Source organism: Pseudomonas sp. NPDC089734 (assembly GCF_044748865.1).
Lineage (GTDB): Bacteria > Pseudomonadota > Gammaproteobacteria > Pseudomonadales > Pseudomonadaceae > Aquipseudomonas.
The window spans coordinates 57,243-114,913 of the sequence record NZ_JBIVGV010000018.1 but is presented as its reverse complement, the minus strand read 5'-3'; the positions used below and the strand labels follow the sequence as shown (position 1 = coordinate 114,913).

Here is a 57,671-nt window from a genome sequence, read left to right as displayed (position 1 = left end):
TTTCAAGCCTTTGCCCGCCGGATCAGAATCCATCTGAACCGGTAGCGGAGCGGTAGTGCAGCCGGTTGCAATGCCGGAGGGTTCGAGCCCTTCCGCTCCGTCAGTTACGAGAAGGCGCATCCTCGGATGCGCCTTTCTTCTATCCGCTTTCTACCCACGCTCCGCGGTTGGTTAGTCAGTACAACCGTTTTGGGGGACGCAATGCTGCAAAACATCAGGGACAATTCACAAGGCTGGATTGCCAAGACCATCATCGGGATCATCATTGCCTTGATGGCCTTGACCGGCATCGAAGCGATGTTCACCGCCAGTGGCAACAAGCAGAACGCTGCCGAGGTCAATGGCGAGGACGTGACTCAGAACGAACTGAGCCAGGCCGTCGACATGCAACGCCGCCAGCTTTCCCAGCAACTGGCCCAGCAGTTGGGCAAGGATTTCGATCCTGCGATGCTGGATGAGAAGCTGCTGCGCGAGTCCGCTCTGAAAGGACTCATCGACCGCAAGCTGCTGCTGCAAGGTGCAGCCGATGCCAAGTTCGCCTTTTCCGAAGCTGCGCTGGATCAACAGCTTCTGCTGACGCCTGAATTCCAGGTCGATGGCAAGTTCAATGCCGATCGTTTCGATCAGGTCATTCGTCAACTGGGCTACAGCCGGTTGCAGTTCCGCCAGTTGCTGGGCCAGGAAATGCTGATTGGCCAGGTACGTGCTGGCGTTGCCGGCAGTGCCTTCGTGACCGATGCAGAGGTTGAGGCGTTCGCCCGTCTGGAAAAACAGACCCGCGATTTCGCTACCTTGACCCTGCCTGCCGACATGGCGGCTGCGAAAGTGACCGATGACGAAGTCAAGGCTCACTACGATGAACACGCCAAGGAGTTCATGAGCCCCGAGCAGGTGGTACTGGATTACATCGAATTGAAGAAGTCGTCCTTCTTCGACAAGGTGCAAGTCAAGGATGAAGACCTGCAGGCGGCTTACCAGAAAGAAATCGCCAATCTGGCCGAACAGCGTCGTGCTGCGCACATCCTGATCGAGGTCAACAGCAAGCTCAATGAAACCCAGGCCAAGGCCAGGATCGAAGAGATCCAGCAGCGTCTGGCCAAGGGCGAGAGCTTCGCGGCGCTGGCCAAGGAGTTCTCGCAGGATCCGGGCTCATCGAGCAAGGGCGGCGATCTGGGCTATGCCGGCAAGGGTGTCTACGATCCAGCCTTCGAAGAGGCGCTGTATGCCTTGAACAAGGATCAGGTCTCGCAGCCGGTACGCAGTGACTATGGCTGGCACCTGATCAAGCTGCTGGGTGTTGAAGCGCCTTCGATACCGACCTTCGCAAGCTTGAAAGACAAGCTGACCCACGATCTGAAGGCTCAACTGGTCGAGCAGAAGTTCGTCGAAGTGACCAAACAGCTGGAAGACTCTGCGTTCGAGTCCTCGGACCTGGCCCAGCCGGCTCAGGAACTGGGCCTGAAGGTACAGACTACCGCGCCGTTCGGTCGTGAAGGTGGCGAAGGCCTTACCGCCAATCGTGCCGTGATCCAGGCCGCATTCAGCCCGGAAGTGCTCGAAGAAGGCTCCAACAGCAACACGCTGGAGCTGGACCCGGAAACCGTTGTGGTGGTGCGCTCCAAGGAGCACCTGCAGCCTCAGCAGTTGCCGCTGGAGAGTGTGGCCGGTTCGATTCGCACCCAGTTGCTCAAGGAGCACGCCACGGCCGCGATCAAGGCCAAGGGCGAGGCTCTGCTGGCAGGGTTGCGTGATGGCAAGATCCCGCTGGCTGCCAAGCAGGACGGTCGTGACTGGAAAGTGCTGGAAGCGGCCACCCGCAGCCAGGACAGTGTCGATCCGGCCGTGCTGCAGACGGTATTCCGCATGCCCAAGCCTGTCGGCAAGGACAAGCCTGAGTTCGCCAGCCAGACGCTTGTGGACGGCAGCTTTGTGATTGTGCGCCTCAATGGCGTGAATCAGGCCACGGCGCCAACGGATGCGGAAAAGGCTCAATACCGCCGCTTCCTGGCTTCGCGTGCCGGTCAGCAGGATTTCGCTGCCTACCGCTCGCAACTGGAAAGCAAGGCGAAGATCGAGCGCTTCTAAGCCGATTGTTTTTGCTTCAGCCGAAACGCCCGGTGCATTGCACCGGGCGTTTTGCTTTCTACGGCTTTTGTCATTCTGTCTGGTGACTCGAATGACAGATGGAATCCTGACCATGGACTAGTATGAGAACGAATTGAATCGTCTATGGAAGGTCTGTCGTGCGTAGGAAAACCATGAGGAGCCTGGCAACGGCTTCCGCAGTATTGATTTTCATCGTTTGTACGGGGATCTTTGTTTTTCTTGCTGTCCAGAGCGGTCACAAGGCCGCGCTGACTTACCTGAACGGTATCACGAGCGATGTGATCCATCGTTCCACGACCACTCAGGCTCAGGTCAATGAGGCCGTCAAGGCTCAGCGCAATGCCGGGCTGACACCCTGTTCGCCCGAGCATCTGGCATTGATGCAAAGTCTTACGCTCAAGGCCAGCTACTTGCAGGCTCTGGCGTTCATTCAGGGGGACCGGCTTATTTGCTCCACCCTTCGTGCCCAGGATGATGAGGTCGATCTGGGCCCGGCCAGCCACCATACCCTCACCAGTGGAAGACGCTGGAGTCGTGTGACGCTGCCGGAAATTCCGGGCACTGTATTCGTCATCAACGAGAACGGAGGTTATGCCGCGATCATCGAACCTTCTCTTGTTCTGGACGTGGCCAGCGACCAACCGGATATATCCATCACCCATTTTCGCAACAGCGATGGGGTCATCGTTCGTACCAGGGGCAAGTTCAAGCCGGAATGGCTGACCCATTACCAAAACCAGCCCGTGGCCTTCTTCGATGAAGGCGACTTCGTTTTCATCCAGCCATCCAGTGACAAGGACTCCTCGGTGCTGGCCACAATGCCCGACAAGCGTGTCGAATCACTGATTCTGCAGGCATTGCCCGGCTACCTGGCGGCGGGGTTGCTGCTGGGCCTGCTTTTCGCGCTGTCAATCTACGTAGTCGCACGCCGAAAGCTGTCATTCAAATCGCAATTGCAGGGGGCCTTGAAACGCCGGGAGTTTTCCCTTGTGTATCAGCCGGTGATCGATCTTCGTACCGGGCAATGTGCCGGTGCCGAAGCCCTGATTCGCTGGAATCAGGCGGAGCGGGGGTTTATCAGCCCGGTCGAGTTCATCCCTGCAGCGGAAGCTCTTGGACTGATTAAACAGGTGACCGCACAGGTCATGGAGATTGTCGCCAAAGAGTCGGCGCAGCTCATCAAGGACAACCCCGAAACCCATATCGCCATCAACTTCTCGGCCGAAGATCTGCACTCCGAAGAAACGGAAAAACGCCTGCAAGCGTTGATCAGTGAATCGGGCGGCACCTCACACAATATTCTGATCGAGGCCACGGAGCGCGGCTTGATGGTGCCGGACAAGGCTAAGGAGGTCCTGGTATCGATACGTGCGAAAGGCTTCAAGGTGGCCATCGATGACTTCGGGACCGGAAACTCCAGCCTGTCCTACCTGTCGACCTACGATCTGGATTACCTGAAGATCGACAAGTCGTTTGTCGACAAGATCGGCGACGACCCGGCCAGCAGTCCTATCCTGTTCCATATCATCGGCATTGCCCGCTCTCTGGGGCTGAAGATGATTGCAGAGGGGGTGGAGACGGAATACCAGCGTAATGTCCTGCGCGATGCCGGTGTTCATATGGCCCAGGGATGGTATTTCGGCAAGCCCATGCCGATCGCCGAGCTGATAGCGTTTATCAACCAAAGCAAAACGCAGTCTGGAGAGGCCACGTTAGAGAATGGAGAGAGCCAGTCTGGAGTCCTCTCCTGATTCTGCACGCATCCAAATGATGAAGATGTGCACCTTGTGTGAGTAAACCATCTGCCCTGAGGCGGGGCAGATGGTTTTGTCGATGTTCGATGGAACCGTTTCATCGTTCTTTCCACTCAGTCGAGTATGTAGAACCCTACTCGTGCGAAGGGAGAGAGCTGCCATGAGCGACCCCATTTCAAGTGCTGGCCGCGGACCTGCCGGTTTTGGCAGCTTTCCCGTGCCGGAAAACCTGACTGAAGTCCCTTTCAATCCGTTGACGGGCGAAATCCACAAGCCCGGTGGTGGTCTGGCCGGTATCGAGTTCGGGCAGGCGGGTACGACGATGACCAGGGCTGCATCCCCTTCATCTCCCCAGGTCGCGGAAGATTCGATCCTGCAACGTCTGCTCCGTGCATTGAGCAGCCAGATTTCGGGCAAGGCCCAGCCGCCTGTCCGGGAAAATCATGAGTACCTGGATGACTCGAAATACAGCTCGCCCGAGGAACTGGCCAAATGGGACGGTTTGCTGGGCGATATGCCGGCTTCCAAACGCGAGCAGGCAGCCAAGGAGCTGAACCGTCCGATTGCGGCTGCGCGAATGATTGCCGCCAACGATCCCGATGCGGACAAGGCCTGGGCCTTTCTGGATGAAAACCCGACCCTGAAAACCGCCATGGACACCGCTCAGGGCGGCAAGGCGGATGGGAAGATCACCAAGAAGGATGCCAAGACCTTCGCGAAGAATATGGAGAAGCAGGTCGACAGGGGCACAGACAGCCTGAATGATTTCCGCAAGGATCATCCGGATGCCGATGCGCAGTCGGTACAGCTGGTACGTTCGGCGGCGATGTTGCTGGCTAACGAGCCTATCACGGAGGCTGGCGACCCCTCCAACGCTCAGGGGGCCGAGGGGCAGACCAAGGTCAACGGGCGTACGAGCATTGCCGGGCTGGAGTCCGTGAGCACTAAAAACCCTGGCCTGTCCGATGTCCTGCAGGATTCTGCCGCGACCTGGGCGAAGCCGGGCATGTTCGAGATGATGGACCAGGGCAACACACGCGGCAAAAAGCTCGCGATGAGTTCGCCGGACGGGCTGATGGTCAAAAAGGACATCAGCGGCTGGATCAAGAATAAGGCGCCTGCCAACGAGGAAGATTTCTCACGGGTACTCTCGGATGCCGCGACCGTCGGAGCAGTTGCCAATGTGGATATCAGCAAGCTGAACGGCGATGTCTTCACGAATCCGCAAAGCTACAGCGGCGAGCAGAAGGCTGCCGTGCTGGTCGAGTTGCAGCAGGTTGCAGAGAAGGTCGTTGCGGGTCGCTCCATTCGTAATACCTCGAAAACCGAGACGGCACTGGGGGAAAAAATCACCCAGTTGCAGAACGATCCCGATGTGCAGTCCTTTCTGGGAAACAGCATGGAGCGTCAGGCGGCCTTGATCGTCAACAGCGACCCTGCACTGGCCCGGGCGGTGAATGAAACCTCAGGCAAAAAAACACCAGCAGGCACGACGGGGATGAGCACGGTGCTGACCCCTGGAGGCACGGGCAAGGATACGAATCAGGGCAAGGATGACGCGAAGGTGGCGGCCGATACGATCCACTCGGTATTGGGGTTCGGCAACAACGTGGATATCAGCAGGACGGCTGGCAAGGTCGGGATAGGCCTTGGCGGGCGTATAGCCGGTGCCATTGCCGGGCGGGTTGTGGGAGCTGTGGCCGGTCAGGCAGCAGGCGCTGCGACGGCTTCGGCGGTCGGTGCGGCTGCTGGCCCGGTTGGCTGGGTCGTCAGTGGCGCGATAAGCATCGGCATGGGCATCTCGGAAATCATCAATGCGGTGAAGGAGCGCAAGGAGCGCAAGTCATTCAGCCGTACCGTCAACCCGACGCTGGAGCAGTTCGGCCTTCCCAAGCCGAAGTGATCACAAGAGCAACAGCAAAAAATCCGGATCCCTGGCGGGCGTCCGGATTTTTTGTTTTCAGGGCTGACGTCAGACGCCAGCCCGGATCGAAGACTTACTCTTCGATATCGCCCATTGCGGTGGTGTTGAAGCCGCCGTCGACGTACATGATTTCACCGCTGATGCCGGACGCCAGGTCCGAGCACAGGAAGGCGCCGGCGTTGCCGACTTCTTCGATGGTGACGTTGCGGCGCAGAGGGGTCTGCGCTTCGTTGGCAGCCAGCATCTTGCGGAAGTTCTTGATGCCGGAAGCGGCCAGGGTGCGGATCGGGCCAGCCGATACAGCGTTGACGCGAGTGCCTTCCGGGCCGAGGCTGCCGGCCAGGTAACGAACGCCGGCTTCCAGGCTGGCTTTGGCCATGCCCATGACGTTGTAGTTAGGCATGGTGCGCTCTGCGCCCAGGTACGACAGGGTCAGCAGGCTGCCATTGCGGCCTTTCATCATTTCGCGACCGGCTTTGGCCAGGGCCACGAAGCTGTAGGCGCTGATGTCGTGAGCGATACGGAAACCGTCACGGGTGGTGGCTTCGGTGAAGTCGCCGTCCAGCTGGTCGCCCGGAGCGAAGCCAACGGAGTGAACGATCACGTCCAGGCCGTCCCACTTCTTGCTCAGCTCTTCAAAGACCTTGTTGATCTCTTCGTCGCTGGCTACGTCGCAAGGGAAGCACAGCTCAGGGCTCGAGCCCCAGCCTGCTGCGAACTCTTCGACACGGCCCTTGAGTTTGTCGTTCTGATAGGTGAAAGCAAGCTCTGCACCTTCACGATGCATGGCGGCAGCAATACCGGATGCGATGGACAGTTTGCTGGCGACACCGACGATCAGGACGCGCTTACCGGCGAGAAAACCCATGTGTTGTTCCTCTTCAGGTTAAATCGACAGCCACTGGTGCCAAAAAGGCGGCCTCCAGCAGCTGCTGTGTATAAGGATGTTGCGGTGCCGCGAAGACAGTCTGCGCGGCACCCTGTTCGACCACTTTGCCCTGTTTGACCACCATCAGCTGGTGGCTCAGGGCCTTGACGACAGCCAGGTCATGACTGATGAACAAATACGTCAGGTTGTACTTGGTTTGCAGCGAACGCAGGAGTTCGACTACCTGGCGTTGTACTGTCCGGTCGAGGGCCGAGGTCGGCTCGTCCAGCAGAATCAATGCCGGTTTTAACACCAATGCACGGGCTATGGCGATTCGTTGCCGTTGCCCGCCCGAGAACTCATGGGGGTAGCGGTGCCGGGTTTCCGGGTCCAGACCTACTTCCCTGAGTGCCTCGATAATGGCCGTTTCCTGCTCGGCTGCCGTACCGATGCCATGGATCCGCAGGCCTTCACCCACGATATCGCTGACTGACATGCGCGGGCTCAGGCTGCCAAACGGGTCCTGGAACACCACTTGTATCTGTCGGCGCAGCGGACGAATCTGCTGCTGCGACAGGCAGTCTAGCGCCTTGTCCTGAAACCGTATGGCACCCTGGCTGCCGATGAGCCGAAGTATTGCCAGGCCCAGCGTCGATTTGCCCGATCCACTTTCACCGACAATCCCCAGTGTTTGCCCTTGAGGCAGGCTGAAGCGAATACCGTCTACCGCCTTGACGTGATCGACGGTTCGCTTGAGCAGGCCTTTCTTGATCGGGAACCAGACTTTCAGGTCCTCGACTTCAAGTAACGGAGCGCCCGCCGGGTTGGTCGAAGGACCGCCGCTGGGCTCTGCGCTGAGCAACATCTGGGTGTACGGATGCTGTGGTGAACGGAACAGCTCTTCGCACAATGCTTGTTCGACGATGCAACCGCGCTGCATGACACATACTCGGTTGGCTATTTGCCTTACAACGTTCAAATCATGGCTGATCAGCAGCAATGCCATGCCCAGACGGGCCTGCAATTGCTTGAGCAATTCGAGGATTTTCAGCTGGACGGTGACGTCCAGCGCCGTGGTCGGCTCATCGGCAATCAGCAGTTCCGGCTCGTTGGCCAGAGCCATGGCGATCATGACGCGCTGACGCTGACCGCCTGACAGCTCGTGGGGCAGGGCCTTGAGCCGTTTGTGCGGTTCCGGGATGCCGACCATCTCCAGCAACTCCAGGGTACGCGCCGTGGCGGCCTTGCCGGTGAGCCCCTTGTGCAGGCCCAGCACTTCGTTGATCTGCTTTTCCACCGAATGCAGTGGATTGAGCGAGGTCATGGGTTCCTGGAAGATCATGGCGATGCGGTTGCCACGAATCGAACGCAGTTTTTTCTCGTCCACTTTCAGCAGATCGTCACCGGCATAGCGAATGGTGCCGCTGGGGTGGCTGGCGATGGGGTAGGGCAGCAGCCGCAGGATCGAATGTGCGGTGACCGATTTGCCGGAGCCGCTTTCGCCCACCAGCGCCAGGGTTTCGCCGCGCCGGATGTCGAAGCTGATGTTTTCGACCACGCGCTGACGCGATTCGCCTGTCACGAACTCGACCGCCAGATCGCGGATTTCGATCAGATTGTCAGTGTTCATTTCATTTCCTCGGGTCGAAAGCATCGCGGGCGGATTCGCCGATGAAGACCAGCAGGCTCAACATCAGGGCCAGTACGGCAAAGGCGCTGATCCCCAGCCACGGGGCTTGCAGGTTGGATTTGCCCTGTGCGACCAGTTCGCCCAGCGAAGGTGAACCCGCAGGCAGGCCGAAGCCCAGGAAGTCCAGTGCTGTCAGGGTGCCGATGGCGCCGGTCAGAATGAACGGCATGAAGGTCATGGTCGACACCATGGCATTGGGCAGGATGTGACGGAACATGATGGCACCGTTCTCCATGCCCAGCGCCCTGGCGGCACGCACGTATTCCAGATTGCGCCCGCGCAGGAACTCGGCGCGCACCACGTCCACCAGGCTCATCCAGGAAAACAGCAGCATGATGCCCAGCAGCCACCAGAAGTTGGGTTGCACGAAACTCGCCAGAATAATCAGCAGGTACAGCACCGGCAGGCCCGACCAGACTTCCAGGAAACGCTGGCCCAGCAGATCCACCCAGCCGCCATAGAAGCCCTGCAAGGCCCCGGCTATCACGCCGATGATGGAACTGAGCACGGTCAGGGTCAGGGCGAACAGCACCGAGATGCGGAAGCCGTAGATCACCCGGGCCAGCACGTCACGTCCCTGATCGTCGGTGCCCAGCAGGTTCTCGCGGGAGGGCGGTGCGGGGGCCGGGACTTTCAGGTCGTAGTTGATGCTCTGGTAGCTGAACGGAATGGGCGCCCACAGCGTCCAGCCGTCCTTCTGTGCCAGCAGCTCCTTGATGTAGGGGCTCTTGTAATTGGCCTCCAGCGGGAATTCACCGCCGAAAGTGGTTTCCGGGTAGCGCTTGAACACCGGGAAATACCACTCGCCGTCATAACGCACGGCCAGGGGCTTGTCGTTGGCGATCAGTTCGGCACCCAGGCTCAGGCCGAACAGGATCAGAAACAGCCACAGCGACCACCAGCCGCGTCTGTTGGCCTTGAAACGCTCGAAGCGGCGGCGATTGAGAGGAGACAGCTTCATATCAATGCTTCCTGCTTTCAAAGTCGATGCGCGGGTCCACCAGGGTGTAAGTGAGGTCGCCGATCAGTTTCACCAGCAGCCCCAGCAGGGTGAAGATGAACAGGGTGCCGAACACCACCGGGTAGTCGCGGTTGATGGCGGCCTCGAAACTCATCAGGCCCAGGCCATCCAGCGAGAAGATCACTTCCACCAGCAGCGAGCCGGTAAAGAAGATGCCCATGAAGGCGGACGGGAAGCCGGCGATCACCAGCAGCATGGCGTTGCGGAACACGTGGCCGTACAGCACGCGGTTATTGCTCAACCCCTTGGCCTTGGCCGTCACGACGTACTGTTTGCTGATCTCGTCCAGAAAGCTGTTCTTGGTCAGCAGGGTCATGGTGGCGAAGTTACCGATCACCAGCGCCGTGATCGGCAGCACCAGGTGCCAGAAGTAATCGCCGATCTTGCCGAGGGTGCTCATCTCGTCGAAGCCGTTGGACGTCAGGCCGCGCAGCGGGAACCAGTTGAAATAACTGCCGCCGGCAAACACCACGATCAACAGGATGGCGAACAGGAAGGCCGGGATGGCATAACCGACGATGATGGCCGAACTGGTCCAGACATCGAAGTGGCTGCCGTGCCGGGTGGCCTTGGCGATACCCAGCGGGATCGACACCAGGTACATGATCAGGGTGCTCCATAACCCGAGGGAGATGGACACCGGCATTTTCTCGACGATCAGGTCGATCACTTTCGCATCGCGAAAGAAGCTGTCACCGAAATCCAGCTGTGCGTAATTCTTGATCATGATCCACAAGCGCTCCGGTGCCGACTTGTCGAAGCCGTACATGCGCTCGATTTCCTTGATCAGCGCCGGGTCCAGGCCTTGTGCGCCGCGATAGTTGGAGCCGGCCACCGAGACTTCCGAGCCGCCACCGGCGATACGGCTGGTGGCACCGTCGAAGCCTTCGATCTTGGCGATCATCTGCTCCACAGGCCCGCCGGGCGCGGCCTGGATGATGATGAAGTTGATGATCAGAATGCCGAACAGGGTCGGAATGATCAGCAGCAGGCGCCGGAGGATATAGGCCAGCATGTTATTGCTCCGTGCTCGCGGGATCGGTCTGCTCGGCGGCAGGTTTCACGGGAATGGCCGGTTTGGCGTCCGGTTTCATCCACCAGGTCATGACGCCGATGTCGGACAGCGGCGGGGCCTTGGGGTGAGCGATATGGTCCCAGTAGGCCACGCGCCAGGTCTTGATGTGCCAGTTGGGCACCACATAGAAGCCCCACAGCAGAGCGCGGTCCATGGCCTTGGTATGGGTGATCAGGCTCTGCCGTGAGTCGGCGTTGATCAGGCCTTCCACCAGGCTGTCGATGGCCGGGTCCTTGAGGCCCATGAAGTTGCGGCTGCCGGGGTTGTCGGCACTGGAAGAGTGGAAGTAGATGCGCTGTTCGTTGCCCGGCGAGCTGGACTGAGGATAACTGCTGACAATCATCTCGTAGTCACGCGAGCGCAGGCGGTTGATGTACTCCGAGACGTCCACCCGGCGAATGTTCAGTTCGATGCCCAGGTCGTTCAGGTTGCGCTTGTAAGGCAACAGGACCCGCTCGAACTCGGTCTGGGCCAGCAGGAACTCCAGTTTGACCGGGTTGCCCTGGGTGTCGACCATCTTGTCGTTGACGATCTTCCAGCCCGCTTCCTGCAACAGCTGGAAGGCCCGGCGCAATTGAGGGCGGATCATGCCGCTGCCATCGTTGACGGGCAGCTTGTACTCCTCGGTGAAGACCCGGTCAGGGATCTTGCCGCGCAAAGGTTCTAGGATTTTCAGTTCCTGCGCCGATGGCAGGCCGCTGGAGGCCATCTCGGAGTTGTCGAAGTAGCTCTTGGTGCGGCTATAGGACCCGTTGAACAACTGCTTGTTGGTCCACTCGAAATCCAGCAGCAGAGACAGCGCCTCGCGCACACGGACGTCCTGAAACACAGGCTTGCGCAGGTTGAAGACAAAGCCTTGCATACCGGTCGGGTTGCCGTTGGGCAGCTCTTCCTTGATCAGGCGTCCGTCCCGGACCGCCGGGGTGTTGTAGGCCGTGGCCCAGTTCTTGGCGCTGACTTCCAGCCAATAGTCGAACTGCCCGGCCTTGCCGGCTTCCAGGGCCACGGTGTTGTCGCGGTAGTAATCGGTGGTCAGGACATCGAAGTTATAGGACCCTCTGTTGATCGGCAGGTCCTTGGCCCAGTAATCCTTGACCCGTTCATAACGCATCGAGCGTCCGGCCTTGACCTCGGCCACCTTGTAAGGCCCGCTGCCCAGCGGGATTTCCAGGTTGCTCTTGCTGAAGTCGCGGGTCGCCCAGAAGTGTTTGGGCAGCACGGGCAACTGGCCAAGGATCAGCGGCAGTTCCCGGTTGTCCTTGTGCTTGAACTTGAACAGCACCCGCAGCGGGTCTTCGGCAATCACTTGATCGACGTCGGCGTAATAACCGCGGTACATGGGCGCGCCATGTTTCATCAGGGTCTCGAAACTGAACACCACGTCGTCGGCGCGCATGGGATGGCCATCATGGAAGCGGGCTTCCGGGCGCAAGTAGAAGCGCACCCAGCCATTGTCGGGTGCCTTTTCGATCTTGCCGGCGACCAGGCCGTACTCGGTGAACGGCTCATCCAGGCTGCGGCTGGTCAGGGTGTCGTAGATCAGGCCGATGTCGTCGGCAGCCACGCCCTTGTTGATGAACGGGTTGAGGCTGTCGAAGCTGCCGAAGCCTGCCTGACGAAACAGGCCGCCCTTGGGGGCATCCGGGTTCACGTAGTCGAAATGCTTGAAGTTGGCCGGGTATTTCGGGGCTTCGTCATAAAGGGTTACGGCATGCTGGGGAGCTGCCTGGGCGGTACAGACGATACCGGCCAGCAACAGGCCGCCAGCCTGCATGAACAGGGCGCGCAACGGGGTCATCGGGTCTTCTCCAGAGGCTTGAGCCACCACGCACGCAACCCCAGGGTGTAGGGCGGGGTGGTGACCATGGCGAATCGATTGCGATAGGCCAGGCGATGATTGTTCAGGTACCAGTTGGGGATGCTGTAATGCTGTGACAGCAGCACGCGATCCAGTGCACGTGCGGCGGCGACTTGTTCATCGTGAGTCTGGGCGGCCAGCAGCGTGTTGAGCAGGCCGTCGACCACCGGATTGGCGACCCCTGCGTAATTTTTGCTGCCCTGGACCGAGGCCTGGCTCGAGTGGAAATACTGCCATTGCTCAAGGCCGGGGCTCAGAGTCTGTTGCAGGGTCATCAGGATCATGTCGAAGTCGAACCGGTCCAGCCGCTGTTTGTACTGGGCGCGATCAACGGTGCGCAGGCTGGCCTCGATACCGACGCGTCTGAGGTCTTCTATATAAGGTTGCAGAATGCGTTCAAGGTTGGGGTTGACCAAGAGGATTTCAAAACGCAGTGGCTGCTTGTCGGCATTGCGCAAGCCTTGGTCCGAAAGCTTCCAGCCCGCTTCAGCGAACAACCCCAGCACCTTGCGCAGGGTTTCGCGAGGGATGCCGCCGCCGTCGGTTTTCGAGGGCATGAATGGCTGAGTGAACAGGCTGGCAGGCAGTTGGTCTCGATAAGGGGAGAGCATCAGCCATTCGGCCCCGCTGGGCAGGCCGGTCGCGGAAAACTCGCTGTTGGGGTAGTAGCTGGTCGAGCGCATGTAGGCATCGCTGAACAGCGTGCGGTTGGTCCACTCGAAATTGAACAGCAGCCCCAATGCTTCGCGCACCTTGATATCGGCAAAGGTGCTGCGCCGGGTGTTCATGAACAGGCCCTGGGTCTGCGTCGGGATCTTGTGCGGGATCTGCGCCTTGATGACCTGGCCTTCGGTCACGGCCGGGAAGTTGTAGCCGTTGGCCCAGTTCTTGGCCTGATGCTCTATATAGATGTCGAACTCACCGGCCTTGAAGGCCTCGAAAGCCACATCGCTGTCCCGGTAGAACTCGACTTCGACACGGTCGAAGTTGTACTTGCCGCGATTGACCGGCAAATCCTTGCCCCAGTAATCCTTGACCCGCTCGAACACCAGTTGGCGTCCGGGCTGGACACGGGTGATACGGTACGGCCCGCTGCCCAGCGGCGGCTCGAAGGTGGTGGCCTTGAAGTCGCGGTCTTTCCAGTAATGCTGCGGCAGTACCGGCAGCTCGCCCAGGCGCAGGATCAGCAGGGGATTGCCCGAGCGCTTGAAGACGAAGCGGATGCGATGGCGATTGAGGATGTCGACCCGTTGCACTTCCTGAAGGGCGGTGCGGTATTGAGGATGACCGTCCTTGAGCAGTGTCCGGTAGGAAAAGGCGACGTCATAGGCCGTAATGGATTTGCCATCATGAAAGCGTGCCTGCGGGCGAAGATTGAACACCACCCAGCTGCGGTCTTCACTGAACTCCACCGACTGGGCGATCAATCCGTAGCTGGAAGTGGGTTCATCGCCGGATGGATCGTACTGGCCGGTGCCCACCATCAAGGGCTCGTTCAGTTCGTTGACGCCGTATTGCAGAAAGTTACCCGTCGAAACCGGGCTGCTGCCCTTGAAGGTGTACGGGTTGAGAGTATCGAACGTGCCGAAGGCCATCATTCGCAAGGTGCCAGCCTTCGGCGCCTCGGGATTGACCCAGTCGAAATGAGTGAAGCTGGCCGGGTACTTGAGAACGCCAAATTGCGCATAGCCATGGCTTTCGCTGATGGCGGCGTTGGCACAGAAGCTCAAGACCAGACTGATGACTAGCAGGATGGGACGTATCACGATCCAGGCGGCTTGGGCTTTCGGGTCGCTAACAGTAACAGCTTGTCCGGGCAGGAAAAAGACCGGGGGCAAGGGAGGGGGGCTGGTCTGGACGACCACTTGCCCCGAAGTCATGTCAGGGCAGGTGGCCGGGCGCATCAATGAGGGAGGTAGACGGTCAGGGTCTGGCCGGGTTTAAGGGCCTGACCGGTGCGAGGGTTCCAGCGCTTGAGGTGCTTCATCTCGACGTTGAAGCGCTTGGCGACCAGGTACATCGAGTCGCCTTTCTGGATCTTGTACTGCATGGATTTCTTGCCGCTGTCGGCGCTGGCCGTCGTGGTGTCGGCGGACTTGCTGCCCTGTACGATCAGCGTCTGACCGATCTTGAGCTTGTTGCCGGTCATCTTGTTCCAGCGCTGCAGTTCCCCGACTTCGACCTTGTGGGCCTGAGCGATGCTCGACAGGTTGTCGCCGCTCCTGACCCTGTAGCTGCGGCCGGGAGCCGGCTTGTCGTGACTGGCGAGCTCCTCGAATACCGGTTGCGAGGACTTGCTGCCCGGCTGGACCGGAATGCTCAGTGACTGACCCGCCTTGAGCCGGTTGCTGCTCAACCGGTTATTGCTCTTGAGCGTACTGACCGACACCTGATAACGGTTGGCAAGGCTCTCAAGCGTGTCGCCACGGCGTACGCGGTAGGGCTGCCAGGCGGTCAGCTCTTCGGACTTCATGGTCGACAGGCTGGCCGTCAACAGTTGAGCCTTTGATGTCGGGACCAGCAGGTGTTGGGGGCCGTCGATCGTCAGGCGCTTCTTGAAGGCCGGGTTGAGCTGGATCAGTTCGTCTTCGTCGATATTGGCCAGGCTGGCGACCTTGGACAGGTCAACACGCTTGTTGAGTTCGACGACTTCGAAATAGGGTTCGTTGGCAATCGGGTTCAGGTTGACGCCGTAAGCCTCCGGCGACTGGACGACCTGGGAGAGTGCCAGCAGCTTGGGCACATAATCACGGGTTTCCTGCGGCAGCGGCAGGTTCCAGTAATCGGTGGGCAGCCCGAGCTTTTCGTTACGCTCGATGGCCCGGCTGACGGTGCCTTCGCCCGCATTGTAGGCCGCCAGTGCCAGTAGCCAGTCACCGTTGAACATGTCGTGCAGACGGGTCAGGTAATCCATGGCTGCCACGGTGGAAGCCTGGATGTCGCGACGCCCGTCATAGAAGTTGGTCTGGCGCAGGTTGAAGTAGCGTCCCGTGGACGGGATGAACTGCCACAGACCGACGGCCTGGCTGCGGGAGATGGCCATCGGGTTGTAGGCACTTTCGATCACCGGCAGCAGGGCCAGCTCCAGCGGCATGTTGCGTTCTTCAAGGCGCTCGACAATGTAGTGCATGTAGAGGCTGCCACGCTCACCCGCGTTTTCCAGAAAGGACGGGTTGTTGGCGAACCACAGGCGCTGCTGGTCGATCCGGGGGTTCAGCTCGTTGTTTTGTTGCAGCTGGAAACCCTGGCGCATCCGCTCCCAGATATCCTGAGGCGGGGCCGACGGGTTCTGCTTCTGTTTCTGGGTGATGAAGATGGGCTTTTGCTTGATACCGCTGGCCAGATTAGGCGTTCGGTAAATGCTGCTGGGCTCTACATGACTGGTGGTCTGACAGCCGGCAAGCAGTGCGCCAGCGGCGATAGCCATGGCCTGGGTCAGTCGGCTCAATGCGTCTGAATTGAGGTATTTTTTTGTAGGTGACGACATTGGCTGGGGGTGACTTCCAGGCGAAAATGTCGGGCGATTCTAGAAAGCGTCCCCCCAACGGTCAACCTTTCAGAATTTTCGTGCCGATTTCACGCGCTTTAGAACGTATCTTTCCAGGCCCTCAAACTCGCAAAAACCGCACTCGGAGTGCTGTTGTCGCGACCGCTCCGTTCGTCTGCTTTTTCTTTAACAGATGTTTCATGTGCCCTCAGGAAGGGGTTGGTGCGTCGTTCCAGAGCTAGATTGGAAGGCAGGCTGATGCGATTTTCGCTGCGCCACTGGCTGACCTGGCTCAGGCGTTCGGCAATGTCCCGGTTATCGGGTTCAACGGCCTGGGCAAAGCGCAGGTTGCTCAGGGTGTATTCATGGGCGCAATAGACAAGCGTGCTGTCGGGCAGTGCCGCCAGACGGCTCAGCGATTCATGCATCTGTTCGGGCGTGCCCTCGAACAGGCGCCCGCAGCCCGCTGCGAACAGGGTGTCGCCACTGAACAGCAAGGGCGTCGTGGCATCGTGATGATAGAAGGCGATATGGCCCAGGGTATGTCCCGGTACGGCGTGAACGGTGAAATCCCGCCCCAGCACGGAGACCGTGTCGTTATCCGTCAGGGCGACATCCCGGGCCGGGATGTTTTCCGTGGCCGGGCCCAGCACCCTGGCATCGGTGGCCTGCTTGAGCTGAACGACGCCGCCGACATGATCCTTGTGATGGTGGGTGATCAGGATATCGGTCAGATGCCAGCCGGGGTTCTGCGCCAGCCAGCCGAGTACCGGCTGGGCGTCCCCCGGATCGACCACGGCACAGCGCTGGCTGGAAAGGTCTTGTAACAACCAGATGTAGTTGTCGTTGAAAGCGGGAAGAGGGTGGACCTGTATCATGGCGCAGTTCGCATGGCGGTAAACAATGAGGCATCTTAGTCTTTGATCTGGCTGCACGCGAATCCCCGGAGGAGACCGTAAATGACCGATGAAGCGTTCGCCCAGGCCGATCCTGAGTGGCTGGCCCTGATCCAGGCTGCCCGCAAGTGGTTGTCCGGTCCGTTGGGGCAACTGCTGCTCGAAGAGGAGCGCCGGGTTCTTGAAGACGAGCTGGGGCGTTATTTCGGGGGCTATCTTGTGCATTACGGGCCGTCCGCCGAGAACCCGCCGGTGGCCCGGCAGGTGCAACGCAATGTCAGGCTGGGTGCGCCGTTGCCCGGCGTGGAGATTGTCTGCGAAGAAGAAGCCTGGCCCTTGAGCGAGCATGCCGCCGATGTGGTGGTCCTGCAGCATGGCCTGGATTTCTGCCTCTCGCCCCATGGTCTGTTGCGCGAGGCGGCCAGCAGCGTCAGGCCGGGTGGCCATCTCTTGATCATCGGCATCAACCCCTGGAGCACCTGGGGGTTGCGTCATGTATTTGCCCGCGACGCCTTGCGCAAGGCGCGTTGCATTTCCCCGTCCCGGGTCGCGGACTGGTTGAACCTGCTGGGGTTCGCGCTGGAGAAGCGGCGCTTCGGATGCTATCGTCCGCCTCTTTCTTCGGCGGCATGGCAGGCACGCCTGAGCGGTCTGGAAAGCCTCGGCGAAGGGCGGCAAAGCCCCGGCGGCGGCTTCTATCTATTGGTGGCCCGCAAACTGGTCGTGGGCCTGCGCCCTCTGCGTCAGGTGCGCCGCGAGCCGATGGGCAAACTGATTCCATTGCCGATGGCCAAGGTCAATCGCAACACGTCGGAACCATGACCCTCGAGCCTGCCGCCCAAACAAGTCCTTTATTCTGGAACGGTTGTAATGAGCGAAAGCGTTGAACTCTTTACCGATGGCACCTGCAAGGGCAACCCGGGCCCTGGTGGCTGGGGCGCATTGCTTGTCTACAAGGGCGTCGAAAAGGAATTGTGGGGAGGCGAAGCCAATACCACCAATAACCGGATGGAGCTGATGGGAGCCATTCGTGGTCTGGAAGAACTCAAGCGCTCGTGCGAAGTGACGCTGGTGACGGACTCGCAATACGTCATGAAAGGCATCACCGAGTGGATGACCAACTGGAAGAAGCGCGGCTGGAAGACCGCCGCGAAGGAACCGGTCAAGAATGCCGACCTCTGGCAGCAGCTGGACGAGCAGGTCAACCGCCATACCGTGAAGTGGCAATGGGTGCGTGGCCATATCGGCCATCCCGGCAACGAGCGCGCCGATCAGCTGGCCAATCGGGGTGTGGATGAAGTCCGCGCAGGCCGGCATGCCTGATGAGCCGAAGGGCTCATCAGGGCGTGTGGCGTGCTAAGATTGCCGGCTTAGACGAGGCAACAGTCAATGTCATTGCAAAACACAGATAACAGGTCCGTCGTACTCGATACCGAAACCACCGGTATGCCTGTCACCGACGGTCACCGCATCATCGAGATCGGTTGCGTCGAGCTGATCGGTCGCCGCCTGACGGGGCGGCATTTTCACGTCTATCTGCAACCGGATCGCGAGAGCGATGAAGGGGCGATTGGCGTTCACGGCATCACCAACGAATTTCTGGTGGGCAAGCCGCGCTTTGCCGAGGTTGCGGATGAATTCTTCGAGTTCATCAAGGGCGCCCAGCTGATCATCCACAACGCGGCGTTCGACGTTGGTTTCATCAACAACGAATTCGCCTTGATGGGCGCTCACGACAAGAGCGACATTGCCCAGCATTGTTCGGTACTCGATACCTTGCTGATGGCGCGGGAGCGTCATCCCGGCCAACGCAACAGCCTCGATGCCCTGTGCAAACGCTATGGCGTAGACAACTCGGGCCGCGAACTGCACGGCGCATTGCTCGACTCCGAGATTCTGGCGGACGTCTATCTGGCCATGACCGGCGGGCAGACCAGCCTTTCGCTGGCCGGTCATGGAAGTGACGGCAGCAGCCAGAGCGAAGGCGGTGCGAATCGTGGCAGCGAGATTCGTCGCTTGTCCGCCGATCGCCAGCAGGCCCGCATCATTCGGGCGACCGAAAGCGAACTGGCAGAGCACGAAGCACGCATGGCCATTATTGCCAAGGCAGCCGGTGCCCCTGCGTTGTGGGTACAGTTGCAGGAGGCCAAGGCTCAGGCCTCGTCCTGACCGGTAACCGGTTTGCCCTGGAAGGCAGTGCTGAGATGACCGTAGCGAACCCGTCCCTGAGCATTCGTGTCGCAGACGAATGCTTCGAGGATTACATCCTCAACAGCGAATTCACCTTCACGGTCCGTGGCTATGCGCGGGTCGTCGTGGGGCAGAGCGTGGAGTCCTGGATCGTCGATCCCGTAGAGCCTTATCTCAAGAACTACGGCATCGACTCGCAGGAGTTCTGCGATTACCGGGACGCCGCCGACAGCACCGTGCTGGTGGCCTGGCTGGAAGACCGTGCGGTCGGGCACATGGTGCTCAGCACGCACTGGAACGGCTTTGCCCATATCGATGAACTGGCGGTGGACGAGTCGGCCCGGCGTTGCGGCGTTGCCCGGTCATTGCTGGAGGTTGCGCAATTCTGGAGTCGCCAGCGCAACCTGCCGGGCATCATGCTCGAAACCCAGAACAATAATCTGGCGGCCTGCAAGTTGTACGAGCGCTGTGGGTATGTGGTGGGCGGGTTCGATCACATGCGCTATCGCAGCATCGATCCGCAGACCCGTGAAACGGCCATTTTCTGGTACCTGATCTTCCCCGAATCGCTCCCGACCCCGTAGGAGCGAATTCATTCGCGAAGACCGCAGATATGTGCCGGATATCCTGGCCCTTCGCGGATAAATCCGCTCCTACAGATTGCCCCCGGTAGGAGCGAATTCATTCGCGAAAAGTAAGAGCGCGCACCTCAGGGAATACGCGTCATTTTCACGCCCGTCTGAACCAGCTCAAAATCATCCCCACCCAGATGACTGACCCGGTCGCCGATGGCCAGGCGATAGGTTGTTACTGGCTCCTTGCCGTCAGCCTCATCGGGCTGTGATTCCTGGAATTCATGCACCGGATAGATACGCCCATCCGCATCTCTTGCATGAAACTGTCCTACCAGAATTGAAGCCATTCGCTTTGTAACCTCTGAAAAAACACTGATTCTGCATCCGCATAACCGCTATGCCCTGCATCCGGATGCAGCCTTGTAGACCGCTGATCAATCAGTGAGTTTGCAGCCCGCAAAAAAATAGTCCGCGACTTCCACGCATTGCCATATGTATGGCAGTTGCCGGTTGGCCTCTCGATAAGCTCGTTTTCCTTGAACCCCTTTTTCAAGCCCTTGCAGTGGGGGAAACATGACAACAAGGAGAATGGCTCATGCCAGCACCAACTGCCCCGTATTTCTACAGCGAGTCGCTCAAGCGTCGGCTCGCCCAGAGTCTCAACGATGCGGTCAGCGACAGTCTGATCAGTATCCATGAGTGCCAATGGCTCAAGCGTCTGGTCGAAACCTCGAACAATATCGTGGAAACCGAGCCTCATCCCAGGGTCGACCGGCTGATCATGGAGGATGGTTCGCCCCTTCATGCCGAACTGGCCACGGCGCTGCTGATCAGTAATCCTGACAAAGCCGATGCACCGGTCTTTCTCAGCACGCTGTTGTTTGGCGTGGAGCGTTTCGGGAGCAGGGTCGAGCTGCTCGACTTGTTGAACCAGCGTTATGCCTTTCGTGAAAATCAGCCGCTGAAGCTGGATGCCGAACGTATCGACGGTTCGCTGTTCGAGGAGCAGATGACGACGACGCTTCAGCATCAGGCACAGCCCCTGAGCGTGCTGTCCGAACGCCTCCATCAGTTGCCTTCTCTGCAGACGGCTCTGGTGCAGTCGTTGCAGGAGAAACTTCGGGTTTTATTGCCCGAATCCTCTGTCAACGTGCTTGGCGACGTGCTGCAAAGCGTCGATCTGTCGAACCTGCCGCCCGGCAGTCCTGAGGATTCCAGGGTCGTGGATGTGCAGTATCTGGCGACTGCCGTATTGAATGACTACGACGCCGGCTCCAGGGCCGCTGGGGTGGAGCGGCGCTTTCTGGGGTCGGATGGCCAGGTGCTTTCCAGCGAGCAGACGGCCCTTTACGCTCAGGCCATCACCCAGAGCCTGCAGACGCTGCCGGATACTTACGAGCGCTCTCTGAACGATTATTGGGCGCAGATGCTGGACGATGGACGGACGATGCAGGCGTTTGCAGGCGATGCCCTGGCCGAGTCCTTTCGCGAGAAACTGCTGTCGGCCCGGGAAGAGGGCACCCTGACCCCGTTCGAGTGCCGACGGTTGCGAACCCTGCTGCCATCGCCCAGTGCGCCCGCCGGGAGGAACTGGGTGCAGGTACACAGAATCGCGGTGACTGTCGACGGACAGGGACCGGTCAAACTGCTGGGGGTTCTGTTGATCAGGTTCCTGGCCGGGTCGTTGCCGGATATCTACATGTATTCGGTCATGGAAGGGTTCCGGCGGTTCGCGGGCCCGCAGGCGGTCACTGAGCATTTCGGCACGGAAGAGGGGCGCGCCGAGATGCTGCATTACTCATCCCTGAATGATCATGCGTTGTTGAGCGTGTCCGGTCAGGTGCTGGTGCAGCAGGACCTCATCGAACATTCGTTGTTTGAGGAGCATGTCAGTTCCATCATCGCTCTGCAGAAGCGGAATCTGGATTATGTCCTGCAATTGCCTTCGGTTTCCCACCGTCTGGCGATCGTTCAGATCGACGACGCGCTGGATATACGGGGGTTGCTGGACAGCCGGCTGTACAGCCTTCATGACTCTGACCGGTGGCGCTCCGGTCTGGTGGCCATTGAGCAGACCTGGAGCCTGAGCAAGGTCCCCCAAGGGCTGTTCGTGGACAAGAAGTTCGAGAGCGACGCACTGGCTTCCTGGGGCGAGCAATTGCATGAGATGGACGACTTCGTCCAGTTCACGGGGCAATTGCGGGGTGGCCTGGCCAGTTGCATGCGGCACGCCCTGAATCGCTACCTGGCCATTGTCGGCAATCCCGTCCTCGATGCCCGCAGGCTATGGGTGCATTTCTCGGGGCGAGTTGCCAAGCCCCTGGTGTCCCTGGCGCTGGAAAAGATCATCAAGGCTGACTCAGGTGCCTGGCCTGCGGGTCGGATTCTGAATGTTTCGCCGGATCAGGTGCAACCCGATTCGGTGGAGCTGTTGCCGATGCCCCTGATCAGAAAGGTGATTGCCCTGGTGCAGGATGATTTCGTTACCCGGTATGCACGCCAGCTCAAGGCGTTTTACGTCAGGCCGGTCAGGTTGCTCGATACCCGGATCTACCCCAGTGCCCTATCGGAACTTGTGCGTGAGCGGGCGTTGCGCCTTGAGTTGAACATGGAGCGCCGTCGAAAGGCCATCGACGGGGAGGCCCTGGAAATGCTCCAGCAGGTGCTGAACAGGCCCTTGCGCCGTCTGCGGGAAAGTTTTGGAGAGCGCTGCGTCGAGGTCTACGGTATGTCGCTCACGCTGGAAGGCATTGCAAATGAGGTTCCCCTGGCCAATACATTTGTACTCTGTGATTCGGCACAGAGCACTCAATACCTCCTGTGGTCCTTGCACACGGGGCTGAGGGTGTTCGAGCCCGGGCCCGATATCGGGGGCTTCATCAATGACTGGCTCATGCGGCTCGATCACCGCCACTACATACTGGACCTGATGAAGGCGTCGGACCAGCTTCAGGTACGTCGTTACTGCGAGACGCAGGCGTTGCCGAATGTTCAGGTCCGGCTGGAGCGGATCGACGGACATTTCATTCAGGTTCTGGAGAACCTCGAGAGCGACCGTCAATACCAGCAATGCATGGCGGAGTATGAGCGTGCGCTCAAATGGCAGCTTGAGCCGGAGCAGTTTTGCCATGTCATGGACATGACCGAACGCAACGACAGCAAGCGGCATACCCTGGGGCGTCTGGGGGTCAGGCTGCAAATGATGCAGGGTGATGTGCTGTTGTCCCAGTGGATCAAGAAGGCCTCCATCGATGACCAGATCATGCTGCTGGACATATGGCAGCGCTTCTATGCCTCCCATGATCCGAAGAAGGATTTCCTGTTCGGTATCCCCGATATTCAGGAGTACGCGCAAGAGAAGTTGCAAAAGAGGCTGAATGAAGATTTTCCGACCCGGCATTTCCAGGCGGACAAGGTGATCCTGACGTTCACTCAGTACATTCCCGCACCGGTCGCCACAGGGGAAACGCCCCAGTCGATAGCGGCCGCTGCTTCACATACCCGTGAAACACTGATCGAGTTTGCGGTGGACCGGTTTTTCGCGATTCAGCAGGGTGTCATGTCCGTTTCGCTGGAGGGAGAAGAGCACCGGAATGAATGGCTGACCCCCGAATACATTCGTCATCTGGTCGAGTCGCTGGATGTGGCGGAGACCTATCGGGCACTGGTGGAGCAGAAATTTGATGAAAAGTCCGAAGAGTATGCGCTCCGGCAGGGTTATTACACCGACCAGACCCCTTCATACGAGTTGTTGAAGGCTTTCCAGTTCAAGCTCATGAAGCGCCTGACCCTGGAGGGGTATGACGCCATCGAAAGTGTGATGACCATGCCCGACGGTATTGCCCGCGTGCCGTTCAAGGGCCGGGACATCATCATCAGTCCCCTGCAACTGCTGCGCAGCGAGGAGGGGTGGGCGCCGGACAGGGTCGTCGGCGTCTATGTGATTGCCCCCAAGGTGCCCCAGCAGGGGCCATGGTTGCTGTACTCGTTGTTCAGCGACGAGTTCCCGGTCAAGGAGTATGCCGACCGGGAGGCCTTGCTGGCCGATATCCGGACATCCAGTACCCTGCAGAGCTTCATCCTGAGTCGCCTTGATTCTTCGGTGAAGCATATCTATGACAGTGGGGGGTTCCAGGAGCCGCACCTGCCTTTCAGTGTCGAGTCACCCTCGGATGTTCCCCTGACCCGGCCGGCACCTGTAACGATCCTCGTCACGCCTTATGAGGGCAGTGCCTTGCAGTTGCTGTTTCGAGGCTCCCTTGAAACATTCAAGTTGCTCGTCCGGGGTGAGAGCGTCACAAATGCCGAGAGTGACAGGGCCAGCAGGTATTATCTTTTCAGATTGCTGAGTGAGCAGATATTGATGCTCCTGCCCGGTCGTCCGGGTGCGCTGGTGGCCCTTTGGCAAGGTGGAAGCATGGTTCAGCTCTCGCTCCATTCCGTGGCGGATCACCATTGGGGCAAGGCTGTCTCGGAGTTCATGGATGCGCTGAGCATGGCGATAGCTTCCCGAAAACTGGAGCACGAGAGCCTCGCTGAAGAACCCGAGGAGCTCGAAAGGCCCGAAGAGGTTCTGGAGCCTGAAGAATCGCCCCAGACCTTTCGCTGGGGCAACGATACCCTTTCCTCGGGCATGCAGGAGCGCTTGCGTCAGTTGGAAGTCCGCAATGTGGCCTTGAACGAATTGCACAAGGACAACTTGCTCAATACCTACAGGGATCCGAATTCCCTGAAGGAGTATGTGGCCATCCAGGGCAAGGTTTATCGGGTCGAGTTGCATGAGGGCAGCTGGTTCATCGTCGGTGAAGAGCGGCGCGGCCCCAGAATCCGGATCAATGAGCGGCAGCAGTGGGAGCTGAATCTGGACTCCGGGCTCAAGGGCGGTGGTATGCCCATCAGCCGGTTTCAAAGCTCCATGGTCAATCGGGATGTCGACAGGCTGATCGTGGTCGAGGCCAGGGGGATTTCCGAGATTCGCCAGGTTTACCGGGATCGTGCGGAATTGATTACGGAAGGGCATGCGCAGGCCCGTCGATACCTGGAAACGGCGCTGGACAATCTCAAGGTGCGGCCGGCCGGGGGGATCGATCCTCGAGCCGAACGCATCATTTCCGAGTTTTTCGACGAGGCCAGACCCGATGCGGCGATGGTGACGTCCATCAGGACGATCATGGCCAGGTTGTACGGGGCCCTGATGGACCCTTCGCTTTCGCCCCATGATTCCAGTCGTTATGTCGTCGGTATCAACAGGCTGACCGCCGAAAAGGCTGCGGCCTTCGTGTTCGTCAACGATCCCACGAGGCGGATCTTCCTGACCGAGAAGTTCTTCCGCTTGCCTTACTATCGCCTCAAGGTGTCGGCCCAGCGCACGGGCGAGTTCAATCTGGGGCCTCATTACCGTGGCACGACCCTGCTGCATGAACTCTCCCACCTGTGCATGAACACGGAGGATATTGCCTATGTCGAATCTTCTGCGCCGTTCCTGGATCTTCTGGACAGTGCGCCCGGTTACAAGAGTCGCATCAGGAATGAAGTGAAGGCTGGTCAGCAGGAGACCCTTTCCTTCCAGACCGACCGCAGCAAACTGTTTTCGCAACTGGAGGGTGGCGCCTTCAGAGACCTCAAGCGCAGTGACGGGGGGGCAAAGGCCGCTATCCTGAGGATGACCGGCAAGAGCACCCTGTCAGAAGCGCGGGATATCTTCTACGCCAATTCTCGTGTGCGCAGTCAGGTCATGATGAGCAATGCCGACTCGGTGGCCTTGCTGGTGACGTTACTGGGGCGGGTGAATTTCACGGGCAGGCCGTGAGTGTACCCGGGCCGGTGAAGCCTTGATCATTCCCCGAGGAGAGACGTCTTTTCGGGGAATGTTTTCGACGGTTTACAGCGCGTAATGTTTCAGCTCCCGGGCAATCAACAGGCGCTGGATTTCGCTTGAGCCCTCGTATATCTGGGTAATGCGGGCATCGCGGTAGTAACGCTCGACGGGGTAATCCTCCAGATAGCCATAGCCGCCGTGAATCTGTATGGCCTTCGAGCAGACCCATTCGGCCATCTCTGACGCGAAGAGTTTTGCCTGGGAGGCTTCGGACAGGCAGGGCAGGCCGGCACTGCGCAAGCGGGCAGCATGCAGGACCAGCAGTCGCGTGGCGTTGATACGGGTGTGCATGTCGGCCAGCATGTTGGACACGCTTTGATGTTCGATGATCGGCTTGTCGAACTGCACACGCTCCCGTGCATAGGCCAGTGCCGCCTCGAACGCGGCGCGGGCGATGCCCAGGGCTTGGGCCGCAATACCGATCCGTCCGCCTTCGAGGTTGGAGAGGGCAATGGCCAGTCCCTTGCCGCGTTCGCCCAGCAGGTTGGCAGCCGGGATCCTGCAGTCATCGAGGGTCACGGCACAGGTGTCGGAGGCGCGAATGCCCATCTTGTGCTCACTGCGATCCACCACGAATCCGGGGTTATCGGTGGTGGGCACGAGAAATGCCGACAGGCCCTTTTTGCCGAGTTCAGGGTCAGTCACCGCGAACACGATGGCCAGATGCGCCCGCTTACCGTTGCTGACAAACTGCTTGGCACCGTTGATGACCCAGTGTTCGCCCTGCAATTCGGCGCGGGTGCGCAGGTTATGGGCTTCGGAGCCCGCATGGGGTTCGGTCAGGCAGAAACAGCCGATGGCCTTGCCGCTGGCCAGTTTCGCCAGCCAGGTCTGCTTCTGTGCTTCTGTGCCGTAATTGAGGAGAGGGCCACAGCCTACCGAACTGTGGACGCTCATCAGGGTGCCGGTGGCGGCGTCGGCAGCGGAGATTTCTTCAACGGCCAGGGCATAGGCGACGTAATCAATGTAAGTACCGCCCCATTGCTCGGGCACGATCATGCCCAGCAAACCCAGTTCGCCGAGCTTGTCGACCAGGGCATCGTCGATCCAGCCGGCCTTTTCCCAGGCCTGGGCATGGGGGGCGATTTCGTTGCGGGCGAAGTCGCGGGCCATGTCGCGGATCATCACCTGTTCTTCGGTCAGTTCGATATCGTGCATGGCTCAAGCCTCCAGGCCGCTGAAGAAACTCTGCACATGCTCGACACTCAGGTCGTGCACGCCGGGAACGCGCCACAGTGGCTTCCTGTCCTTGTCGATGATCAAGGCGCGGACCCCCTCAATCAGGTCGCCATGCTCGAACCACTGGCGGTCCAGGTGCAGTTCCATGGCAAAGCAGTCCTGCAGGGACAGATGCCGCCCGCGCCTCATCATTTCCAGGGTCACGGCCATCGCCAGGGGAGAGTGCTCCTGCATCGTGATCGCAGTGTCCAGCGCCCATTGATGGGTGTCGGCTACGGTGACCTGCTGCAATTGTTCAATGATGCTCGGCAAGTCCGGCAAGCCGAAGAAGTGGTCGATGGCCGGTCGCAGTGTTTCCAGTGGTGGAGAGGGCAGGCGTTGGGTGCCCAGCCTGGCCATGGCACCCTGAAGGTCCTTGAGGGGCGTGGATTTCCACTTCAGGTGATCGAGCATGTGATCGAGCCGAGGCAGCAGCTCGCAGGTCATGGACCAGTCGGCAAGGCCACAGTACAGCGCATCGGCTGCCCCGATCTGTGCACCGGTGACCCCCAGGTAGGTTCCCAGCTCGCCAGCTATGCGGGGCAGGAAATAACTGCCGCCAACATCCGGGAAATAACCGATGGCCACCTCGGGCATGCCCAACCGGCTGCGTTCGGTGACGACCCGCAGATCGGCGCCCTGCACCAGCCCCATGCCGCCGCCCAGTACCAGGCCATCCATCAGGGCCATGACCGGTTTGCGATAGTCATGGATCGTCAGGTCCAGCGCATATTCTTCGACAAAGAATGCCTGGTGTCGCTCCTGGTTGTTCTTGTAGCTTTCATACAGTGATCGGATATCACCACCGGCGCAAAACGCCTTGTTGCCTGCCCCGCGCAAGACCACAGCGTAAACCATGGGGTCTTCGGCCCAGGCATCGAGCTGGCGTTGCAGCGTTCGGATCATGTCCAGATCGATGGCGTTCAGGCTGGCGGGGCGATTCAGGGTGAGATGACCGATATGATTGCGTACATCCACCAGAACCGGTTTCTGGCTGGGCTTGCGAACCGAGAGAGCCGGTGACGCCGGTGAACTCATACTGAACTCCTTGTTCATTTGCTCTTCTTTTTAATTATTCTTTTAGCGTAAGGCGATCCTAGCAGCGCCGATGAGCAAAACAAAATTGCGCTTAAGCATAGACTGACGCTGTCATTTTCCAGCTGTTATGTGGATATTTCGCGAATAAATTCGCTCCTGCGCCATGAAATGTGCCACCCGCAGGAGCGGATTCATCCGCGAAGACCTCAAAGGAATGCATGAACGATAAATACGCACCCCGCCAATGGGAGCCTCACGAGCGGCCAACGATGCCCGGCTCGCCCTCGACACCGCTGCACCCGACGGCCAGACGTTGGGCGTTTGCGCTGGTGGGCGTCATCGTTGCCCTGACCGGCGGCCTGGGAAATGCTCTGGTGGTGGCCAACCTGCCTTATCTGCAAGGCGCGCTGGGCGCGACTTCGGCAGACATCGCCTGGCTGCCGGCCGCCTACATCATGACCAACGTGTCGATGAACCTGCTGCTGGTGAAGTTTCGTCAGCAGTTCGGCCTGCGTGCCTTTACCGAATTGTTCCTGGTGCTCTATGCGCTGGTGACCCTGGCCCACCTGTTCGTCAATGACATCGAGTCGGCGGTCGCCGTGCGGGCGGCCCATGGCATGGTGGGGGCCGCACTTAGCACCCTGGGGCTGTATTACATGATCCAGGCCTTTCCCCAGAAATGGCGGCTCAAGGCGCTGGTGCTCGGGCTGGGCACTGCCCAACTGGCGACGCCGCTGGCAAGGCTGGTGTCCGAAGACCTGTTACAGATTGCCGAATGGCGAGGGTTGTACCTGTTCGAGCTGGGCATGGCGCTGCTGTCGCTGGGTTGCGTGCTGATGCTCAAGCTGCCGCCCGGTGATCGTTTCAAGGCGTTCGAGAAGCTCGACTTCCTCACCTTTGGCCTGCTGGCCAGCGGTTTTGCCCTGCTGTGTGCCGTGCTTTCATTGGGTCGCATCGACTGGTGGCTGGAAGCACCCTGGATCGGTATCGCTTCAGCAGTGTCCATCGCCCTGATCTGTGCAGGGCTGGCCATTGAGCACAACCGCAGCAATCCGTTGTTGATCACGCGCTGGCTGGGCAGTGGCGCGATCCTGCGGCTGGGGCTGGCGGTGATTCTGTTTCGTATTGTCCTGTCGGAACAGTCTGTCGGTGCGGTAGGTTTTCTGCAGAACCTCAATATGGGCAGCGAACAGCTTCATACCCTTTATCTGGTCATGCTGCTGGGCAGTATTGCCGGCCTGGCGGTCAGTGCCCTGACCATCGACCCGGCGCACCTGATCAAGCCCTTGCTGATTTCCCTGGCGATGATGGCGGTGGGGGCCTGGATGGACAGCGGTTCCACCAGCCTGACCCGGCAATCGAACATGTACCTCAGTCAGTTTCTGCTGGCCTTCGGCGGCACCTTCTTCCTGGGGCCTACGCTGGTGCTGGGCATCAGCGGCGTCATCGCCAACCCGCGCAACATGGTGAGTTTTTCCGTGCTGTTCGGGATTGCCCAGAACATGGGCGGGCTGATCGGGTCGGCAGCGCTGGGCACGTTCCAGATCGTGCGTGAGAAGTTTCATTCCAGCCATATCGTTGAACACCTGAACCCGACCGATCCGCTGTTCCAGTCCCGCCTGCAAAGTGCGAGTGCAGGCTATGCGTCGGTGATTGCCGACCCTTCACTGCGCAATACCCAGGGTATTCGCTCGCTTTCGACGCTGGCGACGCGGGAAGCCAACGTATTGGCCTATAACGATGTGTTCATGCTGATCGCCTTGATCGCAGTGCTGACCATGGTCTGGATTTCAGCCCGTGTACTCTGGCTGAAAATGACCACTCGGCCTCTTGCCGCAACACCTGCTTCGCCAGTCACTCCATCTTCCGTCCCCAGCCGTGGCGCCCACTCTTCATGAATGAACCGACCCAGCCAAACTCCAGTGTCCAGAACAGTGACGAAAGCATTCAGGCGCCTGATACTCCGCCGCCGCCTCCGGTGACGACGCCGCCCACCAGCGAGCCCGTCCCGAAGCGTCAGCGCATGTTCTCCACGGCGATCTTTGCCAGCATTGCCCTGGCGGGGGTGCTGATCGTGCTGTACGCCTGGGAGCTGCCGCCGTTCACCAGCCCGATCCAGAGCACGGAAAATGCTCAGGTGCGTGGCCAGACGACCATCGTCGGCACTCAGTTGAGCGGTTACGTGCATGAAGTGCGGGTGCAGGACTTCCAGTTCGTCAAGGCGGGCGATCTGCTGGTGCGTCTGGATGACCGCATCTATCGCCAGAATCTGGATCAGGCCGTGGCGCAACTGGCCGTGCAAAAGGCCTCACTGGCCAATAACCTGCAACAGCGGCGTACCGCCGAAGCGACCATTGCCCAGCGTCAGGCCGCGTTGCAGAGCAGCATCGCTCAGGGCAACAAGAGTGCCGCCGATCTGCGACGCAATCAGACACTGGTCACCGATGGCTCGGTATCCCGAAGCGAGCTCGATGTGGCTCGCGCCGCCGATGCCCAGGCTGTCGCTGCGGTGGCCGAAGCCAGGGCCGCGCTGCTGATTGCCCGCGAAGACCTGCAGACGGTGATCGTCAATCGCGACTCGTTGCAGGCTTCGGTGGAAAGCGCTCAGGCGGCTGTCGAGCTGGCGCGTATCGACTTGGACAATACCCGCATCGTGGCTCCACGTGATGGCCAACTGGGACAGATTGGCGTGCGTCTGGGGGCTTATGTCTCTTCCGGCGCGCAATTGATGGCGCTGGTGCCCAACCGGCTGTGGGTTATCGCCAACCTGAAGGAAACCCAGATGGCCGATGTGCGGCTTGGCCAGTCGGTGAGCTTTACCGTCGATGCGCTGCACAACACCCGGCTGACAGGCCGCGTACAACGCATCTCGCCAGCGGCCGGTTCGGAATTCAGCCTGCTGCCCGCCGACAACGCCACCGGCAACTTCGTCAAGATTGCCCAGCGTATCCCGGTGCGCATCGTCGTCGATCCCGATCAGCCCATGGCCGGGCACCTGCGCCCCGGCATGTCGGTGGTGGTCAGTATCGACACTCAATCAGAAGGCGAGGTGCCGCCGGAGCCGTAGGCCTTTTGGGGGCACTGGATTTTGATGATGCCACGGCCCTGATAACTCAAAGAACAGGCGCGTCAAAAGGTCAGGGCTGGCAAGGTGTAGTGGGGGTCATTGCATGGACTTGACCACTGCATTCGGTGGCCTCGACCCGCTGGGATCGGCCAAATACAGCCAGGGGTGATAGGCAAAAAACGGCCGATTCTGTTGAAAAAGTCTGGCGTGGGGGTTTCAGCAGAAAAGTACGCGTTTGAGATTGAAATCTAGAATCGGCGCAGAGGTACTCGGATTAGATTTCACGTAGCAGCGCACAAAATAGACGATTTCATCGATCAGTATTCTGGCAGTTTGAGAAAACCGACTTTTTCAACAGAATCGACCAAAAGCAGACCTTTCTGCTGGAAAGATAAGCATGCCTCCATATCTCGCAAGCGCGAAATATCCTACTGAGTCTCGAGTCCTCGGTAATAGGCAATCTTTCCCTCCAGCGCGACAACGGCATTTTTCATAGCCACAATTTCGGCCTGCACATCCTGCAAATGGCATTCCAGCATCTGGCGCCGCTCACTCACTGTGGCGTCGCCTTCGCTGCGCAGTTTGGCGAATTCTTGCATTTTGCCGATGCTCATGTGGGTGGTGCGCAATCGCAGCAAAAACTCCAGCCACGCCATATCAGTCGGTGCATAGACCCGTTGTCCACCTGCCGCACGGGCAACGGGGGCCAACAGGCCGATGCGTTCGTAGTAACGCAGGGTATGGGTCGTAAGACCGGTGCATTCGCTAACCTGGTTTATCGAATAGTATGCGTTCATGACCTCGATCCTGAGCCATAGGTGCGTGGTGAGACTGTCACCCCGTTCACCGGGGCGATGCGGAGCTGAGTGTGATGCCGCGTTTGGTAAACACCTCACGCGCGGCACTGATGCCATTTAATGCGCTGGGAAATCCCGCATACACCGCCATCTGAATGATGATTTCAACGATCTCCTCAGGCTTGCATCCCACATTCAGCGCGCCTTCGATATGCACTTTGAGTTGAGGTTGGGCATTCCCCAAGGCCGTGAGGGCCGAGATGGTCGCGAGTTCGCGTGTACACAGCGCGACGCCCGATCTGGAAAAGACATCACCATAGGCGAAGTCAACAATCCAATCACCCAGTTCTGGCGAAATGTCGCTGAGCGAATTAACAACTGAGTTGCCAGTTGCGCCGGTGATTCGTTCCAGGGTCTCTATCCCTTTTTCTCGTCGACTATCAGCCTCCGTTGCCGATGCAGCAAGGCCAAGTGTGGAAAGCATGAGGCTGGTTGCAACACCGAGTTTTTTTAACGTCATGACTATCTCCTTGTTAAGCAGCGCCGCGAATCAGGACGTTCAGGCGGTGCAACAACGAGGCTATTGGTTAGAGCGCGCTCTAAGTCAAGGGGCGTTTTTGGGGAACATGACAAGCGTTCGAGGAGCATATTTGGGAAGGCTGGTGGCCGACTCTTGCTGGTCAAGTCGAATGCAATTCTCCAGTAAGCGTGCAATCGATCTAATTCTCAAATTTCAATATCTGGATATTTGCATTTCTCGATATCTAGATTTAGTATGCCGCCCCTGACGTTTCAGGGGTAGCCGCCATTTCGGTCGAATCAGCCCCCTGAAACCTGTCCACTTTCGCTATACGGATTGGATCAAGCATGCACGAGAATCTTTTCAGCCCCACGCAACTCGGCCCTTACAACCTGCGCAATCGAATTGTGCTGCCGCCGCTGACACGTTCGCGAAGCACTCAGCCTGGCAACGTGGCCAATGAACTGATGGCGACTTACTACCGGCAGCGGTCAGGAGCCGGTTTCATGGTTACCGAGGGGACCCAGATCGAGCCGCGTGGTCAGGGCTATGCCTGGACACCGGGTATCCACACCCCGGAGCAGATCACTGGCTGGCGCAAGGTCACGGAGGCTGTGCATGCCGAGGGCGGGATCATCTTTGCCCAGCTATGGCATGTGGGGCGTGTTTCCCATACTTCGTTGCAACCTGGCGGTGAGGCTCCTGTCGCCCCTTCGGCCATCGCTGCCACCAGCGTGAAAGTCTTTGTCGAGACCGGACCGGGTACAGGCATGCTGGCAGATCCTTCAACGCCTCGAGCGCTGACGACTGCGGAGGTCAAGGCGCTTGTCCAGCTCTATGCCCAGGCCGCCCGCAATGCGCTGGATGCCGGGTTCGACGGTGTCGAAATCCACTGTGCGAACGGCTACCTGGTCAATCAGTTCATTTCTGCACATACCAATACTCGGACCGACGAATACGGCGGATCGCTTCAGAACCGTCTTCGCTTCCTGAAAGAGATCACTGAGGCCGTTGCAGGTGTCGTAGGTCGTGATCGACTGGGGGTACGCTTCGCGCCTCTGTTCTCCAGCACCGATGAAGAGCGGGTGTACCTCGGCCTTGTGGAAGAGAATCCCCATGAAACCTACACCGAAGCGGTCAAGGTGCTGGAGGAGGTCGGTATCGCCTATCTGTCGCTGGCCGAGGCCGACTGGGAAAATGCCCCAGAGCTTCCCGACAGTTTCCGCTCAAGCGTACGTTCGATATTCAGTGGACGGATTCTCTATGCCGGACGTTACACCGCAGAACGTGCCTCCAGCGCCATCGAGGCAGGATGGGCGGATCTGGTGGCCTTCGGACGTCCGTTCATTGCCAACCCGGATCTGCCGGAACGCATTGCCAATGGCTGGGCGCTCAATGCACTCGATGCTGCCAGCATGTATGGCGGAACCGACAAGGGGTACATCGATTACCCGACCCATCAGGGCTGATCGATGACTGCGTGCTTTCAGAGCGAGAGCACGCAGCACCTTTGCAGGAAATGACGTAAAATCCCGCCAAGCCATCATTCCCATGCCTATATGACCATCGACGTTAGCGAAGCGCTCAAAGCCCTGGACAACCCCACACGACTGGCGATTCTCGGCCTGTTGAAAAATCCGCGAGAGAGCTTTCCCGAACAGGAAGTCGACCCGGAGCAGATGGGCGTGTGCGTCAGTATCATTCAGGAGCGGGTCGGGCTGTCACAGTCGACGGTGTCCAATTACCTGGGCGTCCTCCAGCGAGCCCAACTGGTGACGTCGCAGCGCATCGGTCCCTGGACCTATTACAAGCGCCATGACCAGAACATCGTGTTGCTGCTGGATGCGCTCAAGCATGTGATTTGAGCGCATTCAGACGCTAGTAATCCCCACGCTTGCGAAATGCCCAGCGTCCTGCAATCAGAGTAAAGGTCGCGACCAGCGCCACCAGCACCCAGAAGCCTTCCGGGTCTGAAGCCAGCGGAATACCGCCCACGTTCATGCCGAAGAAGCCGGCGACGATGTTGATCGGCAAGGCCAGCACCGTGACCACGGTCAGGGTGAAGAGGGTGCGGCTGCTCTGTTCGTTGAGGTTGGCGGCGATTTCTTCCTGCAACAGTTTGATGCGTTCGCCCAGTGCCGTCAGGTCGCTGATGACCAGCGCCGACTCTTCTGTGGACTGGCGCAGGGCCTGCACATCCTCTTCGCGCAGCCATTGTGGCGGGCGATGGAGCAGGCGCATCAGTGAACCGGGTTCCAGGGCCAGTAGGCGTTGCAGGCGTACCAGCACCCGGCGCATGGCGCCGAGTTCGGAGCGGTTGTTGCTCAGGCGCTGGGACAGCAATTGATCTTCGATCTTGTCGACGCTGATGCTGGTCTTGCGCAGAAACTGGGTCAGCACTTCGCCCTGATCGCTCAGCAAATGGGCCAGCAGTTCCATGGGCGAATAGAACAGTTCGCCACGCTTGACCGCCGAGCGCAGCTTGTCCACGGAGCGCAGGGGTTGCAGGCGTGCCGTGACCAGCAGATGGCTGCGGGTGCAGACCCACAGGGTCGAGATGTCGGTCGAGAGCATGTTGAAATCGAACACCACATCGTTGACCACGGCCAGCAGCGCCGAGTCGATATGTTCGATGCGGGTCGAGCGCGAACCTTCATTCAGCGCCTCGAAAAACTCCTCCGGCAGTTGCAGGTGGGTCTTCATCCAGCGCTCGCAGGCGGCATGGGACAGGTTCAGGTGCAGCCAGATGAAGTCGTCGTTGTCGGGCGGATTCTGAAGGTATTCCAGCACGGCGACCGAGTCGAGTTGCTGGCCTCGCTCACCGGGGCAGAAGCGAAAGCCGTAGAGCAGTCCAAAGAGATCCGAATCCTGATGATGCGCAATGCTGTGGTTCATGGCATTCCACGTACGACCCTGGCCCGGAACGGGGAGGTGAAGCGGGCATCATGACAATCTGTGATTGCAGATTTGTGACGGAAATACTGCTGCCATCTAGACCATGGCCAACGGCCGCTTGCGAGTAGGCACCGGCCAGGCCTTGTCGAGCGTGGCCAGATCCTGTGGCGTGAGCGTGATGTCCGCCGCTGCGGCATTGAGACGTATATGCTCGGGTGTGGTCGCCTTGGGAATGGCGATCATGTTCTTCTGGCGCAGCACCCAGGCCAGGCTGATCTGGGCCGGGGTCGCGTCATGGCGATGGGCGACTTCATTCAGCGCCGGATGATAAAGCAGGTTGCCCGCCTGGCCGATCGGGCAGTAGGCCATGATTGGCAAATGGTGCTCATTGGCCCAGGGCAGCAGGTCGAACTCGATGCCGCGTTGCTCCGGGTTGTACAGCACCTGATTGAGCGCGCAGCGCGGGTTGTTCAGTTCCATCATGTCCGAGACATCGAAGTTGGAGACGCCCCAACTGCCGATCTTGCCTGCCTCGCGCAAACGCTCGAAGGCCTCGACAGTTTCCTCCAGCGGGTAGTTGCCCGGCCAGTGCAGCAGGTAGAGGTCGATGTAATCGGTGTTCATGCGCCGAAGGCTGGCTTCGCAGGCCTTGGGCATCCTCTGACGACTGGCGTTGAACGGATAGACCTTGCTGACCACGAACACCTTGTCGCGCTGGCCGGCAATGGCCTGCCTGACCACTTCTTCGGCACCGCCGTCGGCATACATTTCAGCGGTATCGATCAAGGTCATGCCTTGTTCGATACCCATGCACAGCGCCGCGATTTCTTCTGAACGCCGATGGCTGGTTTCGCCCATGTGCCAGGTGCCTTGACCCAGCACCGGGACGTTCTGACCTGCCAGTTCCAGTGTGCGCATACGACCCCCTGCAATCGAGTGAACAGGCCTCAGGCAACACAGGCTGCACGAGGTTCCGTGCAGCCTGTCGTCAAACGCGGAATTGCGTCAGCAAACCATTCAATTGCTCGCTCAATCCCCGCAGGTGCTGGCTGGCGGTCGTGGATTGTTCTGCCGCCAGGGCCGTGCCTTGCGACAGTTGTGCAGCCTGAGTGACGTTCTGGTTGATGTCATCGACCACGTGGGATTGTTGCAGGGTGGCGCTGGCAATCGAGGCATTCAGGCTGTTGAGGTTGCGCAGGGCCTGGCTGATGGAGGTCAGGCTCTGGCCGGCCTGGTTGGCCTGCTCGATGGTCAGTTGCGACGAGCGGCTGCTGTCGCCGATCACCTTGACCGCGGCGTCCGAGTGACGTTGCAGGCGCTCGATCATGCTCTGGATCTCTGCCGTGGACTTCTGGGTCCGCTGGGCCAGCAGACGCACCTCGTCAGCCACCACGGCAAAGCCTCGGCCCTGTTCACCGGCACGGGCCGCTTCGATGGCGGCGTTGAGTGCCAGCAGGTTGGTCTGTTCGGCAATCGAACTGATGACCTCCAGCACGCCACCGATCTGTGTACTTTCGCTGGCCAGGGTCTGCATCACTTCGACCGCCTGGCCGATGGTGCCTGACAGGTGATCGATCTGGCGCAGGCTGTTGTCGATGTTGACCTGCCCCTGTTGGGCCTGGGATTCGGCATCGCGCATTTCGCTGGCCGCATGTTCGGCATTCTTGGCCACGTCCTGCACGCCATAGGTCACCTCATTGACCGCTGTGGCCACCAGATCCATTTGCTGGGACTGCTGCTGGCTGCGTGCCTGGGCCTGCTCGGCGCTGTCGCCCAGTTCCCTGGAGGCCTGACCCAGACCGACGGCCGACGCCTGCAATTGCATGACCACATTACGCAGTTTGGCGGTGAAGGCATTGAAGTGCCGGCCCAGCAGGGCGATTTCATCGTTGCCGTGGGTTTCCAGAGTGCGGGTCAGGTCGCTTTCGCCGCTGGCAATGTTGGCCATGGCGTTGACGGCGATGCGCAACGGCAAGACGATGCTGCGCACGATCAGGGTTACCAGCAGGGCCAGAACCAGAATGATGCCGGCGCTGAACAGCAGCGCATTCCACATCTGTTGCTTGAATTCGGCCGCGACGTCATCGACATACACGCCCGAGCCGATGATCCAGCCCCAGGGCTGGAACAACTGGACGTAGGAGGTTTTCTTCACCGGGTCGCTGGCACCCGGTTTTGGCCAGCGATAGTGCACCAGCCCGGCACCCTTGCTCTTGGCCACGGCCACCATTTCATTGAAGACCGCGAACCCGTCCGGGTCTTTCACCCCTGACAGATCCTGGCCATCGAGCTTGGGGTTGGCCGGGTGCATGATCATCACCGGGCGCATGTCATTGATCCAGAAGTAGTCGTTCTGGCTGTAACGCAGGCCTTTGATGGCGCTCAGCGCCTGCTGTTGCGCGGCATCGCGAGTCAGAGTGCCAGCGGCCTCCAGGCCCTGGTAGTACGCAAGAACTCCACTGGCTGTCTGAACCACATGGGTGGTCTTCTCGGCCTTGGCCAGATAGAGGTCGTCATGAATTTGTTTGAGCATGGCCGCGGCCAGAACAAAGAGCATCAGCACAGACACGATAAGAATCAGCCATAGACGGCGGCTGATGGATAAACTGCGCATGTTCATGATCTTTTCCCCATTTCGTTGTTTTTCTTTTTATGAGCGTTCAGGCAGATCCGTGCTCTGACTCTCAATGTTTCCCTACATGATGTCGCTCTAACATGACTAAATCCGAGACAACAGTCACGCTTTTTTAAACGTCGTGTGCATATAGCCAAAGGCTTACATGAACAGGCGCGATTGGCTCTATCTCCGCCATCATGGCAAATGTAGGATCCAATTCAACAACTGCAGCGAAGGATCGATGCAGCGATAAGGGAAGATCGGCCATTGCCAGGACGGCTACTGACAGGATGTCGGGATGGTGTTGTGTGCAAAACGACCCGCTTCGGCGGGTTTTTTGCGTTTTGCGCCATTCATTCGCGAATCCGGCATTCCAGGCAATGCATTTGTTGCGGATTCACCGGCCTCTTCGCGGATGAATCCGCTCCTACAGATCAATCACGCGGGTAGGAGCGAATTCATTCGCGAAGTCGGCATTCCAGGCAATGCATGGGGTGCGGGTTCACCGGCCTTTTCGCGGATGAATCCGCTCCTACAGGTCAATCACGCGGGTAGGAGCGAATTCATTCGCGAAGTCGGCATTCCAGACAATGCATGGGGTGCGGGTTCAGCGGCCTCTTCGCGGATGAATCCGCTCCTACAGGTCAATCACGCGCGTAGGAGCGAATTCATTCGCGAAGCTGGCATTTTAGGCAATGCATGGGGTGCGGGTTCACCGGCCTCTTCGCGGATGAATCCGCTCCTACAGGTCAATCACGCGGGTAGGAGCGAATTCATTCGCGAATCCGGTATTCCAGGCAATGCATGGGTTACAGGTCAATCCGGCTCGCAGCCTTTGAGCACCAACCTCAGGATGGTCTGGGTCGCCGCTTCATAATCACTGTCTTCAAGCCGGGCCTTGCCGGTTACGGTGGAGATCTGCCAGTCGAAGTCGGCGTAGGTCTGGGTCGCGGCCCAGATGGTAAACATCAGGTGGTGAGGGTCCAGCGGAGCAATCTGCCCGCTGTCGATCCAGGCCTGGATGCATTCGATATTGTGTCTGGCCTGGCCGTTGAGCTGTTCGATCTGCTCCGGCGTCAGATGCGGGGCACCGTGCATGATCTCGCTGGCGAACACTTTCGAGGCGAAGGGCAGTTCGCGAGATATCTGGATTTTCGAGCGGATGTAACGGCTGAGCACCTCGGTCGGCGTGCCCTGGGGATTGAACGGCGTCGAGGCCCGCAGGATCGGTTCGATGATGCTTTCCAGCACCTCGCGATAGAGGTTTTCCTTGGACTTGAAGTAGTAGTAGACGTTGGGCTTGGGCAGCCCGGCCTTGGCGGCGATATCGCTGGTCTTGGTGGCGGCGAAGCCCTTGTCGGCGAATTCTTCGCTGGCTGCGCGCAGGATCAGTTCTTTGTTGCGCTCGCGAATGCTGCTCATGACCCAGATTCCTGCACGGCGGGCGCGCATGGTAGCACCGGCCTCGCGCAAGGCTCAATAACAAGGCCTTGCGCGAGGAGGCGGGGTCGACGGGATCAGCCGTTCTTGAACAGGAAGCTGTAGGCATTGAGTGCCGGTACGCCACCGAGGTGGGCGTAAAGCACTTTGGAGCCTTCAGGGAATTCGCCGTTGCGCACCATGTCGATCATGCCGTGCATGGATTTGCCTTCGTAGACCGGGTCGGTCAGCACGCCTTCAAGACGGGCGCACATGCGGATCGCCTCCAGGGTTCCTTCGTTGGGCAGGCCGTATTCGGGGTAGGCGTAGCGGGTGTCGAGCACCACGTCATCGGCCGTGATCTCACGGCCCAGCTCCACCAGTTTTGCCGTGTTCTGGGCGATGCGCAGCACCTGCTCACGGGTCTGATCCGGTTTGGCAGACGCATCGATACCGATCACGCGTTGGGAGCGGCCATCGGCAGCGAAGCCGACCACCATCCCGGCGTGGGTACTTCCGGTCACCGAGCAGACGACGATGTAGTCGAACTTGAAGCCCAGTTCTTCTTCCTGCTGGCGGACTTCATCGGCAAAGCGTACGAAGCCCAGGCCGCCATAAGGGTGTTCCGAGCAACCGGCAGGAATCGGGAAGGGTTTGCCACCGTTGGCGACCACATCGTCCATGGCCTTTTCCCAGCTCGGGCGGATGCCGATGTCGAAGCCGGCTGAATCCAGGCGTACGTCCGCACCCATGATGCGCGACATTTCAATGTTGCCCACACGGTCATAGACCGCGTCGGAGTAGTTCACCCAGTTTTCCTGAACCAGTACGCATTTCATGCCCAGGTGAGCGGCGACGGCGGCGACCTGACGGGTCTGGTTGGACTGGATGCCGCCAATGGACACCAGCGTGTCATAGCCACCTTCGATGGCCTCGGGAATGAGGTACTCAAGCTTGCGTGTCTTGTTCCCGCCAAAGGCAAGACCACTGTTGCAGTCTTCGCGCTTGGCATAGATCTCGACCTTGCCACCCAGGTGTTCGCTGAGGCGCTTGAGCGGCGTGATCGGCGAAGGGCCGAACGTCAGGGGGTAGCGCTTGAATTTAGTCAGGTTCATATCGAGTCTCCATGGGAAGGAATATCCAGCGCGTATCAACGTGCTTGCGATGGGACCTATCATAGAAAATCGGCAAACAATCGTGGTTGCAAAGAATTGTCTATTTAAGAAATCAAAGTTAGCCTTGATGAATTGAAAATTAATTTTATTTTGTGAAATTTGAAATGAAAGCAACAAATGAACGCAGTAAAAAACCGGATTCCGATCCCGCGCCGCAACTCGACAGGATTGACCGCGCCATCCTCAAGACACTGCAACGCGATGCCTCCATTTCCAATGTGGCGCTGGCCGAAAAGGTCAAGTTGAGCCCGCCGGCCTGCCTGAGGCGTGTCGAGCGGTTGAAAGAGGCGGGGGTCATAAAAGGCGTGGTGGCGCTGCTCAACGGCGAAGCGCTCGATGCAGGGATGGTGGTGTTGATCGGCGTGGTGCTGGACCGCTCGACCCCGGATTCATTCGCGCAGTTCGAGGCGGCTGCGCAGAAGGTGTCCGGTTGCATGGAGTTTCATGTGGTGACGGGGGAGTTCGACTACTTCATGTTGCTGCGCACCCGAGACAGCCAGAGCTTCAACCGGCTGCACGCCGAGCAGCTTCTGTACCTGCCGGGCGTCAGGCAGATCCGCTCCTTCATGGGGCTGCGTCAGGTGCTGTCGACGACACAGATCCCCCTTTGAGCGCCGATTCAGGACGGCGACATGAAGTGGTCCTGCAGGTAGCTTTTGACCAGATGCTGTGTGGCCGCCAGGATTTCCTCGACCTGCAGGTCCATCGAGGCCTTGGAGGGTTCAGGCTCCGTCGTTTGTTGAAGCCCGAAAAAATGCAGCTTGTGCCCGCACACCGAACCCAGCCAGGACAGGTGGGCTCGCTGGCTGGCTTCCACATCCAGCAAATGGCAGGTCTTGGGGATTGAACTCAACAGGCCATTGGCTTCGCTGCTCGAAGGCTTGCTGGCACTGAGCGCACGGCTTTCAGCATCCAGCCACTCTTCTTCCAGTTGCGTCGATTGCTTGATGACCAGATGGGCCACCTGCTCCCAGTCACTGATTTCAGTGTTGATCGTGTCGATGATGTATTCAGGCAGGTCGGCATTGGAAATGATGATGACGCCCGTTTCCTGTGAGGTCGGTTTCAACCATTGCGCGCGTGCTGATTCAGTGTGCATAACATCCCCTTGCAGTGGGTGCTGCGATCGTTGGCTGGACTCCTCGATGCAATACTCACGCCACAGACGGGGCGAGTGGTGGCCCGCTTGAACCGCCTATACAAAAACGCTACTGTGCGTTTTGTCGGACAATCCTGTCTGTGCCTTGGTGAAGTCCGGATTTCACTAGGCGGGCGCAGGCGCGATCATGGAACACCGGGAAGGATCGCCAGAGCCGTTAAAGGAATAACAACGTGACGCCGATTATCGAAGTCCTTTCAAAACGACCCTTTGCCGAGTGCTCTCTGGTTTCTGCGCACAACGCGGAATTTCCCCGCCATACCCATGAAGAATATGTGATCAGCGCCAACCTTTCCGGTTGCGAGCGTATCTGGTACGACGGCCGCTCGCAGGATGTGCTGCCCGGTCAGGTCACGCTGTACAACCCCATGACGGTGCAGTCTTCCCGTTTTTGTACCGCAGGTGCACGTTTCATCAGCGTGCATCTGGATGCGGCGCATGTGGCGTCGGTCCTGGGGGATGTCCGAGGGCCGCTCTTCGACGAGGGGGCCTTCCGGGACGATGCCTTGTTCAATGCCATTGCGGCCTTGTATGCGGCCGACAGTGCTTCTCGTCGCGAAGAGGCGCCTTACGAGTTGCTGGCGGAACTGTCGAGGTTTCGTGACCGGGGCAGTGTGGCGGTCGAGCTCGATATGGTGTCCAGGGTGGTGGAGTTCATGCTCGACAATCTGTACGAAGACATTGACCTGCAGGACATCAGTGCCGTGGCCGGGCTCTCGAAGTTTCATCTGGTCCGCAGTTTCAAGATGGTGAAGTCCCTTGCACCGATGCAGTTTCTGAAGCAGCTCAGACTGATCGAAGTGCGCAAGAGACTTCGGCGTGGCGATGCGGCGGCCAGGGTTGCCACGGAGCTGTACTTTTATGACCAGGGCCATATGTGCAATTCATTCCGGCGGGTGATGGGCATATCCCCGGTCCGCTACGCTTCAATGCTCAATGACGGGCGGTGCGCTGACAAACTCCATATAGCCGGAAATGACAACGTATAAGGTGAAGTAGGCGAAGATCAGGGCCGAGGCAATGTAGGTCCATCTGAGCATCCGTTCCCCCAGCAGTTGTCCTCCGTGGTAGGCCAGGCCGCACAACACCAGTGCCCAGAAGATCCCGGCACTGAAAAATCCCGAAAGGAACAGGATGGAGCTGTTCAGATCCACACCCTGCTTGGCGATGATCGCGCCACCCACGGCCGCAAACCACAGGATCGCGCTGGGAGAAGACATCGCCAGAAAGATGCCCTTGGAAAAAAGCGAAAAGCTGGTGTTGCCCCACTGCATCTGCGATTCGCTGACACCTGCCTTGACCTGCATGGCACTGGCGACCATCTTGAAGCACAGGTAGGCCAGTATCGCCGAGCCGCCCAGCCACAGTGCCCAGCGTACTGCCTCGTATTGAAGCAGCACGGCCATGCCGGCCAGGGCAAGAATCGCGTAGACCAGATCACCGATGCAGGTGCCCACGCCCAGCCATACGCCCTGTTTGAAGCCGCGCTGCATCGACAGGGTAATCATGGCCATGTTGGCCAGGCCAATTTCCAGACACAGCGACAGGCTCAATAGAAAGCCGTTGTAAAACTCCACTTATGCGCTCTCCAGCAATGACTGTTCATAGAACAGGGTGGTCTCGCAAAGAGGCAACCCGAACAGCAGATCCTCGCCTCGGGAAAGGTGGGCACCGTAGGTCTTCAGGAAAACGTCGAACGCCTGGATATCGTTGGACATGACCGCTGTCAGCAGTGTGCGGGCGATATTGTTCATGGCCAGTGCAAAGGCTTCGGCATCAATGGTGATCGCACCGGGTCTTGTCACCGACAATACGCCGGCGTCCTCCAGCATTTTCAGTTGTATGTACGCAGCGCCAGCATCCGGGAATTGTTCGGGGCCGCGGCGCAGGTAACGGAACAGTTCCAGCACGTACAGGCGTGTCATTTTGATCGGGTCCAGATCGAGCCTTTTGGCAATCGCCGGGTCCATCGCCAGCAGAAAACCGAACACATCGGCCACGGCCTCCTGAGCCACCATTGAACCCCAGCGGTCATGGCGGCTCAGGTTTCGGTAGTCGGTGTTCCCGAGCACGATCGAATGCCCCAGGTCATGGCCCCTGAACCAGCCGATCAGGTAGCGCTCGGCGTCCTGCTCTGACGGGAGGTCGTCATCGGTCCAGCCAAAGATTGCTTTCTGTTCCAGGGCTATCTGCCTGTACAGGCTCAGGTAGGTGTTGGCGAACACCACGGTGCGCTTGATCGGTGCGTATTTGATGCCCTGGTCTTCAGGCATGAAATAGGCGAAGTGCTTGGGAAAGGTATCCGCCTCACCGGCAATGGCACACAGGTCGATGATCTTGTAGGAACAGGCGGGCAGGCGCTGAAGCTCGACGCCAAAGCGCTCGGAAAGCCTGGCCACACTGCTCTCGAAATGCTGGTCGACCACATCCGAAACCGCCTGGAGCCTTGGGTTCGGGGTGCCGAAAAAGGCCGAAAAGCCTGTTTGTCGGGACTTGCCCAGCCAGGTTGAAAGCGGGCCTGCGTAGCCCACCAGTTCTTTCTCGTTCAGGGCCGCCAGATCAGGCCCTGCATTTTCGAGTGCCATGGAGCCCATCATGCCTTCCGCGACCAGCCCCATGGCTTGTCTGGAGGCTTCGTCCTGCAACTGACCGGATGCCGCGGCCAGATGATGGGCAATGGACAATACCAACGGTTGCACGAGCGTCGAGTATTGTGGATCTGCACGTTCGATCTCTCGAATGGCATTGGCCTTTCGGGTGATGTTCTTCAACGAGTGACGCAACTCAGAGGAAAATGTCTCGGGTGTCGCAAGCTGGACGGCGCGGATCAGGTGCTGTTTTCGTTTAGGCCAGAAAATGCTGTTCATGATGGCTCCCACTGGATGAGGAGCGAATCAAAACAGTCGGCACAAGGTGGGTATTGGAAATAATTGCTGTTGCGTAATACACCCCGGATGTGGGCAAACACCCGTGTCGAGAGCTTTCTCTGGAAAAGCAGAATGCATGCCAGACCCGGGCTCAGAAGCGGTTCTGAGACAGGAAAGCCTTGGGTGTGTCATGCGATCGGCCGCCGCCTGTGATTCAATAGGCATCGTTTCGGTTTTTCTCTTTGCTCAAGGATCTTCATTTTGGCCGCTGGAAGCTTGCTGACCCTGCTCGATGACATTGCAACCCTGCTCGATGATGTGGCACTGGCCACGAAAAAGACGGCGGGTGTGCTGGGAGATGACCTGGCCCTCAACGCCCAGCAGGTCACAGGGGTAACGGCTGACCGCGAGTTGCCGGTGGTATGGGCGGTGGCCAAGGGCTCATTGCTCAACAAGGCGATACTGGTGCCCGCTGCGCTGCTCATCAGCGCCTTTGCACCCTGGGCCATTCTGCCCTTGCTGATGATCGGTGGCGCCTACCTGTGTTTCGAGGGCGCCGAGAAGCTGGCCCACAAATGGTTGCACCCCGAAGGCGGTCACGAACATGAAGAGCGCAGGCAGGCGATAAGCGACGCTTCGACAGACATGGTGGCGTTCGAGAAGGAGCGGGTCAAAGGCGCCATCCGCACAGATTTCATCCTTTCGGCGGAAATCATCGTGCTGGCATTGGGCGTGGTGTCGAGCCGGCCGTTTCTGGATCAGGTGGGCGTGCTGGTGATCGTCGCCGTGCTCATTACCGTCGGCGTCTATGGCCTGGTGGCGGGTATCGTGAAACTCGATGACCTGGGCCTGCATTTGAAGAAAAGCGCCGGTTCGGCATCGCAGAAACTGGGCAATGGCCTGCTCTGGCTGGCTCCGGTGCTGATGCGTGTGCTGTCGATTCTCGGCACGGCGGCCATGTTCATGGTCGGCGGTGGCATCCTGACCCACGGCCTGCCTTTCGCTCATCACTGGATCGAAAGCGTGACCGCACAGGCGGCGAATGTCTCCGGTGTTCTGGCGGTCATCATCCCGACGCTGCTCGATGCCGTCGCGGGCATCGTTGCCGGTGCGGCACTGGTGGTGCTGGTGACACTGGCAGGCAAGGTCTGGAAAGCCGCCAAAGCCTGATTCGGGTTCCTGACCAGTGCCACCACTGCGTTCAGCAGTATCCGTGATGAGCCGACGGTGCCGAAATCCAGTCCGCCTTTTTCATGACCCAGAACGCCAGTGTGATCTGCGAAAGTTTGTTCATGACTGAAGCTCAAGGTGTTGGGGGAGAGGAGCAGGTGACGGTTGAAGTGCCGGACGGCCATAAAAGGCCAGTGCGGTCAGTAGCATCGAAAACCAGACCAGAATGCCGGACCAGAATGTGTGGGACATGAAGTGCCAGCCTTGCAGCACTCGGGTGGTCCCATACACCATGCCCAGCAACAGCACCCAGCCCAGCAACTTGCGGGCATGTCGCCAGCGGTAGCGCAGGGCGACGAAGTACAGTGCCAACAGGGTAAAACCGCTGGAAGCATGCCCACCGGGCCAGCAGCGTCCTTTACCGGCTTCATGCAGCAGGTTGAAGTTCTCGAACCATTCTTTCTTTTCCTGAAAACCGCCATACAGGGTCGTTTCAACAGGGCAGTAGATGCCAGTGTGGCTTTTGAAGTAATGGACCATGCCCGTGGTGATCGCGAAAGCAAACACCACAAAGAGGAAGTCCCGCCGATGGCGTGTCAGAAACTCAAGTGCTCCGGCAATACGGAGTTTTTCCATCCGGGCAATCAGGCGCGGATGTTTGTCAGCCTTGAACCGCGGCCATACAAATGAAAGCAAGGCACCTGCCATGGCCAGCTCACCGGTCCAGTCCGGGATGATGCGTGGCCAGCGGTGAGTCAGATTTTCAAACAGTCGGTCGTGTTGAAACGGAAAGGTCTGAGTCAGAGGGTCATACAGCAGATTGCTGAGGGCGATATCCAGCTCGTTGAGATCGAATACGACAAAGGTAAAAACAGCCAGCAATAAGGGAATGCCGACATTCATTGAATAAAACCGGTTTCTTTGAGTGTTCACGCGGTCAGGTTTCCTGGTGACTTATGGTTGTTGCGGTATGACGGCTTTCCAGTCCTGGGCATCGAGAAAGCCCAGTATCCGGGGGCTGTGATTGTCTTTATTGACGGCCACAAACAAGGCACTTCCATAGTCGGGGACGGTGCGTGCCGAAACTTTCAGGGACTTTTCCAGTTCGTTGAAACACTCGCTGTGAGTGATCAGGACCATGTTTCTTTGGGCGACCTTGTGTTGCTCTATATCGTCCAGCAGGGAGTGGCGACAGTTGGCGAGCCAGTCCTGATCAAGGCTGGCGTCATTGAAGGCAAAATGCGCGGTCTGGGCGGTGCGCATCAGGGGGCTGTTGAAAATGTCGGTCTTGTCCAGGCCCAGTGCTCTGAAAGCGTTACCCAGTTGCAGGGCCATGCCCTGGCCTTTGCGGGTGATGCCATCGGACGGCCCGAGGCAGGGGTTGGTCGAGTGGTCGCAACGTTCGGCGTGACGTACCAGAACCACCAGATCACCCTCGGCCCAGTGGGCAAGGATATTGGCCTTGCGCAGGTTATGGCTCTGGGAAAGGTCGAGCGGGCCAGACGGTGCCAGCAGGCAGGTGCCCAGCCAGAAAGGCGCCAACAACAATGGCAGTAACAGGAGCACGCGAGGGGCGCGGACAATACTTCTGTAGCCCGCATGGCTGGTAACAGCCATTTGAGTGTTCGATAGGGGATTCAAAGCCGGGTCGCCTTCGCAAGGAAAGGGGAGAACTGGACCGCAGCTTAGGGAGTGACACGTTAATGGCTTGTCAGTGCCATGTGAAAAAACAATTGGGGAGGATTGGCCTGGCAGTGGTGAGGGGCAACGTTGTTGCCTGCCTCACCGAATGCTGTTCTTGAATCAGAAGAACACTTTGACCAGCAGGCTGGCGGTGTTCTGATCGGTATCGAAGGACGAAGTGTCCTTGATGCCGTACTTGTTGCTCCAGTAGTCGTATTCGATACCGACGTACAGTTGCTTCTCGGGGAAATTCAGCGCCTTGCCCAGGTCGTATTTGATCTGTGGGTTGATGTGCATGTTGGCGTGGTAGGTGCCGCGTGCATTCCGGTCGTTGTCCACGACCCAGTCGATGAAACCGTCGATCACGACATCGGATTTGCCCACTGGAATGGTGTAGGACCATACCGGCGTGATCTGCCAGACGCCATCACCGGCGCGATTGCCTTCGGTCTGACGCTGATAGAAGTTGAGCTGGAAGTAGTCGAAGCCCGGGATGTTCAGGTCAAAGCCCGGACCGATCAGGTAAGACTCGTTATCGCCTTCGCCGAACTCATAGGTGGCTGCCAGCAGGACGTCCGAGATAGGGCCGAACTCGAACTTCTGACCGAAGATCTTGCCCATCGACAGGCGTGGCGAGAACTCACCGTAATAGGTATTCGGGCCGTTGCTCGCGTCTTTCTTGCCGTTGTAGAAAATCTTGTCGACGAAGAAGAAGTTGTCGCCGTATTTCCAGCCATCAGCGTGTTCAAAGGTGAACGTCTGTTGGATTTCCGGGTTGACCGTGAAGTCGCGTCCATTGAGGTAGGTCAGGCTGTTGGTCTGCCATTGAAACAGGCCGTCGGCCATGGCCGAGCCTGCGGTCAACAGACTACCGGCCAGCAACAGGCTGGAAAAAGTACGGTTCATGCGGTGCTCCCTTGAGTATCGATAGTGGTGGTTGAGGTTGGCGTTCTATGGGTGACGCCTTTACTCGGTCTGTAATAAATTGTCTGCTCGGTCAGCTTTGTGTTTGTTAGCAAGAGCTGAGCCAATCTGCGAAAAAAGCGTTATCAATCCTTGAAAGGGTACAGATAGACCGATTCAGGGGGCTTTTTCGGGGAATTGGAACTCTTGACTGATGAGTCAGCTAACTGACCGGTTGGTCAATTCTGTTTCAGAGGGAAAAATGCCCTCTCTTATCCGCGGCGGCGGAGGATACTGGCTGTTGCCGGTGGGCTCAAGTGCTCCAGGACGGGGCGAGGGAGGCGAAAGTGGGGCGGTTTTGCGTTCGCGGATGAATCCGTTCCCACCCGGTCCAGGTAGGAGCGAATTCATTCGCGAAAAAAGGTCAGTGAATACTCGCCCCCTGATCAATCCATGCACCCACCATGTCCCGCTCCTGCTGGGTCATCTGGGTGATGTTGCCCAGCGGCATGATCGGCGCGGTAATGGCCTGGGCCTTGATGCGCGGGGCCAGTTGCTGGATCTGCTCGGCCGTGTCGAACATCACCCCGGCAGGCGCTGCGCTGAACAGCGTGCTGGTGGGCGTGGCCGAATGGCAAACGGTGCAGCGTTGCCTGATCACCTCATGGACCTTGCCGAACTCGATCCCGGCCACTTTTTCAGGTTCTGCCGGGGCAAGTGCGGCCACCGGTTCCGGGCGTTTTTCATCGGCCCTGTAACCACCTACCGCGGTGCCTGGCAGTGGCTGGTATTCGATGGCTTTGGCGGGGGCCGGTGGCAGGGACGGCCCGGTGACATAAGCCAGGCACAACATGCCCAGCGCCGCGACCGGCAGGGTCCAGGCGAAGCGGTGACTGTCATGCCGGGTGTTGAAGTAATGACGCACCAGCACCGCCAGCAGGGCGATGCCCGCCAGAATCAGCCAGTTGTATTCGCTGCCGTAGGTGCTGGGGAAATGGTTGCTGATCATGATGAACAGCACGGGCAGGGTGAAGTAGTTGTTGTGTCGTGAGCGCAGCAGCCCCTTGGCGGGCAGGGCCGGGTCCGGGGTGCGGTTCTCGGCGATGGCGGCGACCAGCGCGCGCTGGGCGGGCATGATGATGCGGAACACGTTGCCGACCATGATGGTGCCCATGATGGCCCCTACATGCAGATACGCCCCGCGGCCGCTGAACACCTTGCTGAAACCATAGGCTGCCGCCACCAGCAGCACGAACAGAATGACGCCCAGCAACACAGGTCGCTTGCCCAGTGCCGAGTCGCACAGAAAGCTGTACACGAACCAGCCGACGAACAGTGAGCCCAGGCCGATATGCACGCCTTCGGCACCCGACAGGCTGCTGCCCGGTGCCAGCAGATAAAGGACCGGATTGGCGTAGAACACCACACACAGCAGGGCGACCCCCGACAGCCAGGTGGAATAGGCTTCCCATTTGAACCAGTGCAGGTTCTCGGGCATGGTCGGTGGCGCGAGCTTGTATTTTTCCAGGTGGTAGATGCCGCCACCGTGAATGGCCCACAAATCTCCCGACAGGCCTTCACGCGGGTTGGAGCGGTTGAGGTTGTTTTCCAGCCAGACGAAGTAGAACGACGCGCCGATCCACGCCACGCCCACAATCATGTGAATCCAGCGTATGCCCAGATTCAGCCATTCCATCAGATGTGCCTGCACGATTTTTTCCTTCTGCCTGTCACCACTTGGCGGGTGTTCAGGCCCTTCCTGATGTATTGGGATCGAGAACCATCAACTGGCTCTCTTCGAAATAATGCTCATCGCAGTTGTTGCCGGTTCCACTGCGATCAACCACCAGGAAGTCATCCCGCTTTTCGATCGTCAGCACCGGGTGGTGCCAGACGCCGCGATGGTAATTGATACCCTGCCTGCCGTTGGACACGAAGGCGCGGGTCAGCTCTGGTTCAGGTGCATCGCCAAGTGGCGCGACCACGATCAGAAAAGGGTTGCCGAGCAGCGGTATGAACGCCTGACTGCCCAGCGGATGGCGCTCCAGCATGGCAATGGTCAACGGCATCTGCAGCGCTTCGGCGCGGAAGATGCTGATGATCGCCTTGTCGTCCGGCGAAGCGGTTTCCACCTCCGCCAGGCGATGAAAGCGCTGTGTCGAGCCGTTGTTGATCATGAAGTGAGCACTGCCATCGGTTTCGATCACATCACCGAACGGGGCAAAGGCTTCTTTGGTCAACGGCTCGATAATCAGTTTGCGCATGCTGGGTTCTCAAAATTCTTGCAGGAGCGAAAGGGGCTGGCCGCTTCGCGAATGAATTCGCTCCTACGTGATGATGTGGCTGTGTGGGAGCGGATTTATCCGCGAAGAGGCCAGCACATCAATGTGTTTATCGGGCGATCTTGCCCAGCACCCGCAACCGGCTCACGCCACCATCCGGGAACACGTTCAGGCGGATGTGGGTGATCGGGCCGATGGCCTTGATCTGCTCGGCGAACTCGTGCTCGGCGTGCATGCTCAGTTTCTGGCTGGGCAGCAGTTCGCGCCAGAACAGGCTCTGGGTTTCGATCTGGCCGTCGGTGCCGCCTTTGACGAACGCGCCCTGGATCGAGCAACTGTCCGGGTAGTTACCCTTGAAGTGCAGGGTATCGACGATGACCTTTTCCACTTCACCCGGATGCCCCAGTGCCACGATCACCCAGTCATTGCCCGGTGTACGGCGGCGTGCGGTTTCCCAGCCGTCGCCCATGTTCACGCCACGGCCCGGGTTGAGGATGTTGCTCATGCTGCCGTAATGCTCGTCGGAGCAGGCGATCGAGCGGCCACCGTTGAGGGCGGCAGCCAGGTCGATCTGCTCGCTGTCGCTGACGGCGGACCAGTCGCGGAAAGGAATGCCATGCACGCGCAGGCGCGCCACGCCGCCATCGGGGTAGATATTGAAACGCAGGTGGCTGAACGCCTGATCGTTGCTGATTGCGTGGTAGTGATGGCTGTTGCCTTGCAGCTCGACCGAAGGCAGCACCTCGACCCACTGGGTGTTTTCATCCGGGTCGCCCGAAGCCAGGAAGCAGGCTTCCAGCGAAGCGGAAGGCGGGAAGTTGCCGGTGAAGAACGAGGTGTCGATGTCCACGCCTTTGATCGTGCCCGCCACGCCCAGGCGGATCACCGCGCTGTCATAGCCCTCGAAACGCTTGCGCCGCGACTCCCAGCCGTCCATCCACTTGCCGTTGTCGTCGAACACGCCTTCCTTCCACACCGCAGGCGTGGGCTGGAACAGGCGGTTGGCGTCGGCGAACCAGTCATCGGTGACGGAAAGGATTTTGGTCCCCAGACGGGCGTCGGCCAGGTTGACGAACTTCTCGAAGGGTGCGGCGTAAACTTTCATTCTTTTTGTCTGCCTTTCTCAATGGGCGTTGAAGGGTTACAAGGGTTGCAGGCGAAACAGGGCAATCTTGTTGATCTCGGCCAGCGCGCAGGCAAACTCGGTTTCTGCCGAGTGATGGATGCGCTGCTCGAAGGCCGCCAGGATCTTGTGCCGGTCGCTTCCCTTGACCGCCATGATGAACGGGAACCCGAACCTGGCCTTGTAGGCCTGGTTCAGTTCGGTAAAACGCTGAAACTCTTCAGGTGTGCATTGCTGGATACCGGCACCGGCCTGTTCGCGGGTGCTGGCCTCGGTCAGCTCACCCGCAACGGCGGCCTTGCCGGCCAGATCCGGGTGGGCGTTGATCAGTGCCAGTTGCCGGTCATGATCGGCGCCGAGCAGGATCTCGCTCATCCGCGCATGCAGCTTTTCGATCTGATCCAGTTCGGGAGTCAGGCCCAGGTCGTACGCCTTTTCCGCGACCCAGGGCGAGTGCTCGTAGATATCGGCAAAGGCCGCAATGAACGCATCACGGCTCAGGGTCGAAGGTGTCAGCGTCTGGAAATGACTCATTTCGTGGCCTTGGCGGTGAAAGGGTGTTGAGCATGCCAGTGGCGGGCGATGTCGACCCGGCGGGTGAACCACACCTGCTCATGACCCTTGACGTACTCGATGAAACGCTTGAGCGCCGCGAGGCGGGCAGGGCGACCGATCAGGCGGCAATGCAGGCCGATGGAAAGCATCTTCGGTGCTTCGGCCCCTTCGGCGTACAGCACGTCGAAGGCGTCCTTGAGGTACTGGAAAAACTGCTCGCCGTTGTTGAAACCCTGCACCTGGGTGAAGCGCATGTCGTTGGTGTCCAGGGTGTAGGGAATCACCAGATGCGGCTTGCCTGTCGGGGTGTTCGGTTCCCAGTAGGGCAGGTCGTCATCGTAGGTGTCGCAGTCATAGAGAAAGCCGCCTTCTTCCATCACCAGGCGCCGGGTATTGGGGCCGGTGCGGCCGGTGTACCAGCCCAGCGGGCGTTCGCCGGTGATGTCGGTCAGGATGCGGATCGCCTGGAGCATGTGTTCGCGCTCCTGGGCTTCGTCCATGTTCTGGTAATCGATCCAGCGATAGCCGTGGCTGCAGATTTCATGGCCATCGGCGACCATGGCGCGGATCACGTCCGGGTGACGCTGGGCGGCCATGGCCACGGCAAAGATCGTCAGCGGGATATCGAATTGCTTGAACAGCTTGAGAATGCGCCACACCCCGGCACGGCTGCCGTATTCATACAGCGACTCCATGCTCATGTTGCGCTGGCCTTGCAGTGGCTGCGCCGCGACCATCTCGGACAGGAAGGCTTCGGACTCCTTGTCGCCATGCAGAATGTTGCGCTCGCCGCCTTCCTCGTAATTGAGCACGAAGGAGAGGGCGATGCGTGCATTGCCGGGCCAATGAGGATGGGGTGGATGGCTGCCGTAACCGATCAGGTCGCGTGGATAGTCAGCGCTCACTGCAAGCTTCCTTTATGTGCGTGGATGCACGGATTGTATACAAAATAATATTCGACTTGTAACCCGTATTATTTTGCTCTTCGGTCCGAATGGCTATGCAATAAACTTGCCTGACCGGTCAGCTTAAAATGAAAAACCTCAATACTTTCCTTTGCTTCAGTGTTTTCGGTGCTGCGGCGCTGCCCAGGTATTTCGGGATTCAGGTTTGCCGGTTTTATTGTGTACAAGTTTTTTGAAAAGTGTCTTAATCAGTCTCGGTTCAACAGTGTCGGGCACCTTGATGGTGCATCATGCCCGGCAACCCCCTGTCACTCAACGAGGCGCTGATACCCATGGGACGCTTGACCACGCATGTGCTGGACTCGGCGCACGGCTGCCCCGGCAGCGGCATCCATATTGAACTCTACCGGGTGGAAGGCGAACGTCTGGAGCGAGTGGCCACGGCCGTGACCAACAGCGACGGTCGCTGCGATACGCCCTTGTTGCAGGGCGAAGCGTACCGCTCCGGTGTCTACCAGTTGCAGTTTCAGGCGGGCGATTACTACCGGGCGCGTGGCCTTGTCCTGCCTGAGCCGGCCTTTCTCGACGTGGTGGTGCTGCGTTTCGGGATTGATGCCGGTCAGGAGCATTATCACGTGCCGTTGTTAATCTCGCCTTACAGTTACTCCAGCTACCGGGGCAGTTGAAGGCTGCCCGCTGACACGGCGGGCTTTTTCTGCGCGCCCTTGTGCCGGGGCTCTGTGTACAATGCGCCCGTTCCCACGCCGTAAACCACTTGCGCACGAGTGCCCATGAACGAACAGTCCCTGCCCCTCAAGAAACAGCCACGTACGGCCAAGTCAGCCCGAAGCGCGACTCAGGACGATATCGTCTACGCGCACATTTTCGAGGCGATTCTTGAACAGCGTCTGGCGCCAGGCACCCGGCTGAGTGAAGAGGCGCTGGGCGAGATCTTTGGCGTGAGTCGCACCATCATTCGTCGCGCCCTGTCGCGGCTGGCCCATGAAGGTGTCGTGCTGTTGCGGCCCAACCGCGGCGCGGTGGTCGCCAGCCCCAGTGTCGAAGAGGCCCGTCAGGTGTTCTTCGCCCGGCGCATGGTGGAAAAGGCCATCACCGAACTGGCGGTCGAGCATGCGACGGCCGAGCAACTGGCCGAGCTGCGCCAGATGGTCAGCGACGAGCGTGACAGCTTTGCCAGAGGGGATCGCGGGGCCGGGATTCGTCTGTCGGGCGAGTTCCACCTGCAACTGGCGGTTGCCGCGAAGAACGCTCCGCTGATCAGCTTTCAGCGCAGCCTGGTTTCCCAGACCTCATTGATCATTGCCCAGTACGAGAGCGGCAACCGCACCCATTGCTCCTACGACGAGCACAACCAGTTGATCGATGCCATCGAGGCCCGCGATGCCGCGTTGGCGGTAGAGCTGATGATGCATCACATGGATCACATCGACAGCAAGCTCAACCTCGATGACGACGGTGCGTCCGATGACCTGCATGCGGTGTTTTCCCACGTGATGCTGGGCAAGAAGAAACCGGGCAAATAAGGTTTCGCGGATAAATCCGTAGGAGCGGATTTATCCGCGAAGAGTCCCTCAATCATCGCGCTCATGCACCAGCTGCCCGGCTGACCAGGTCTGCCGCACCGTGCGGTCATCCCCCAGCGTCATCAGCACGAACAGAATCTCCGCAATGTCCTTGGCCTGTTTCAGTCGATACGACAGCAATGGCGTGGCGTTGTAATCCAGCACCACGAAGTCGGCTTCGTTACCGGGTTTCAGGCTGCCGATCCGGTCGTCCAGACGCAGCGCCCGTGCGCCGCCCAGAGTGGCCAGATACAGCGACTTGAACGGGCTGAGGCGGGCGCCCTGCATCTGCATGACCTTGTAGGCCTCGTTCAGTGTTTGCAGGATCGAAAAGCTGGTGCCGCCGCCCACGTCGGTGCCCAGCCCGACATTGATTCCATGCCTTTCCGCTTTAGGCAGGTCGAACAGGCCGCTGCCCAGAAACAGGTTGGACGTGGGGCAGAAGGCGATGGCCGATCCGGTTTCCGCCAGCCGTGCGCACTGCTCGTCGCACAGGTGTACGCCATGGGCGAACACCGAGCGTTCGCCCAGCAGCTTGAAGTGGTCGTACACGTCCAGATAGTTTTTCCGCTCCGGAAACAGCGCCTTGACCCATTCGATTTCCTGCAGGTTTTCGCTGATGTGCGTCTGCATGTAGAGGTCGGGGTATTCGCCCAGCAGCTTGCCCGCCAGTGTCAGTTGCTCCGGCGTGCTGGTGGGGGCGAAACGCGGGGTCACGGCGTAGCTCAGACGGCCCTTGCCGTGCCAGCGTTCGATCAAGTCCTTGCTGTCGTCGTAGCTGGACTGCGCGGTATCCACCAGATAGTCCGGGGCGTTGCGGTCCATCATCACCTTGCCGGCGATCATGCGCAGGTTCTGTTTCAGGGCTGCGCTGAAAAAGGCTTCGACCGACGTTTTGTGGACGCTGCCAAAGACCAGCGCAGTGGTGGTGCCATTGCGCAACAGCTCCTTGATGAAGATGCCGGCCACCTCAGTGGCATGTGCCGGGTCGGCGAACTGGCTTTCACACGGGAAGGTGTAGGTGTTGAGCCAGTCCAGCAATTGCTCGCCATACGCGCCGATCATGCCGGTCTGCGGCAGGTGGATATGGGTGTCGATAAAGCCGGGGGTCATCAGCGCATCCCGGTATTCGGTCAGTTGCACATCGCTGTCGAGTGTCGGCAGCAGATCGTCGGCATGGCCGACGGCAACGATCCGCTCATCCTCGACCACCAGCAGGCCATCGGCGAAATATTCATGGGAGGCCTCGATGCCGACCTCGGCCGGGTCGGCAAGGCTGTGGACGATGCTGGCGCGATAGGCTTTTCTGATGCGGGAAGCTGAAGTCATGGGCATCTCATTGGGGCTGGCTGCGGCGCGAAGCGGGCAGCAGTCTGGCGACGGGTTCGGCGTTCTGGTCGTGTTGACCAAAGTTGGCGTTGTAGGTGGCGATCACTTCGGCGGCAATGGAAATGGCAATTTCCGCAGGCAGCTTGCCTTTGACTTCCGCCAGGCCCATCGGGCAGCGCATGCGTTGCAGCAAGGCCTTGTCAAAGCCGCGTTCCAGCAGGCGATGCTCGAACTTGACGCGCTTGGTTCTGGAGCCGATCAGCCCGAAATAAGCGAAGTCACCACGCTTGAGAATGGTGGCTGTCAGTTCCAGGTCCAGTTGATGGTTGTGGGTCATGACAATGCAGTAGCTGCCTTTGGGCAATTGTGCGACTTCATCGACAGGCTCGTCGTTGACGATCTTCAGCACGCCTTCGGGCAGGTGCTCGGGGAATTCCTGTTCTCGGGAGTCGATCCAGCGCACCCGGCAGGGCAGGCTGGCCAGCAGCGGCACCAGCGCCCGGCCGACATGACCGGCACCGAAGACCGCAATCTGCGCCTGCGGCTGGCCCATGGGCTCGAACAACAGCACATTCACTCCGCCGCAGCACTGGCCAAGGCTGGCCCCGAGGTTGAAGCGCTCCAGGCGCGTCTGCTGGCTGCCACTGGCCAGCATCTCGCGAGCGATTTCCATGGCCTTGTATTCCAGATGCCCACCGCCGATGGTGTCGTGGATACGCTGTGCCGTGACCACCATTTTGGAGCCGGCATTGCGTGGCGTGGAGCCCAGTTCCTCGATGATGGTGACCAGGATGCCCGGCTCACCTTGGGCCTGTAGCTCGGCCAGAGCGCTGATCCAGTTGTTCATGGTTGCCATGTCCGTAGGAGCGAATTCATTCGCGAAAGGGCGGGTACAGCCAGCCACGATGCGGTGCCTGAAATATTGTCTTCGCGAATGAATTCGCTCCTACGGGGTGTTCGGTCATGCACCTGTAGGAGCGAATTCATTCGCGAAAAGGCGGGTGCAGCCAGCCACGATGCGGTGTCTGGAATATTGTCTTCGCGGATGAATCCGCTCCTACGGGGTGTTCGGCCATGCACCTGTAGGAGCGAATTCATTCGCGAAAGGGCCGGTACAGCCAGCCACGATGCGGTGTCTGAAATATTGTCTTCGCGGATAAATCCGCTCCTACGGGATGTTCGGCCATGCACCTGTAGGAGCGAATTCATTCGCGAAAAGGCGGGTACAGCCATCGATGATGCGGTGCCTGGAATAATGTCTTCGCGGATGAATCCGCTCCTACGGGGTGTTCGGTCATGCACCTGTAGGAGCGAATTCATTCGCGAAAAGGCCGGTACAGCCAGCCACGATGCGGTGCCTGGAATATTGTCTTCGCGGATGAATCCGCTCCTACGGGGTGTTCGGCCATGCACCTGTAGGAGCGAATTCATTCGCGAAAAGGCCGGTACAGCCATCGATGATGCGGTGCCTGGAATATTGTCTTCGCGGATGAATCCGCTCCTACAGGGAGTGTTCATTGGCCTGCCTCATCTGCTCACACCCCCACAACACCCGCTCCGGCGTGGCGGGCGCATCGATCTTCGGTTGCAGGCGGTAATCCCCCAGGCTCGCCACGGCATCCTTGATCGCGCACCAGGCGGCAATCCCCAGCATGAAGGGTGGTTCGCCCACGGCCTTGGAATGGAACACGGTGTCTTCCGGGTTCTTGCGGTTTTCCACCAGCGTCACCCGCAGATCCAGCGGCATGTCTGCCACCGCCGGAATCTTGTAGGACGCTGGCCCGCTGGTCATCAGCTTACCCTTGTCATTCCACACCAGCTCTTCGGTGGTCAGCCAGCCTGCGCCCTGGATATAACCGCCTTCCACCTGCCCAATATCGATGGCCGGATTCAGCGACGCGCCCACGTCATGCAGGATATCGGTGCGCAGCATCTTGTATTCGCCGGTCAGGGTGTCGACGATCACCTCGACACAGGCAGCGCCAAAGGCGAAATAGTAGAAGGGCCGTCCGCGAGCCTGGCTGCGGTCGTAGAAAATCTTCGG

The 57,671-nt window shown here is 59.2% G+C and carries 49 protein-coding genes (1 of these 49 only partly in view); 17 read left to right on the top strand and 32 right to left on the bottom strand.

The features are described from left to right. The first annotated feature begins 201 nt into the window (after positions 1-201). The 3 genes from ACIPY9_RS20550 to ACIPY9_RS20540 all read left to right on the top strand — a co-directional run bounded on the left by ACIPY9_RS20550 (position 202) and on the right by ACIPY9_RS20540 (position 5,763). Complete coding sequence (locus ACIPY9_RS20550; protein ID WP_400705643.1) at positions 202-2,085, top strand: SurA N-terminal domain-containing protein; 1,884 nt, start codon at positions 202-204, stop codon at positions 2,083-2,085. Positions 2,086-2,243: 158 nt separating this feature from the next. Next, positions 2,244-3,857, top strand: coding sequence for an EAL domain-containing protein (locus tag ACIPY9_RS20545; RefSeq protein WP_400705640.1), 1,614 nt, complete (start codon positions 2,244-2,246; stop codon positions 3,855-3,857). A gap of 163 nt (positions 3,858-4,020) precedes the next feature. Beyond that, positions 4,021-5,763: a type III effector HrpK domain-containing protein gene (locus ACIPY9_RS20540; protein WP_400705637.1), complete on the top strand. Its 1,743-nt coding sequence runs from the start codon at positions 4,021-4,023 to the stop codon at positions 5,761-5,763. A gap of 94 nt (positions 5,764-5,857) precedes the next feature. Here ACIPY9_RS20540 and fabI read toward each other — a convergent pair whose 3' ends face one another. The 8 genes from fabI to gloB form a co-directional block, all read right to left on the bottom strand. Continuing rightward, complete coding sequence (gene fabI / locus ACIPY9_RS20535) at positions 5,858-6,652, bottom strand: enoyl-ACP reductase FabI (protein ID WP_117165311.1); 795 nt, start codon at positions 6,650-6,652, stop codon at positions 5,858-5,860. Between the two features lie 13 nt (positions 6,653-6,665). Continuing rightward, positions 6,666-8,282, bottom strand: coding sequence for an ABC transporter ATP-binding protein (locus ACIPY9_RS20530; protein ID WP_400705633.1), 1,617 nt, complete (start codon positions 8,280-8,282; stop codon positions 6,666-6,668). Between the two features lies 1 nt (position 8,283). After that, complete coding sequence (locus tag ACIPY9_RS20525; protein ID WP_400705630.1) at positions 8,284-9,303, bottom strand: ABC transporter permease; 1,020 nt, start codon at positions 9,301-9,303, stop codon at positions 8,284-8,286. A 1-nt stretch (position 9,304) separates the two neighbouring features. Next, the gene (locus ACIPY9_RS20520) at positions 9,305-10,378 is read right to left on the bottom strand and encodes a microcin C ABC transporter permease YejB (RefSeq protein ID WP_400705627.1); all 1,074 of its coding nucleotides are present in this window, start codon (positions 10,376-10,378) and stop codon (positions 9,305-9,307) included. Position 10,379: 1 nt separating this feature from the next. Further along, on the bottom strand, positions 10,380-12,236 hold the full coding sequence (locus tag ACIPY9_RS20515) for an extracellular solute-binding protein (protein WP_400705624.1): 1,857 nt from the start codon (positions 12,234-12,236) through the stop codon (positions 10,380-10,382). Then, a complete protein-coding gene (locus ACIPY9_RS20510; RefSeq protein WP_400705621.1) occupies positions 12,233-14,062 on the bottom strand; it encodes an extracellular solute-binding protein in 1,830 nt (609 codons plus the stop codon). Before ACIPY9_RS20510 ends, ACIPY9_RS20515 begins: the two co-directional genes overlap by 4 nt. Before the next feature lie 137 nt (positions 14,063-14,199). After that, complete coding sequence (locus ACIPY9_RS20505) at positions 14,200-15,783, bottom strand: LysM peptidoglycan-binding domain-containing protein (protein WP_400705618.1); 1,584 nt, start codon at positions 15,781-15,783, stop codon at positions 14,200-14,202. 98 nt (positions 15,784-15,881) lie between these two features. Further along, complete coding sequence (gloB, locus tag ACIPY9_RS20500; RefSeq protein ID WP_400705615.1) at positions 15,882-16,661, bottom strand: hydroxyacylglutathione hydrolase; 780 nt, start codon at positions 16,659-16,661, stop codon at positions 15,882-15,884. A gap of 81 nt (positions 16,662-16,742) precedes the next feature. On the opposite strand from gloB, the gene ACIPY9_RS20495 reads away from it, so the two are divergent. From ACIPY9_RS20495 to ACIPY9_RS20480, 4 genes are all read left to right on the top strand, one after another. Continuing rightward, positions 16,743-17,501, top strand: coding sequence for a class I SAM-dependent methyltransferase (locus ACIPY9_RS20495; RefSeq protein WP_400705612.1), 759 nt, complete (start codon positions 16,743-16,745; stop codon positions 17,499-17,501). Positions 17,502-17,549: 48 nt separating this feature from the next. Next, the gene (rnhA, locus tag ACIPY9_RS20490; RefSeq protein ID WP_400705609.1) at positions 17,550-18,002 is read left to right on the top strand and encodes a ribonuclease HI; all 453 of its coding nucleotides are present in this window, start codon (positions 17,550-17,552) and stop codon (positions 18,000-18,002) included. Positions 18,003-18,068: 66 nt separating this feature from the next. Continuing rightward, positions 18,069-18,848 carry a DNA polymerase III subunit epsilon gene (gene dnaQ, locus ACIPY9_RS20485; protein ID WP_400705606.1) on the top strand — a complete coding sequence of 260 codons (780 nt, stop codon included), beginning with the start codon at positions 18,069-18,071 and terminating at the stop codon, positions 18,846-18,848. 35 nt (positions 18,849-18,883) lie between these two features. After that, complete coding sequence (locus ACIPY9_RS20480; RefSeq protein ID WP_400705603.1) at positions 18,884-19,453, top strand: GNAT family N-acetyltransferase; 570 nt, start codon at positions 18,884-18,886, stop codon at positions 19,451-19,453. A gap of 125 nt (positions 19,454-19,578) precedes the next feature. Here the strand turns inward: ACIPY9_RS20480 and ACIPY9_RS20475 are convergent, their stop codons facing one another. Further along, on the bottom strand, positions 19,579-19,791 hold the full coding sequence (locus ACIPY9_RS20475; RefSeq protein ID WP_400705600.1) for a hypothetical protein: 213 nt from the start codon (positions 19,789-19,791) through the stop codon (positions 19,579-19,581). A 248-nt stretch (positions 19,792-20,039) separates the two neighbouring features. Between ACIPY9_RS20475 and ACIPY9_RS20470 the strand changes: the two genes are divergently transcribed. Then, a complete protein-coding gene (locus tag ACIPY9_RS20470) occupies positions 20,040-25,253 on the top strand; it encodes a dermonecrotic toxin domain-containing protein (RefSeq protein ID WP_400705597.1) in 5,214 nt (1,737 codons plus the stop codon). A gap of 72 nt (positions 25,254-25,325) precedes the next feature. Here ACIPY9_RS20470 and ACIPY9_RS20465 read toward each other — a convergent pair whose 3' ends face one another. Together ACIPY9_RS20465 and ACIPY9_RS20460 are read right to left on the bottom strand one after the other, a co-directional pair. Continuing rightward, positions 25,326-26,480 carry an acyl-CoA dehydrogenase family protein gene (locus ACIPY9_RS20465; protein WP_400705594.1) on the bottom strand — a complete coding sequence of 385 codons (1,155 nt, stop codon included), beginning with the start codon at positions 26,478-26,480 and terminating at the stop codon, positions 25,326-25,328. A 3-nt stretch (positions 26,481-26,483) separates the two neighbouring features. Continuing rightward, positions 26,484-27,578 carry an enoyl-CoA hydratase/isomerase family protein gene (locus ACIPY9_RS20460; protein WP_400705591.1) on the bottom strand — a complete coding sequence of 365 codons (1,095 nt, stop codon included), beginning with the start codon at positions 27,576-27,578 and terminating at the stop codon, positions 26,484-26,486. A 218-nt stretch (positions 27,579-27,796) separates the two neighbouring features. Here ACIPY9_RS20460 and ACIPY9_RS20455 point away from each other — a divergent pair, with 218 nt between their 5' ends. Further along, complete coding sequence (locus tag ACIPY9_RS20455) at positions 27,797-29,476, top strand: MFS transporter (RefSeq protein WP_400705588.1); 1,680 nt, start codon at positions 27,797-27,799, stop codon at positions 29,474-29,476. Beyond that, entirely contained in the window at positions 29,473-30,645 is a 1,173-nt protein-coding gene (locus tag ACIPY9_RS20450; RefSeq protein WP_400705585.1) for an HlyD family secretion protein, read from the top strand. The genes ACIPY9_RS20455 and ACIPY9_RS20450 overlap by 4 nt, the downstream gene beginning before the upstream one ends. A 428-nt stretch (positions 30,646-31,073) precedes the next feature. Here the strand turns inward: ACIPY9_RS20450 and ACIPY9_RS20445 are convergent, their stop codons facing one another. Then, positions 31,074-31,442: a MerR family transcriptional regulator gene (locus tag ACIPY9_RS20445; RefSeq protein ID WP_400705582.1), complete on the bottom strand. Its 369-nt coding sequence runs from the start codon at positions 31,440-31,442 to the stop codon at positions 31,074-31,076. Positions 31,443-31,488: 46 nt separating this feature from the next. Further along, on the bottom strand, positions 31,489-31,926 hold the full coding sequence (locus ACIPY9_RS20440; protein ID WP_400705672.1) for a carboxymuconolactone decarboxylase family protein: 438 nt from the start codon (positions 31,924-31,926) through the stop codon (positions 31,489-31,491). Between the two features lie 383 nt (positions 31,927-32,309). Here ACIPY9_RS20440 and ACIPY9_RS20435 point away from each other — a divergent pair, with 383 nt between their 5' ends. Continuing rightward, positions 32,310-33,431 (top strand): alkene reductase, encoded by a 1,122-nt coding sequence (locus ACIPY9_RS20435; RefSeq protein WP_400705579.1) that lies wholly within the window; start codon positions 32,310-32,312, stop codon positions 33,429-33,431. A 90-nt stretch (positions 33,432-33,521) separates the two neighbouring features. Further along, positions 33,522-33,827 (top strand): ArsR/SmtB family transcription factor, encoded by a 306-nt coding sequence (locus ACIPY9_RS20430; protein WP_400705576.1) that lies wholly within the window; start codon positions 33,522-33,524, stop codon positions 33,825-33,827. Positions 33,828-33,840: 13 nt separating this feature from the next. Here the strand turns inward: ACIPY9_RS20430 and ACIPY9_RS20425 are convergent, their stop codons facing one another. The 5 genes from ACIPY9_RS20425 to ACIPY9_RS20405 all read right to left on the bottom strand — a co-directional run bounded on the left by ACIPY9_RS20425 (position 33,841) and on the right by ACIPY9_RS20405 (position 40,008). After that, positions 33,841-34,857, bottom strand: a complete 1,017-nt coding sequence (locus ACIPY9_RS20425) for a transporter (RefSeq protein ID WP_400705573.1) — start codon at positions 34,855-34,857, stop codon at positions 33,841-33,843. 96 nt (positions 34,858-34,953) lie between these two features. Further along, positions 34,954-35,775, bottom strand: coding sequence for an aldo/keto reductase (locus ACIPY9_RS20420; protein WP_400705570.1), 822 nt, complete (start codon positions 35,773-35,775; stop codon positions 34,954-34,956). Between the two features lie 70 nt (positions 35,776-35,845). Then, positions 35,846-37,477 (bottom strand): methyl-accepting chemotaxis protein, encoded by a 1,632-nt coding sequence (locus ACIPY9_RS20415; protein ID WP_400705567.1) that lies wholly within the window; start codon positions 37,475-37,477, stop codon positions 35,846-35,848. Positions 37,478-38,290: 813 nt separating this feature from the next. Further along, complete coding sequence (locus ACIPY9_RS20410; RefSeq protein WP_400705564.1) at positions 38,291-38,896, bottom strand: TetR/AcrR family transcriptional regulator; 606 nt, start codon at positions 38,894-38,896, stop codon at positions 38,291-38,293. Positions 38,897-38,991: 95 nt separating this feature from the next. After that, positions 38,992-40,008 carry a 1-aminocyclopropane-1-carboxylate deaminase gene (locus ACIPY9_RS20405; RefSeq protein WP_400705561.1) on the bottom strand — a complete coding sequence of 339 codons (1,017 nt, stop codon included), beginning with the start codon at positions 40,006-40,008 and terminating at the stop codon, positions 38,992-38,994. A gap of 164 nt (positions 40,009-40,172) precedes the next feature. Between ACIPY9_RS20405 and ACIPY9_RS20400 the strand changes: the two genes are divergently transcribed. Further along, the gene (locus ACIPY9_RS20400; protein WP_400705558.1) at positions 40,173-40,679 is read left to right on the top strand and encodes an Lrp/AsnC family transcriptional regulator; all 507 of its coding nucleotides are present in this window, start codon (positions 40,173-40,175) and stop codon (positions 40,677-40,679) included. 8 nt (positions 40,680-40,687) lie between these two features. On the opposite strand, the gene ACIPY9_RS20395 is transcribed toward ACIPY9_RS20400, so the two are convergent. Continuing rightward, a complete protein-coding gene (locus ACIPY9_RS20395) occupies positions 40,688-41,167 on the bottom strand; it encodes a transketolase (RefSeq protein ID WP_400705555.1) in 480 nt (159 codons plus the stop codon). 233 nt (positions 41,168-41,400) lie between these two features. On the opposite strand from ACIPY9_RS20395, the gene ACIPY9_RS20390 reads away from it, so the two are divergent. Beyond that, positions 41,401-42,216 (top strand): helix-turn-helix domain-containing protein, encoded by an 816-nt coding sequence (locus tag ACIPY9_RS20390; RefSeq protein ID WP_400705552.1) that lies wholly within the window; start codon positions 41,401-41,403, stop codon positions 42,214-42,216. Here the strand turns inward: ACIPY9_RS20390 and ACIPY9_RS20385 are convergent. Both ACIPY9_RS20385 and ACIPY9_RS20380 read right to left on the bottom strand, forming a co-directional pair. Further along, a complete protein-coding gene (locus ACIPY9_RS20385) occupies positions 42,154-42,804 on the bottom strand; it encodes a LysE family translocator (protein WP_400705549.1) in 651 nt (216 codons plus the stop codon). The two genes, ACIPY9_RS20390 and ACIPY9_RS20385, sit on opposite strands and share 63 nt — an antisense overlap. Next, positions 42,805-44,094 carry a hypothetical protein gene (locus ACIPY9_RS20380; protein WP_400705546.1) on the bottom strand — a complete coding sequence of 430 codons (1,290 nt, stop codon included), beginning with the start codon at positions 44,092-44,094 and terminating at the stop codon, positions 42,805-42,807. A gap of 261 nt (positions 44,095-44,355) precedes the next feature. Between ACIPY9_RS20380 and ACIPY9_RS20375 the strand changes: the two genes are divergently transcribed. Then, positions 44,356-45,264 (top strand): DUF808 domain-containing protein, encoded by a 909-nt coding sequence (locus ACIPY9_RS20375; protein ID WP_400705543.1) that lies wholly within the window; start codon positions 44,356-44,358, stop codon positions 45,262-45,264. Between the two features lie 120 nt (positions 45,265-45,384). On the opposite strand, the gene ACIPY9_RS20370 is transcribed toward ACIPY9_RS20375, so the two are convergent. The 8 genes from ACIPY9_RS20370 to puuE all read right to left on the bottom strand — a co-directional run bounded on the left by ACIPY9_RS20370 (position 45,385) and on the right by puuE (position 52,715). Then, positions 45,385-46,197 carry a phosphatase PAP2 family protein gene (locus ACIPY9_RS20370; protein ID WP_400705540.1) on the bottom strand — a complete coding sequence of 271 codons (813 nt, stop codon included), beginning with the start codon at positions 46,195-46,197 and terminating at the stop codon, positions 45,385-45,387. Positions 46,198-46,218: 21 nt separating this feature from the next. Next, positions 46,219-46,881 carry a histidine phosphatase family protein gene (locus ACIPY9_RS20365; protein WP_400705537.1) on the bottom strand — a complete coding sequence of 221 codons (663 nt, stop codon included), beginning with the start codon at positions 46,879-46,881 and terminating at the stop codon, positions 46,219-46,221. Positions 46,882-47,067: 186 nt separating this feature from the next. Further along, positions 47,068-47,853 carry an outer membrane protein OmpK gene (locus ACIPY9_RS20360; RefSeq protein WP_400705534.1) on the bottom strand — a complete coding sequence of 262 codons (786 nt, stop codon included), beginning with the start codon at positions 47,851-47,853 and terminating at the stop codon, positions 47,068-47,070. Between the two features lie 421 nt (positions 47,854-48,274). Then, positions 48,275-49,561, bottom strand: coding sequence for a urate hydroxylase PuuD (locus ACIPY9_RS20355; protein ID WP_400705532.1), 1,287 nt, complete (start codon positions 49,559-49,561; stop codon positions 48,275-48,277). A 37-nt stretch (positions 49,562-49,598) separates the two neighbouring features. Then, positions 49,599-50,114, bottom strand: coding sequence for an ureidoglycolate lyase (locus ACIPY9_RS20350; protein ID WP_400705529.1), 516 nt, complete (start codon positions 50,112-50,114; stop codon positions 49,599-49,601). 127 nt (positions 50,115-50,241) lie between these two features. Next, a complete protein-coding gene (gene alc, locus ACIPY9_RS20345) occupies positions 50,242-51,237 on the bottom strand; it encodes an allantoicase (RefSeq protein WP_400705526.1) in 996 nt (331 codons plus the stop codon). A gap of 36 nt (positions 51,238-51,273) precedes the next feature. Next, positions 51,274-51,789, bottom strand: coding sequence for a 2-oxo-4-hydroxy-4-carboxy-5-ureidoimidazoline decarboxylase (uraD, locus tag ACIPY9_RS20340; RefSeq protein WP_400705523.1), 516 nt, complete (start codon positions 51,787-51,789; stop codon positions 51,274-51,276). Beyond that, the gene (gene puuE / locus ACIPY9_RS20335) at positions 51,786-52,715 is read right to left on the bottom strand and encodes an allantoinase PuuE (RefSeq protein ID WP_400705520.1); all 930 of its coding nucleotides are present in this window, start codon (positions 52,713-52,715) and stop codon (positions 51,786-51,788) included. Before puuE ends, uraD begins: the two co-directional genes overlap by 4 nt. 332 nt (positions 52,716-53,047) lie before the next feature. On the opposite strand from puuE, the gene uraH reads away from it, so the two are divergent. Continuing rightward, positions 53,048-53,401 carry a hydroxyisourate hydrolase gene (gene uraH, locus ACIPY9_RS20330; RefSeq protein WP_400705669.1) on the top strand — a complete coding sequence of 118 codons (354 nt, stop codon included), beginning with the start codon at positions 53,048-53,050 and terminating at the stop codon, positions 53,399-53,401. A gap of 105 nt (positions 53,402-53,506) precedes the next feature. Then, on the top strand, positions 53,507-54,259 hold the full coding sequence (locus ACIPY9_RS20325) for a GntR family transcriptional regulator (RefSeq protein ID WP_400705517.1): 753 nt from the start codon (positions 53,507-53,509) through the stop codon (positions 54,257-54,259). A gap of 48 nt (positions 54,260-54,307) precedes the next feature. On the opposite strand, the gene guaD is transcribed toward ACIPY9_RS20325, so the two are convergent. From guaD to xdhB, 3 genes are all read right to left on the bottom strand, one after another. Then, positions 54,308-55,627, bottom strand: a complete 1,320-nt coding sequence (guaD, locus tag ACIPY9_RS20320; protein ID WP_400705514.1) for a guanine deaminase — start codon at positions 55,625-55,627, stop codon at positions 54,308-54,310. Between the two features lie 7 nt (positions 55,628-55,634). Beyond that, positions 55,635-56,474 carry a xanthine dehydrogenase accessory protein XdhC gene (xdhC, locus tag ACIPY9_RS20315; protein WP_400705511.1) on the bottom strand — a complete coding sequence of 280 codons (840 nt, stop codon included), beginning with the start codon at positions 56,472-56,474 and terminating at the stop codon, positions 55,635-55,637. A 654-nt stretch (positions 56,475-57,128) separates the two neighbouring features. Next, positions 57,129-57,671 carry the end of a xanthine dehydrogenase molybdopterin binding subunit gene (gene xdhB / locus ACIPY9_RS20310; RefSeq protein WP_400705508.1) on the bottom strand. It continues 1,824 nt past the right edge of the window, so only the last 543 of its 2,367 coding nucleotides appear in the window; its start codon lies beyond the right edge, outside the window; its stop codon occupies positions 57,129-57,131.

Excerpts from the sequence above, each read along its gene's own strand:
- ACIPY9_RS20550 (WP_400705643.1), top strand. The coding sequence starts at position 202 with ATGCTGCAAAACATCAGGGACAATTCACAAGGCTGGATTGCCAAGACC.
- ACIPY9_RS20540 (WP_400705637.1), top strand. The coding sequence starts at position 4,021 with ATGAGCGACCCCATTTCAAGTGCTGGCCGCGGACCTGCCGGTTTTGGC.
- fabI (WP_117165311.1), bottom strand. The coding sequence starts at position 6,652 with ATGGGTTTTCTCGCCGGTAAGCGCGTCCTGATCGTCGGTGTCGCCAGC.
- ACIPY9_RS20530 (WP_400705633.1), bottom strand. The coding sequence starts at position 8,282 with ATGAACACTGACAATCTGATCGAAATCCGCGATCTGGCGGTCGAGTTC.
- ACIPY9_RS20525 (WP_400705630.1), bottom strand. The coding sequence starts at position 9,303 with ATGAAGCTGTCTCCTCTCAATCGCCGCCGCTTCGAGCGTTTCAAGGCC.
- ACIPY9_RS20520 (WP_400705627.1), bottom strand. The coding sequence starts at position 10,378 with ATGCTGGCCTATATCCTCCGGCGCCTGCTGCTGATCATTCCGACCCTG.
- ACIPY9_RS20515 (WP_400705624.1), bottom strand. The coding sequence starts at position 12,236 with ATGACCCCGTTGCGCGCCCTGTTCATGCAGGCTGGCGGCCTGTTGCTG.
- ACIPY9_RS20505 (WP_400705618.1), bottom strand. The coding sequence starts at position 15,783 with ATGTCGTCACCTACAAAAAAATACCTCAATTCAGACGCATTGAGCCGA.
- gloB (WP_400705615.1), bottom strand. The coding sequence starts at position 16,661 with ATGATACAGGTCCACCCTCTTCCCGCTTTCAACGACAACTACATCTGG.
- ACIPY9_RS20495 (WP_400705612.1), top strand. The coding sequence starts at position 16,743 with ATGACCGATGAAGCGTTCGCCCAGGCCGATCCTGAGTGGCTGGCCCTG.
- rnhA (WP_400705609.1), top strand. The coding sequence starts at position 17,550 with ATGAGCGAAAGCGTTGAACTCTTTACCGATGGCACCTGCAAGGGCAAC.
- dnaQ (WP_400705606.1), top strand. The coding sequence starts at position 18,069 with ATGTCATTGCAAAACACAGATAACAGGTCCGTCGTACTCGATACCGAA.
- ACIPY9_RS20480 (WP_400705603.1), top strand. The coding sequence starts at position 18,884 with ATGACCGTAGCGAACCCGTCCCTGAGCATTCGTGTCGCAGACGAATGC.
- ACIPY9_RS20475 (WP_400705600.1), bottom strand. The coding sequence starts at position 19,791 with ATGGCTTCAATTCTGGTAGGACAGTTTCATGCAAGAGATGCGGATGGG.
- ACIPY9_RS20470 (WP_400705597.1), top strand. The coding sequence starts at position 20,040 with ATGCCAGCACCAACTGCCCCGTATTTCTACAGCGAGTCGCTCAAGCGT.
- ACIPY9_RS20465 (WP_400705594.1), bottom strand. The coding sequence starts at position 26,480 with ATGCACGATATCGAACTGACCGAAGAACAGGTGATGATCCGCGACATG.
- ACIPY9_RS20460 (WP_400705591.1), bottom strand. The coding sequence starts at position 27,578 with ATGAGTTCACCGGCGTCACCGGCTCTCTCGGTTCGCAAGCCCAGCCAG.
- ACIPY9_RS20455 (WP_400705588.1), top strand. The coding sequence starts at position 27,797 with ATGAACGATAAATACGCACCCCGCCAATGGGAGCCTCACGAGCGGCCA.
- ACIPY9_RS20450 (WP_400705585.1), top strand. The coding sequence starts at position 29,473 with ATGAATGAACCGACCCAGCCAAACTCCAGTGTCCAGAACAGTGACGAA.
- ACIPY9_RS20445 (WP_400705582.1), bottom strand. The coding sequence starts at position 31,442 with ATGAACGCATACTATTCGATAAACCAGGTTAGCGAATGCACCGGTCTT.
- ACIPY9_RS20440 (WP_400705672.1), bottom strand. The coding sequence starts at position 31,926 with ATGCTTTCCACACTTGGCCTTGCTGCATCGGCAACGGAGGCTGATAGT.
- ACIPY9_RS20435 (WP_400705579.1), top strand. The coding sequence starts at position 32,310 with ATGCACGAGAATCTTTTCAGCCCCACGCAACTCGGCCCTTACAACCTG.
- ACIPY9_RS20430 (WP_400705576.1), top strand. The coding sequence starts at position 33,522 with ATGACCATCGACGTTAGCGAAGCGCTCAAAGCCCTGGACAACCCCACA.
- ACIPY9_RS20425 (WP_400705573.1), bottom strand. The coding sequence starts at position 34,857 with ATGAACCACAGCATTGCGCATCATCAGGATTCGGATCTCTTTGGACTG.
- ACIPY9_RS20420 (WP_400705570.1), bottom strand. The coding sequence starts at position 35,775 with ATGCGCACACTGGAACTGGCAGGTCAGAACGTCCCGGTGCTGGGTCAA.
- ACIPY9_RS20415 (WP_400705567.1), bottom strand. The coding sequence starts at position 37,477 with ATGAACATGCGCAGTTTATCCATCAGCCGCCGTCTATGGCTGATTCTT.
- ACIPY9_RS20410 (WP_400705564.1), bottom strand. The coding sequence starts at position 38,896 with ATGAGCAGCATTCGCGAGCGCAACAAAGAACTGATCCTGCGCGCAGCC.
- ACIPY9_RS20405 (WP_400705561.1), bottom strand. The coding sequence starts at position 40,008 with ATGAACCTGACTAAATTCAAGCGCTACCCCCTGACGTTCGGCCCTTCG.
- ACIPY9_RS20400 (WP_400705558.1), top strand. The coding sequence starts at position 40,173 with ATGAAAGCAACAAATGAACGCAGTAAAAAACCGGATTCCGATCCCGCG.
- ACIPY9_RS20395 (WP_400705555.1), bottom strand. The coding sequence starts at position 41,167 with ATGCACACTGAATCAGCACGCGCGCAATGGTTGAAACCGACCTCACAG.
- ACIPY9_RS20380 (WP_400705546.1), bottom strand. The coding sequence starts at position 44,094 with ATGAACAGCATTTTCTGGCCTAAACGAAAACAGCACCTGATCCGCGCC.
- ACIPY9_RS20365 (WP_400705537.1), bottom strand. The coding sequence starts at position 46,881 with ATGGCTGTTACCAGCCATGCGGGCTACAGAAGTATTGTCCGCGCCCCT.
- ACIPY9_RS20360 (WP_400705534.1), bottom strand. The coding sequence starts at position 47,853 with ATGAACCGTACTTTTTCCAGCCTGTTGCTGGCCGGTAGTCTGTTGACC.
- ACIPY9_RS20350 (WP_400705529.1), bottom strand. The coding sequence starts at position 50,114 with ATGCGCAAACTGATTATCGAGCCGTTGACCAAAGAAGCCTTTGCCCCG.
- alc (WP_400705526.1), bottom strand. The coding sequence starts at position 51,237 with ATGAAAGTTTACGCCGCACCCTTCGAGAAGTTCGTCAACCTGGCCGAC.
- uraD (WP_400705523.1), bottom strand. The coding sequence starts at position 51,789 with ATGAGTCATTTCCAGACGCTGACACCTTCGACCCTGAGCCGTGATGCG.
- uraH (WP_400705669.1), top strand. The coding sequence starts at position 53,048 with ATGGGACGCTTGACCACGCATGTGCTGGACTCGGCGCACGGCTGCCCC.
- ACIPY9_RS20325 (WP_400705517.1), top strand. The coding sequence starts at position 53,507 with ATGAACGAACAGTCCCTGCCCCTCAAGAAACAGCCACGTACGGCCAAG.
- guaD (WP_400705514.1), bottom strand. The coding sequence starts at position 55,627 with ATGACTTCAGCTTCCCGCATCAGAAAAGCCTATCGCGCCAGCATCGTC.
- xdhC (WP_400705511.1), bottom strand. The coding sequence starts at position 56,474 with ATGAACAACTGGATCAGCGCTCTGGCCGAGCTACAGGCCCAAGGTGAG.